The sequence below is a fragment of the Thalassorhabdomicrobium marinisediminis genome (assembly GCF_003072065.1).
Classification (GTDB): domain Bacteria; phylum Pseudomonadota; class Alphaproteobacteria; order Rhodobacterales; family Rhodobacteraceae; genus Octadecabacter; species Octadecabacter marinisediminis.
On sequence record NZ_QCYG01000012.1, the window covers coordinates 1 to 56,741 of the forward strand.

The 56,741-nt window shown below is 62.6% G+C and carries 52 protein-coding genes and 1 riboswitch (1 of these 53 running past the window's edge); of the genes, 23 read left to right on the forward strand and 29 right to left on the reverse strand.

Going from position 1 to position 56,741, the window contains the following annotated elements; genetic code table 11:
* Window positions 1-249: 249 nt before the first annotated feature.
* The 9 genes from tnpC to DC363_RS15735 all read right to left on the reverse strand — a co-directional run bounded on the left by tnpC (window position 250) and on the right by DC363_RS15735 (window position 12,850).
* Entirely contained in the window at window positions 250-1,800 is a 1,551-nt protein-coding gene (gene tnpC, locus DC363_RS15695; protein WP_108642186.1) for an IS66 family transposase, read from the reverse strand.
* 54 nt (window positions 1,801-1,854) lie between these two features.
* Complete coding sequence (gene tnpB, locus DC363_RS15700; protein WP_108642109.1) at window positions 1,855-2,208, reverse strand: IS66 family insertion sequence element accessory protein TnpB; 354 nt, start codon at window positions 2,206-2,208, stop codon at window positions 1,855-1,857.
* Window positions 2,202-2,624: a transposase gene (locus DC363_RS15705; protein ID WP_277871196.1), complete on the reverse strand. Its 423-nt coding sequence runs from the start codon at window positions 2,622-2,624 to the stop codon at window positions 2,202-2,204. The genes tnpB and DC363_RS15705 overlap by 7 nt, the downstream gene beginning before the upstream one ends.
* A 250-nt stretch (window positions 2,625-2,874) precedes the next feature.
* Entirely contained in the window at window positions 2,875-3,558 is a 684-nt protein-coding gene (locus DC363_RS15710; protein WP_108642111.1) for a UPF0149 family protein, read from the reverse strand.
* A 211-nt stretch (window positions 3,559-3,769) separates the two neighbouring features.
* Window positions 3,770-6,769 carry a type I restriction endonuclease subunit R gene (locus DC363_RS15715; protein WP_108642112.1) on the reverse strand — a complete coding sequence of 1,000 codons (3,000 nt, stop codon included), beginning with the start codon at window positions 6,767-6,769 and terminating at the stop codon, window positions 3,770-3,772.
* On the reverse strand, window positions 6,766-7,674 hold the full coding sequence (locus DC363_RS15720) for an HNH endonuclease (protein WP_108642113.1): 909 nt from the start codon (window positions 7,672-7,674) through the stop codon (window positions 6,766-6,768). Before DC363_RS15720 ends, DC363_RS15715 begins: the two co-directional genes overlap by 4 nt.
* Window positions 7,671-8,975 carry a restriction endonuclease subunit S gene (locus tag DC363_RS15725; protein WP_108642114.1) on the reverse strand — a complete coding sequence of 435 codons (1,305 nt, stop codon included), beginning with the start codon at window positions 8,973-8,975 and terminating at the stop codon, window positions 7,671-7,673. The genes DC363_RS15720 and DC363_RS15725 overlap by 4 nt, the downstream gene beginning before the upstream one ends.
* Window positions 8,972-11,011, reverse strand: coding sequence for a type I restriction-modification system subunit M (locus DC363_RS15730; protein WP_108642115.1), 2,040 nt, complete (start codon window positions 11,009-11,011; stop codon window positions 8,972-8,974). The genes DC363_RS15725 and DC363_RS15730 overlap by 4 nt, the downstream gene beginning before the upstream one ends.
* A 111-nt stretch (window positions 11,012-11,122) precedes the next feature.
* Window positions 11,123-12,850, reverse strand: coding sequence for a restriction endonuclease subunit S (locus DC363_RS15735; protein WP_108642116.1), 1,728 nt, complete (start codon window positions 12,848-12,850; stop codon window positions 11,123-11,125).
* Window positions 12,851-13,770: 920 nt separating this feature from the next.
* On the opposite strand from DC363_RS15735, the gene DC363_RS15740 reads away from it, so the two are divergent.
* The 4 genes from DC363_RS15740 (at window position 13,771) to DC363_RS15755 (ending at window position 19,734) form a co-directional block, all read left to right on the forward strand.
* Complete coding sequence (locus DC363_RS15740) at window positions 13,771-14,541, forward strand: hypothetical protein (protein WP_108642117.1); 771 nt, start codon at window positions 13,771-13,773, stop codon at window positions 14,539-14,541.
* Between the two features lie 104 nt (window positions 14,542-14,645).
* Window positions 14,646-16,844, forward strand: a complete 2,199-nt coding sequence (locus DC363_RS15745; RefSeq protein WP_108642118.1) for a DDE-type integrase/transposase/recombinase — start codon at window positions 14,646-14,648, stop codon at window positions 16,842-16,844.
* Between the two features lie 32 nt (window positions 16,845-16,876).
* Window positions 16,877-17,872, forward strand: a complete 996-nt coding sequence (locus DC363_RS15750; RefSeq protein WP_108642119.1) for a TniB family NTP-binding protein — start codon at window positions 16,877-16,879, stop codon at window positions 17,870-17,872.
* Between the two features lie 2 nt (window positions 17,873-17,874).
* The gene (locus tag DC363_RS15755) at window positions 17,875-19,734 is read left to right on the forward strand and encodes a TniQ family protein (RefSeq protein ID WP_108642120.1); all 1,860 of its coding nucleotides are present in this window, start codon (window positions 17,875-17,877) and stop codon (window positions 19,732-19,734) included.
* A gap of 432 nt (window positions 19,735-20,166) precedes the next feature.
* On the opposite strand, the gene DC363_RS15760 is transcribed toward DC363_RS15755, so the two are convergent.
* On the reverse strand, window positions 20,167-21,282 hold the full coding sequence (locus DC363_RS15760; protein ID WP_196778449.1) for an S-(hydroxymethyl)glutathione dehydrogenase/class III alcohol dehydrogenase: 1,116 nt from the start codon (window positions 21,280-21,282) through the stop codon (window positions 20,167-20,169).
* A gap of 143 nt (window positions 21,283-21,425) precedes the next feature.
* On the opposite strand from DC363_RS15760, the gene DC363_RS15765 reads away from it, so the two are divergent.
* Window positions 21,426-22,301, forward strand: coding sequence for a LysR substrate-binding domain-containing protein (locus DC363_RS15765; protein WP_108642122.1), 876 nt, complete (start codon window positions 21,426-21,428; stop codon window positions 22,299-22,301).
* Here the strand turns inward: DC363_RS15765 and DC363_RS15770 are convergent.
* From DC363_RS15770 to DC363_RS15805, 8 genes are all read right to left on the reverse strand, one after another.
* Window positions 22,298-23,365: a DUF1513 domain-containing protein gene (locus DC363_RS15770; protein ID WP_196778447.1), complete on the reverse strand. Its 1,068-nt coding sequence runs from the start codon at window positions 23,363-23,365 to the stop codon at window positions 22,298-22,300. The genes DC363_RS15765 and DC363_RS15770 overlap by 4 nt on opposite strands.
* Window position 23,366: 1 nt before the next feature.
* The gene (locus DC363_RS15775; RefSeq protein ID WP_108642123.1) at window positions 23,367-24,374 is read right to left on the reverse strand and encodes an imelysin family protein; all 1,008 of its coding nucleotides are present in this window, start codon (window positions 24,372-24,374) and stop codon (window positions 23,367-23,369) included.
* Window positions 24,371-25,876: a di-heme oxidoreductase family protein gene (locus tag DC363_RS15780; RefSeq protein ID WP_108642188.1), complete on the reverse strand. Its 1,506-nt coding sequence runs from the start codon at window positions 25,874-25,876 to the stop codon at window positions 24,371-24,373. Before DC363_RS15780 ends, DC363_RS15775 begins: the two co-directional genes overlap by 4 nt.
* A gap of 126 nt (window positions 25,877-26,002) precedes the next feature.
* The gene (locus DC363_RS15785) at window positions 26,003-27,265 is read right to left on the reverse strand and encodes an imelysin family protein (protein ID WP_108642124.1); all 1,263 of its coding nucleotides are present in this window, start codon (window positions 27,263-27,265) and stop codon (window positions 26,003-26,005) included.
* Between the two features lie 130 nt (window positions 27,266-27,395).
* Window positions 27,396-29,153: a SulP family inorganic anion transporter gene (locus DC363_RS15790; protein ID WP_479685934.1), complete on the reverse strand. Its 1,758-nt coding sequence runs from the start codon at window positions 29,151-29,153 to the stop codon at window positions 27,396-27,398.
* A 58-nt stretch (window positions 29,154-29,211) separates the two neighbouring features.
* The gene (locus DC363_RS15795; RefSeq protein ID WP_108642125.1) at window positions 29,212-30,129 is read right to left on the reverse strand and encodes an MBL fold metallo-hydrolase; all 918 of its coding nucleotides are present in this window, start codon (window positions 30,127-30,129) and stop codon (window positions 29,212-29,214) included.
* Window positions 30,126-30,569, reverse strand: a complete 444-nt coding sequence (locus DC363_RS15800) for a YeeE/YedE family protein (protein ID WP_108642126.1) — start codon at window positions 30,567-30,569, stop codon at window positions 30,126-30,128. Before DC363_RS15800 ends, DC363_RS15795 begins: the two co-directional genes overlap by 4 nt.
* A gap of 1 nt (window position 30,570) precedes the next feature.
* Window positions 30,571-31,005, reverse strand: a complete 435-nt coding sequence (locus tag DC363_RS15805; RefSeq protein ID WP_108642127.1) for a YeeE/YedE family protein — start codon at window positions 31,003-31,005, stop codon at window positions 30,571-30,573.
* Window positions 31,006-31,096: 91 nt separating this feature from the next.
* Here DC363_RS15805 and DC363_RS15810 point away from each other — a divergent pair, with 91 nt between their 5' ends.
* Together DC363_RS15810 and DC363_RS15815 are read left to right on the forward strand one after the other, a co-directional pair.
* The gene (locus DC363_RS15810; RefSeq protein WP_108642128.1) at window positions 31,097-31,444 is read left to right on the forward strand and encodes an ArsR/SmtB family transcription factor; all 348 of its coding nucleotides are present in this window, start codon (window positions 31,097-31,099) and stop codon (window positions 31,442-31,444) included.
* A gap of 1 nt (window position 31,445) precedes the next feature.
* Window positions 31,446-32,717: a glycerate kinase type-2 family protein gene (locus DC363_RS15815; RefSeq protein ID WP_108642129.1), complete on the forward strand. Its 1,272-nt coding sequence runs from the start codon at window positions 31,446-31,448 to the stop codon at window positions 32,715-32,717.
* 12 nt (window positions 32,718-32,729) lie between these two features.
* On the opposite strand, the gene DC363_RS15820 is transcribed toward DC363_RS15815, so the two are convergent.
* Together DC363_RS15820 and DC363_RS15825 are read right to left on the reverse strand one after the other, a co-directional pair.
* Window positions 32,730-33,668: a phosphatidate cytidylyltransferase gene (locus DC363_RS15820; protein ID WP_108642130.1), complete on the reverse strand. Its 939-nt coding sequence runs from the start codon at window positions 33,666-33,668 to the stop codon at window positions 32,730-32,732.
* The gene (locus DC363_RS15825) at window positions 33,665-34,330 is read right to left on the reverse strand and encodes a lysophospholipid acyltransferase family protein (protein WP_108642131.1); all 666 of its coding nucleotides are present in this window, start codon (window positions 34,328-34,330) and stop codon (window positions 33,665-33,667) included. Before DC363_RS15825 ends, DC363_RS15820 begins: the two co-directional genes overlap by 4 nt.
* A gap of 98 nt (window positions 34,331-34,428) precedes the next feature.
* On the opposite strand from DC363_RS15825, the gene DC363_RS15830 reads away from it, so the two are divergent.
* Complete coding sequence (locus DC363_RS15830; protein WP_108642132.1) at window positions 34,429-35,316, forward strand: mechanosensitive ion channel family protein; 888 nt, start codon at window positions 34,429-34,431, stop codon at window positions 35,314-35,316.
* 40 nt (window positions 35,317-35,356) lie between these two features.
* Here DC363_RS15830 and DC363_RS15835 read toward each other — a convergent pair whose 3' ends face one another.
* From DC363_RS15835 to DC363_RS15855, 5 genes are all read right to left on the reverse strand, one after another.
* A complete protein-coding gene (locus DC363_RS15835) occupies window positions 35,357-36,121 on the reverse strand; it encodes an alpha/beta fold hydrolase (RefSeq protein ID WP_108642133.1) in 765 nt (254 codons plus the stop codon).
* Entirely contained in the window at window positions 36,114-37,355 is a 1,242-nt protein-coding gene (locus DC363_RS15840; RefSeq protein ID WP_108642134.1) for an endonuclease/exonuclease/phosphatase family protein, read from the reverse strand. The genes DC363_RS15835 and DC363_RS15840 overlap by 8 nt, the downstream gene beginning before the upstream one ends.
* 69 nt (window positions 37,356-37,424) lie before the next feature.
* A complete protein-coding gene (locus tag DC363_RS15845; RefSeq protein WP_241963046.1) occupies window positions 37,425-38,420 on the reverse strand; it encodes a threonine ammonia-lyase in 996 nt (331 codons plus the stop codon).
* Entirely contained in the window at window positions 38,417-39,241 is an 825-nt protein-coding gene (locus DC363_RS15850; RefSeq protein WP_108642135.1) for an alpha/beta fold hydrolase, read from the reverse strand. Before DC363_RS15850 ends, DC363_RS15845 begins: the two co-directional genes overlap by 4 nt.
* Window positions 39,241-39,918 (reverse strand): haloacid dehalogenase type II, encoded by a 678-nt coding sequence (locus DC363_RS15855; protein WP_108642136.1) that lies wholly within the window; start codon window positions 39,916-39,918, stop codon window positions 39,241-39,243. The genes DC363_RS15850 and DC363_RS15855 overlap by 1 nt, the downstream gene beginning before the upstream one ends.
* Before the next feature lie 251 nt (window positions 39,919-40,169).
* Here DC363_RS15855 and DC363_RS15860 point away from each other — a divergent pair, with 251 nt between their 5' ends.
* The gene (locus DC363_RS15860) at window positions 40,170-40,607 is read left to right on the forward strand and encodes an FKBP-type peptidyl-prolyl cis-trans isomerase (RefSeq protein ID WP_108642137.1); all 438 of its coding nucleotides are present in this window, start codon (window positions 40,170-40,172) and stop codon (window positions 40,605-40,607) included.
* Window positions 40,608-40,680: 73 nt separating this feature from the next.
* Here the strand turns inward: DC363_RS15860 and DC363_RS15865 are convergent, their stop codons facing one another.
* Together DC363_RS15865 and DC363_RS15870 are read right to left on the reverse strand one after the other, a co-directional pair.
* Window positions 40,681-41,472, reverse strand: a complete 792-nt coding sequence (locus tag DC363_RS15865) for an enoyl-ACP reductase FabI (protein ID WP_108642138.1) — start codon at window positions 41,470-41,472, stop codon at window positions 40,681-40,683.
* 5 nt (window positions 41,473-41,477) lie between these two features.
* Complete coding sequence (locus DC363_RS15870) at window positions 41,478-42,707, reverse strand: beta-ketoacyl synthase N-terminal-like domain-containing protein (RefSeq protein ID WP_108642139.1); 1,230 nt, start codon at window positions 42,705-42,707, stop codon at window positions 41,478-41,480.
* A gap of 154 nt (window positions 42,708-42,861) precedes the next feature.
* On the opposite strand from DC363_RS15870, the gene DC363_RS15875 reads away from it, so the two are divergent.
* The 5 genes from DC363_RS15875 (at window position 42,862) to DC363_RS15895 (ending at window position 47,297) form a co-directional block, all read left to right on the forward strand.
* Window positions 42,862-43,857, forward strand: coding sequence for a L,D-transpeptidase family protein (locus DC363_RS15875; RefSeq protein WP_108642140.1), 996 nt, complete (start codon window positions 42,862-42,864; stop codon window positions 43,855-43,857).
* 8 nt (window positions 43,858-43,865) lie between these two features.
* Window positions 43,866-44,636, forward strand: a complete 771-nt coding sequence (locus DC363_RS15880; protein ID WP_108642141.1) for an extensin-like domain-containing protein — start codon at window positions 43,866-43,868, stop codon at window positions 44,634-44,636.
* A gap of 106 nt (window positions 44,637-44,742) precedes the next feature.
* On the forward strand, window positions 44,743-46,119 hold the full coding sequence (locus DC363_RS15885) for an NAD-dependent succinate-semialdehyde dehydrogenase (protein ID WP_108642142.1): 1,377 nt from the start codon (window positions 44,743-44,745) through the stop codon (window positions 46,117-46,119).
* A 31-nt stretch (window positions 46,120-46,150) separates the two neighbouring features.
* Window positions 46,151-46,633, forward strand: a complete 483-nt coding sequence (locus tag DC363_RS15890; RefSeq protein WP_108642143.1) for an MgtC/SapB family protein — start codon at window positions 46,151-46,153, stop codon at window positions 46,631-46,633.
* Window positions 46,634-46,688: 55 nt separating this feature from the next.
* A complete protein-coding gene (locus DC363_RS15895) occupies window positions 46,689-47,297 on the forward strand; it encodes an SDR family oxidoreductase (protein WP_108642144.1) in 609 nt (202 codons plus the stop codon).
* A gap of 51 nt (window positions 47,298-47,348) precedes the next feature.
* On the opposite strand, the gene fabA is transcribed toward DC363_RS15895, so the two are convergent.
* Window positions 47,349-47,858 (reverse strand): bifunctional 3-hydroxydecanoyl-ACP dehydratase/trans-2-decenoyl-ACP isomerase, encoded by a 510-nt coding sequence (gene fabA, locus DC363_RS15900; RefSeq protein WP_108642145.1) that lies wholly within the window; start codon window positions 47,856-47,858, stop codon window positions 47,349-47,351.
* 181 nt (window positions 47,859-48,039) lie between these two features.
* Between fabA and irr the strand changes: the two genes are divergently transcribed.
* Window positions 48,040-48,468: a Fur family transcriptional regulator Irr gene (gene irr / locus DC363_RS15905; RefSeq protein WP_108642146.1), complete on the forward strand. Its 429-nt coding sequence runs from the start codon at window positions 48,040-48,042 to the stop codon at window positions 48,466-48,468.
* A 54-nt stretch (window positions 48,469-48,522) separates the two neighbouring features.
* Here the strand turns inward: irr and DC363_RS15910 are convergent, their stop codons facing one another.
* Window positions 48,523-49,386: a hypothetical protein gene (locus DC363_RS15910; RefSeq protein ID WP_422396418.1), complete on the reverse strand. Its 864-nt coding sequence runs from the start codon at window positions 49,384-49,386 to the stop codon at window positions 48,523-48,525.
* Window positions 49,387-49,493: 107 nt separating this feature from the next.
* On the opposite strand from DC363_RS15910, the gene miaB reads away from it, so the two are divergent.
* The 8 genes from miaB to metK all read left to right on the forward strand — a co-directional run.
* Window positions 49,494-50,801, forward strand: coding sequence for a tRNA (N6-isopentenyl adenosine(37)-C2)-methylthiotransferase MiaB (gene miaB, locus DC363_RS15915; RefSeq protein ID WP_108642148.1), 1,308 nt, complete (start codon window positions 49,494-49,496; stop codon window positions 50,799-50,801).
* 315 nt (window positions 50,802-51,116) lie between these two features.
* A complete protein-coding gene (locus DC363_RS17305; RefSeq protein WP_108642149.1) occupies window positions 51,117-51,686 on the forward strand; it encodes an OmpA family protein in 570 nt (189 codons plus the stop codon).
* A gap of 2 nt (window positions 51,687-51,688) precedes the next feature.
* Window positions 51,689-52,081 (forward strand): hypothetical protein, encoded by a 393-nt coding sequence (locus DC363_RS15925; protein ID WP_196778448.1) that lies wholly within the window; start codon window positions 51,689-51,691, stop codon window positions 52,079-52,081.
* Window positions 52,082-52,278: 197 nt separating this feature from the next.
* Window positions 52,279-53,301, forward strand: a complete 1,023-nt coding sequence (locus DC363_RS15930; protein ID WP_108642150.1) for a PhoH family protein — start codon at window positions 52,279-52,281, stop codon at window positions 53,299-53,301.
* 5 nt (window positions 53,302-53,306) lie between these two features.
* Window positions 53,307-53,801 carry an rRNA maturation RNase YbeY gene (gene ybeY / locus DC363_RS15935; protein WP_108642151.1) on the forward strand — a complete coding sequence of 165 codons (495 nt, stop codon included), beginning with the start codon at window positions 53,307-53,309 and terminating at the stop codon, window positions 53,799-53,801.
* A gap of 54 nt (window positions 53,802-53,855) precedes the next feature.
* Window positions 53,856-54,740, forward strand: a complete 885-nt coding sequence (locus DC363_RS15940; RefSeq protein WP_108642152.1) for a hemolysin family protein — start codon at window positions 53,856-53,858, stop codon at window positions 54,738-54,740.
* Window positions 54,733-56,277 carry an apolipoprotein N-acyltransferase gene (gene lnt, locus DC363_RS15945; protein ID WP_241963047.1) on the forward strand — a complete coding sequence of 515 codons (1,545 nt, stop codon included), beginning with the start codon at window positions 54,733-54,735 and terminating at the stop codon, window positions 56,275-56,277. Before DC363_RS15940 ends, lnt begins: the two co-directional genes overlap by 8 nt.
* A gap of 15 nt (window positions 56,278-56,292) precedes the next feature.
* Window positions 56,293-56,341, forward strand: a riboswitch (SAM-SAH riboswitch).
* Between the two features lie 6 nt (window positions 56,342-56,347).
* Window positions 56,348-56,741, forward strand: partial view of a methionine adenosyltransferase gene (metK, locus tag DC363_RS15950; RefSeq protein WP_108642154.1) — the 5' end (the start) only. It continues 788 nt past the right edge of the window; only the first 394 of its 1,182 coding nucleotides appear in the window; its start codon is at window positions 56,348-56,350; its stop codon lies beyond the right edge, outside the window.

Here is a 56,741-nt window from a genome sequence, read left to right on the forward strand (position 1 = left end):
GCAGGGGAATATCCGGCAGTCGCTTTGAGGCCAACTCACGTTGATGCCCGTTGTAAGATAGGAATAGCCCCGAGACGCACATTCGGTCATGCGGTATCCAACCCGCGCATCAGAGCTTGTTCACCGACGTCTTCAGACCTCGTGCCCTCCTTTGGGGGTCCACAATGCAAAAAACGCTCAGGCGTCCCCATTCGCGTGAAAAAATCCTTGAAAAAAGACATCAGAGCGCTGTCTGCGCCCCACGCTGGATCAGCTTGACGTCGTAAAGTTCCAGGGCAGCAGTTCGTTGATCCTGCTGGCCGGGTGACCGGCGGCGATCGCTTCGAGGGTCGCCTTGAGGTAGGCGAAGGGTTCCACGTCGTTGATCTTTGCGGTGGCGATCAGGGAGGCGATGCGGGCCCAGGTGCGGCCGCCCTCATCGTGGCCGGCGAAGAGTGCGTTCTTTCTTGTCAGGGCGATCGGGCGGATCAGGTTTTCGACGGCGTTGGAGTCCATCTCGACGCGGCCGTCGTGGAGGAAGGTCTGCAGGCCGCCCCACTGGCGGTGGATGTAGGTCAGCTTCTCGCCGAGGCGCGACTTAACCGAGATACGCAGACGCTGCGCCTGCAGCCAGTTGCCAAACTCGGCCACGAGGGGCGCGCTGCGAGCCTGACGGGCCGACAGACGTTGGCCCGGGCCCATGCCCCGGATCTCGACCTCGATGCGGTAGAACTCGGCGATCCGGCGCAGGCCCTCGGCGGCGATTTCCGAGCCGTCGCGGTCGAAGACCTCTTTCAGCTTGCGCCGCGCATGCGCCCAGCAGTGGGCCACCGTGATCGGCGCGCCGCCCTTGCGGGAGGGGCGCGTCAGTCGATCGTAACCGGTATAGCCATCCAGTTGCAGGATGCCGTCGAAGCCCTGCAGGATCTGCTCGGCATGGGCGCCAGCACGGCTTGGGCGATAGGTGAAGACCACGCCGGGCGGGTCATCGCCGCCCCATCCACGATCATCCCGGGCAAGCGCCCAGAGGTAGCCGGTCTTGGTTCGGCCACGGCCCGGATCCAACACCGGGGCGGTCGTCTCGTCCATGAACAGCTTGCCGGAGGACTTGAGATGCTCGGTTAGCCTGTCGACCACGGGGCCGAGGTGGAAGGCCGCTGTGCCAGCCCAGTCCGCCAAGGTGCTGCGATCGATCTGGATGCCGGAGCGGGCAAGGATCTGGCTATGTCTGTAAAACGGCAGGTGGTCCGCGAACTTGGACACCAGGACATGTGCGATGGCCCCTTCGGTCGGCAGCCCGCCTTCGATCAGCCGGGGCGCGGCGGGCGCCTGGGTGACGCCATCGGAGCAGATCCGGCAGGCATACTTCGGTCGGATGTCGACCAGCACCCTGAGCTGCGCCGGGACGATGTCGAGGCGCTCGGTGCGGTCCTCACCGATCCGGTGCATCTGGCCGCAGCCGCAGGGGCAATCGAGGCTGGTCGGCTCAAGGATACGTTCGATGCGTGGCAAGCCTGCGGGCAGATGGCCGAGGTTGCGCTGACGCGTCCGGGGCGGCGTCATGGTAGAGGGCGCGGCCTGTTCCTTGCGGGTCTCGACCGCCGCGACAGCCGTTTCCAGGTCCTCGAAGGCCAGTTGCCGGTCGTCATCGTTCAGTTTCTCGGACCGCTTGCCATGCACGACATGGTTCAGTTCGGCCACGAGATGCTCGAGCCGCCGGTTGGCGTCCTTCAGCGCCCCATTCTCCTGCAACAGCGCCAGCACGGCGGCGCGCTGGCTCTCGGGGATTGCGGACAGATCGATGGGCGGGGCGCTGGACATGGCTGGATTATACATTGCCCAAGGCCCTGATGCCCGGTCATTCAACGAGCTGAGTCACTCTGCCACAGCCGGTCGGCGGGCTTCCAACGACCGCACACGGCGCCAGTCCAGCCCGGCAAACAGGGCCTCGAACTGCGCCCGGTTCAGGGTCATGGCCCCGTCGCGGATGGCCGGCCAGGTGAATGTGCTTTCCTCAAGCCGCTTGTAGGCCATGACCAAACCACTGCCGTCCCAGAACAGGATCTTCAAGCGGTCGGCGCGCTTCGAACGGAAGACAAAGACCGTGCCAGTGAACGGGTCCTCGGCCAACATCGACTGCACCAGCGCCGCGAGGCCATCATGTCCCTTGCGGAAGTCGACCGGCTTCGTCGCCACCAGGATCCGCACGCCCTGCGAGGGCATCAGCATGGATGCGTCTCGAGCGCGTGGGCAATCTCGGCGATCCGGGCCGCGGGCGCATCATGGGCGAGCTCGATCACGACAGTGCTTCGAGTGATCCTGACCGGGGCAGCCTGCGATGCAACCTCCGGGCGCTCTTCCTCCTCGGCGACCTCGCAGACGACGAGCGGCGCGAACACAGGCTCATCGACCTCGACCGCAGGCAGCACGAGCTTGCCTTGCTTGGCCTCTCGACGCCAAGCCGAGAGCTGATTGGGCCGAATGCCAAACCGCTCCGCCACGGCATTCACCCTCGCACCGGTTTCCAGGGTCATCGAGACGGCCAAGGCCTTTGCCTCATCCGGCCACCGACGATGACCCGACGCGTGGATCTCGACGCCCAGCGATTTGAGAAACGAATTTGTAGCGCACGTTGCGAAACGCACTCCCCATCATAAGATGCAGATCACCTCGCACCCGAACCCATCAGCAGCAACGTGGGGTCGAGGCGCCGCTTACGCTTACTGCGAAACGCACTCCCCATCATAAGATGCAGATCACCTCGCACCCGAACCCATCAACAGCAACGTGGGGTCGAGACGCCGCTTACAGTACGAAGGTCGACTTTGGTCTGGGGACCGGTCGACGGCTGCGTCCCGCATGAATGTCCGGTGGTAGAAGCCTGAGCGATCCAGCTCAGTTTCGGCCGCAGCATCTCTTGTATCCGTGCCCGGACCCGCCGGCGCATGGATCGTTCCGGCCTGGCCGGGGATCTGCCTTGAACGGCAAACCAGTACTCATTTCGGAATCTTGAGGTGAAAGCTCAGGGCGAGACTGATGGAGTATAGTGGCGACGCAGTTTGGAATCAGGTCTGGTGCTCCCAGATCAATCTCGTTGATCTCTTCTTCCGTGAACTTACTCTGACCGGTGCAGATATCTTGAAGCGCCATCAGGAAGATCATCGTCGCCCGCGTCTCCTCGTTGGCCTGATCGAGAAGTTCGCTCCAAGCATCCGGTCGTAGCTGCATGGCGCGCGTGAATCCATCGACCCAAGGCTCCCACATGACTTCGTCACTATTTGGATCAACCTCGTAGATCGGGTCGACCCAGCGCGAGCCGGTCATGGAGGCGACGACCGAATCATAATGAGCCATTACCGCGCTGATGGTTTCCTCGCCGGCTTTTTCGTCAGGGAATTCGGCCTCTCCAGTCTTACCCCAGACTTGAGGCAGCCACTGCGAAGGCGGAATCATCTCCGGGCAGGCAAGAATACCGACTATGTAGCCATCGAGCTCGCTAACCGTCATCGGCATGTTATCGATGGGCAGCGCCTGCAGAAGCGCGTTAAGTTGATCGAGATCTTGATCCGACTGGTCCATCGATACCTCCCGGCGATATTGAGATCTTCTTCATCGGCGCTTCGAAATGTACTATAAAGGTAACATTGAGGCCTTCAATGTTGTATATATCTGACATTCTTGTTGCTGATCTGCCGCCCCATTCTTTAATCAATAGCAGCTCTGGCGTAACGACGGACGCCCAAGCTCAGGGTCCCTTACGCCGCACTACGGGTTGCTGTTTCTCTCGGATCTATGCCGCTCGCCCCGCACCCCTTACCGCCCGCTGGAACATCAGCCCCATCAACATATCCCGCGCCTCCTGATCCTGCATGAAAGCATTGCGCATCGCGTTGTCGCGCTGGAAAGCCCGGATCGCCCGGCGCGTGAACTCCGCATCGAACCGCGGCCGCACGTCGCGCGGATCGTTGTTGCGCAGCATCTCGGCCCAGACGTCGTCATCGAGGATGTCGTTGTTCACGGCCTCGAACCGGATGTAATCCTCCTCGGAGAACTCGGTGCCGTGGCGCGCGTTGAAGGCCTGGATGATCTCCGTGAGGGTCTTCGATTCCTCCTCGGTGTAGGGGTTCGCGCCGAAGCGGTCGATCGGGCTGAGCGCTTGGTTGTCGTCCTTGCCCAAGGAGGCGTTCTGCTCGGCTCCCTCCTTTTCAAGGCGGAAGGCGGCCATCTCCAGCATGTCGTCGGTGACATCCTCGCCCTGCGGTGCCTGGCGGGTTGGCAGGATGCGTTTCAGCCAGGATCCGTAGAGGTGCAGCTTCTCAAGATCCGTATCCGCCAGATCCACAACCTGCGCGATGAACGAATAAAAACGCAGGAAGGAGGCCAGAACCTGGCGGAATTCTTCCTGGTCATCCTCATTGAGGTTCTCGTTGAAACGGGTCACGGCCTGGCGCACGATGCCTTCAAGAATGGGGCGTTCATCCGTGCGCCTGGTTGCTTGCAAAAATCGTGTCACGAAGCGATCGATTTCCGCCTGCTCCAGCACGCCGAAGGCTTTCAGGCGCGCCTCCAGGTTATAGACCTGGTTGGGATCGGAGATGTCCTCAAGCTGGGTCACGTTGTAGTAGGGCTTGAAGGCCTCCTGGATCTCCTCGACCGTGTTCCGAAAGTCGAGAATGAAAGTGCGCTCCTTGCTGGGGTAGATGCGGTTCAGGCGCGCCAGGGTCTGGACGGTCTGCAGACCGCTCAGACGACGGTCGATATACATCGCCACGAGTTTTGGCTGATCGAAGCCGGTCTGGTATTTCTCGGCCACCACGAGGACATTGTAGGTCCCGCCATCGAACTGCCGCGGCAGCTCCGTCTCAGAAAAGCCGTTGATGCCCGGCTCGGTGTAAGGGGTTCCGTCGATCGCGATCTCACCCGAGAAGGCCACCAGGGATGTCACATCCGTATATCCCTGGTCCTTGATGTATTTGCTGATCGCCTGATGGGTCCTGATCGCGTGCTCGCGGCTCGAGGTCACGACCATGGCCTTGGCCTGCCCCGAGAGCTCCGGCAGAACATGCCTGCGGAAGTGCTCGACGATGACTTCGGCCTTCTGGATCATCGCCGTTTCATGGAAATCGATGAAGCGGGCCACCTTGCGCGATGACTTGCGCTCCAGCAGCTCGGGATCCTCATCGATGGCCTTCTCGAGCTTGGCGTAAGACTTGTAGGTCTGATAGTTGCGCAGCACATCGAGGATGAAGTTCTCCTCTACTGCCTGGCGCATCGAATAGAGGTGGAAAGGCTCGGGGCCGTTCTCGCCGGGGCGGCCGAAACGCTCCATGGTGACGTTTTTCGGCGTGGCGGTGAAGGCCAGATAGGACAGGTTGGCCTGGGGGCCGCGGAGACGCTGCAACTCGAGCAATGCCTGCTCGGTGGCGTCGTACTCGCGCTCCTCCTCGGAGATCCCGCCATCCGCCAGAACGCGGGCCATGCTGTCGGCATGTTTGCCCGACTGGGAGCTATGCGCCTCGTCGATGATGATGGCGAAACGCTTGCGGTCCTCGTTTTTCAGAACCGAGAGCTGCTCGGTCGAGAACTTATGGATCGTCGAGATGATGATCTTGGCGCCATCCTCGATGGCCTTTTTCAGCTGGCGCGAGGTCCCGTCGATCGGCTTCACATAGCCTTCGGTCTGGGCAAAGGATTTGATGGTCTGCTGCAGCTGGCGGTCCAGAACGACACGGTCGGTGACCACGATCACGGTGTCGAAGATCGCCTGGTCCTGATCATCGTGTAGCGTCGCCAGGTGATGGGCGGCCCAAGCGATGGTGTTGGACTTGCCGGAGCCTGCGGAGTGCTGGAACAGATAGTTCTGCCCCGCGCCGTTGGCTTTGGCGTCCTGGATCAGCATGCGAACCGCATCGAGCTGCTGGAACCGCGGCCAGATCGTGGTGCGCTTCACCCGGCCGCCGGGCTGCTCGACCTCATCGACGAGGACGAAGCGGTGGAGGATCCCCAGCAGCACCTCGCGGGAGAAGACCGCTTTGCGCGCGCCAATGTCGCGGTAGAGGTAGGCGATGCGGAATTCGTCCTCGACATCCGGGTTGCCGGCGCCACCATCGCGGCCGCGGTTGAAGGGCAAAAAGCGCGTCTTGCCGTTGTTGAGCTGCGTGGTCATCGAGACGTTGTCCTGGTCCAATGCGAAATGCACCAGGGCACCACGCTTGAACGTGAGCAGCGGCTCGCCGTTGGGGGCGCGGTCCTTGCGGTATTGCGTCTCGGCCGTCTGGTAGGTGGAGCCGGTCAGGGTGTTCTTGAGCTCCATCGTGGCGAACGGGATGCCGTTGACGAAGAGCACCACGTCGATCGCGTTCTCGGAGCGCAGGGAGTAACGCACCTGGCGCATGACCCCGAGGATGTTCCCTTCATAGGCGCGCAGCGTTGCGGGGTTCAGCCCGGAGGCGGGCTTGAAGGTGCAAAGGGTGATCTTGATGCCCGGGACGATGGTGATCCCCTGGCGCAGGACCTCAAGCGTTCCCACCGCCTTGAGCCGCGCCTCGACCTGGCGCGCCAGAGTTTCGCGCTCCTTGCCGGGGTATTGGTCGCAAAGCCGCGTCCAGGCGTCCGGCTGCGTCGCGCGGACGTATTGCTCGATCATCTCGGGGTCGAGGGCCGACTTGCGATCAAAGGCCGTCCAGGGGCGTTCCTGCCAGCCCTGTTGGGTGACGAGCTGATCAACGAGGTGGAGCTCAACGGCTTCTTCAGTGTGAAGTTTTTCGCGGGAAATGGCTGGATCGGTCATGTGGTCACCGTTTTGCAGAAATGCTTGTAATGGAAGTTGAGTGCGGATGCGGCCAACTTGTGGTCCACGGATTTACCCCGCATCTCCTCGTATGGAGACCCTTCGAGTTGGGTGGACACCAGGATTATGCCGCTACCAGGGTCAATGCTGATCAGAAACAAGTCGAACAGCGCATGTATGTCGCGCCGCAGCAGGAGGTTGTTCTCGGGGCGATCGAATTCCGGCGCACCTGTGTGCGGGATCACGTGGGCCGCCTCGAGCACTTCTTCGACGCCGGTTCCGGTGAAGGCGCATTTACCACCATGGCGTTCCAGAGACTGTCGCCGGAATTCGGCCTGCCCGTGGCGGGGCTTAATCCAGGTTTGCTTTCGGACGGGAAGCGCGGCTTCAATCGCGTCCTCATTTTGTTTAAGCGCCCGGGCAATAGGATCAACTTGATCGAGGTCTTGTAGACCACCTGCATAGGCGATCAGATCGTCCAAGGCGTCAGTGTCCTCCGCAGTAAGACTCCAGATGCGTTCTGGTCTGTATTTTTTAACGGCGATAAGGATTTTCGCCAAAGGAGAGCGTTCGAACGCGCGATCGAAAGGAACGAACTCCTTCAGAAGCCTCAGGCCGTTCGTCTTCAAGCGAAGTTCACTATTATCCTCGATCACATCGTCGATCCATGCGACGGCTGTAAGTCCACCCCCGCTGGAATCGCGGCCACTCTCATTGATCCAGATATAAACCCGGTCGCCCGTCACCGGCCTGCCGGCCTTCGTTCCGTCAGCTCTTGTCGATGGAGCGCTCTTAATCAACTTGGCGGAGAACACCCCCGGAGCCCAGTCGTCGGGGCATTCTGGGACATTGATGCGTTCAGGACAGCGCGTGTCGCCGTTGATGCGTAGCAGGAAGTCACTCATGCCTGCATCTCCTCTTCGATCTGGTCGAGCGTGGCCGAGGTGGTGCCGGTGCGGCCGTAGGTGTCCACGTCGATCTGGCCGGTGACGGCGGCGGTGATCAGGGCGGCGCGGTATTCGCGAAGGCGGTCGATCGATTCTTTGGTGCGCTCCTTGATGACCTCAAAGACTTCCATCTCGAGGTCGAGAAAATCAGCGACCTTTTGTTGGAGGGCTACGTCCGTAACATGAGGACGATAATTTAGGATGGCAGCATCGCTGACCCGCTTCAAACCACCGGCTCCGGTCATGCTCTTCATGCCGTCCGCCCTAAAATCTTCGGACGAGAACAGATACATTAGGAAACGGTGATCCAATTTGCCGGGCTTAGGGCGAAATACATGCACTTCTGACGTGGCAAATCCCACGCCGTTGATCAGATCATGAGCAAGGGCCTTCTTGCCGTTTTCAAAGCACGGAGTGACTTTCGCCAACAAGATATCACCATCCCGGAAATAATTGTAACTGCCGGCGGCAACCTCTGCGAGTGGGCGGGACCCGGACACATCAAGACCACCCAGCCCATCGCCAAGGGCATCCATCGGAGCAAAGGTGACTTCGTCGTCGGCGGACAGGTTTTCGACTTCCCCGGCCGACGGGGCTACCTGAAGCATGAACCGAAGTCTGACTTGATTCTCTGTCGCGTCCGATTTCGTTGGTGTCTCAGAAGCGGGACCGATCTTTCCGGTCACAGCTGCTGTGATCACTGCAAGACGCCGTTGGTCAATCAAGCCGCCCAACCGCTCCTTCTTCGCGATCAGCTCATCAATTCGGGCCGTCTCGCGGTCGAGGAAGGCCGCGATTCGTTTTTGGGTGGGGAGGTCGGGGAGGTAAAACCGGATGTTCTTCATCTCTGCGTATCTGGTCGTCCAGAGGTCTGCGACGATACCATGTCCCACCCGATAGAACTCCTCCTGAAAAGCAACTGAACGCAGTAGGTGGTGCGCAAAAGCCGGATAGAGATCCTTGCGCGGCTGCAGGACGATGCTGATCAGAGACACAGTTCCATCCAAAGGCGAGATCCCTCCGGACCCCTTGCGATCCGAGCGGCTGTTGATGACATAGTCGCCCTTGCGCACCAGTTTACGGTTGTCGCCGTCGTCGGTCTTCGCAGCAGTCTCGAGCTGCGGGACGATGCCCTGCATGGTGACACTGAGAGCTTCGTAGTCCTTGTCGCTCGCCTTCTGCTTCCGCTCCTCCAAAACCTGTCCAAGACGGTACAGGTTCCAGCCTTCCTGTCGTTCTGCGAGCAAGATCTCATTCATGCCACCACCTCCTTCAGCAACCCGGCAATCTCCGCCTCCAGCGCCTTCAGCTCCGCATCGATCTCCTCGAGCGGCCGCGGCGGCACATACTGGTAGAAATACCGGTTGAAGTTGATCTCGTAGCCCACGCGGCCCACCTCGCCATCTGTCGGATCCACGTGCGAGGTATCCACCCAGGCGTCCGGCACGAAGGGCTCGACTTCCCGGGCGAAATACGCCTCCCAATCCTCGCTCAAGGGCACCAGCTCGTGATCGCGCAGCTTGGGATCAGCCTCCGGATCGCCGTCCTTGTCGAGACAGATCTCTGCGTCCTCATGGGCCTCACCAAAGGCCGCAATCAGGATCTTCAAGGCGGCGGCCGGCAGCTTGATACCCGCCTCCTTCATGTCCGATGTGATCTCGGCCACGAAGGCCGCGCGATCCGTCCAGACGTCACCCACCCGGGCCACCAGCACGCCGAAGAGCGCATCCATGAAGTCGGCGAACTTCTTGCCGGCCTTCTCGAGGGCCGCAACCGATTTGTCGTTGCCGCGCAGGGCGTCGATCCGGTCCGTGGTGATCTCGAAACGCAGGCGCAGCGGACGCTCCACCCGGATCTCGCGATAGCCGAAGTCCGTGGTGTCGAACGTTTTCGACACATCCCCGAAGCCAGCCGCCCCGTTCAGAAATTCGCCATAGATCCGCACAATCTCGGCCCGGGCGTCGTCGCCGATGGCGCGCCGCTTGGAGCCCAGAGACTTGCGCATGGATTGCCAGAAACGCTCACCGGAGGCGTCGATCAGCTGCACCTTGCCGCGCCGCGCCTCGGGTTTGCGGTTCGAGAGGATCCAGATGTAGGTCTGAATGCCGGTGTTGTAGAAGATGTCCGTGGGCAGGGCGATGATCGCCTCAACCAGATCGTTCTCCATCAGCCAACGGCGGATCTCGCTTTCGCCCGAGCCCGCACCTCCGGTGAAGAGGGGCGATCCGTTCATGACGATGCCCACGCGCGAGCCCTTTTCGTCATCGCGCATCTTCGAGACCATGTGCTGGACAAAGAGCAACTGCCCATCCGAGATCCGTGGCAGACCGGCACCAAAGCGCCCGTCAAACCCCAGATCCTCGGCCTCCTCGCGGATCACCGCGGCATACTTCTTCCAGTCCACACCGTAGGGAGGGTTCGAGAGCATGTAGTGATAGGTCTCGCCGCGGTGGGCGTCCTGGGTCAGCGTGTTGCCATAGGCGATGCGCGAGGCGTCATGACCCTTCACCATCATGTCGGATTTGCAGATCGCAAAGGACTCTCCGTTCAGCTCCTGCCCGAACAGATCGACATTGAGATCCGGGTTCAGGTCTTTCATGGCCTCCTCGGCCACCGACAACATACCGCCGGTGCCGCAGGCCGGATCGTAAACCCGGCGGATGATGCCCTTGCCGGACAAGGCCTCTTCGTCATTGGCCAAAAGCAGGTCGACCAGAAGGCGGACCACCTCGCGCGGTGTGAAGTGCTCCCCGGCGGTCTCATTGGAGATCTCCGAGAAACGGCGGATCAGCTCCTCGAAAAGATACCCCATCTCGAGGTTGGTCACCTCGTCCGGGTGGATCTGCAACTGGCAGAAGCGATCGAAGACCATCCAGAGCGAGCCCTTGTCATCGAGGTCTTTCAGAATTTCGGTGAACTTGAACTTCTCGATAAAGATGTCGCGCACGTTCGGGCTGAATCCGGTCAGGTAGTCCACCAGGTTGCTGCGCAGCTCTCCTGCATCCTGCTGGCGCAGGGTCGCGAAGGTGAACTGGCTGGTGTTGTAGATCTGGCCACCGGCGTCCGCGACCTCCGAGAGGATGGTCATGCGCATTTGCTCGTCCATCTCTTCGGGCAGGCCCGAAGCCGTCTCAAGCACGGCTTCTTTTGTTTCCTCCAGCAGGCAATCGAGGCGGCGCAGGATCGTGAAGGGCAAGACGATCTTGCCATATTCGGACTGCTTGAAATCCCCGCGGAGCAATTCCGCGATGGACCAGATGAACGATGCGTTGGTGTTGATGGTATCCTGGCTCAAGGCAGGTCTCCTGAAATATCGAGAAGCAGTCCAATGTACCCGTTATGGTAGAACATAAGATGTTGGAATTGAATCTCTGCGTTGAAAAACTTCTGAGGGTGAGGGGTGTGTTCAGCCCTCACGCTTCAGTTGGTTATGTGGCCATGTTTGTTCCTGGACGCTCCCCACCTTGGCCTCGAGGGCTTCTATTTGATCGAAGATTGCCTGCCTTCGGGTAAACCCGACCTCCACTGCATCAACAGCTTCGTCATCCGGCACCGCAACCGGAAAGCTCTTGAGGTCTTTCATGGCAAGGTTCTGAATGGTTGCCCCACCTGCCAACGATTTTAGATACTCTTGGACGGTTGCGTTCGAGAGGTATTCAAAAAGAGCGAGTGAGCTTATGCCGATCCGCTTTTTCGGGCGGAGGATCATCATCGACTGGCCGGCTGTCCATATTTCGCTTTCGCCTTCTCGGGGAACGTCCTCGGGTACCAGGGAAGCGATACCGATATTGCCCTTTATGGAGAGCAAGACATCTCCGGCGCGAAGCTGCTGGTTGGAGGCTTTGTTGTACTTCGCGCGATCGACTGTGATGGTCCGGCTTGGGAGCTTGATATAGCCACGGACATTTACGTCTGCGGGTGACGCTTCGTTCAAGATGTATGCGCCACCATCGTCCTCGGTCATACTTAAAGGGCGGATCATGTCGACCAGTTCTTGTAGTTCGGCGACGTCAGATTTTTGGAGAAATTCATCAAGACGTTCTTTCGCGTCGACGTTCAGGTATCGGTCTGGGAGGAGCGCCAGATTGTTTCCGTAAATTTCTTCGATATCGACGTCGCGTACAAGTGTTCTGTCCTCAGGGCGCGCGGATTCCAGGAGTGCGCTCCAATCCACCCCTGGCTTTATTTCAGAGCGACCCCGTCGCACCTTCTGTGCCAATACCGGATGTCCGAGGTCGCAAAGCCGTATCTGCTCTTGATGCATATTACGGGGAGCGATGATGATCAGGTTGGTCTTGATGATCGTACCGCCGAACATAATGCCGGGCGGTGCGCCGAGAATGGCTCGCAGGCGACCGCTGTCGACAAGGTTCCGGCGCGCAACTGGTTCTGCCCCAACCATGCGAAAGAGCGCCCCGTCGGAAAGTGAGATGATTGCGTGGCCCCTTGAGTGGGTCAACGCATCTGCGATAGCGATGCTTTCCGCCGAAAGCCGACCTCCATTGCTCTTCACCAAGCCAAGGCTTCCGAGTGTGTCATTGGGGAGTTCGCAGATCTTTGGCCGCTGCCCGCCGAGCGGAGGGAAGACAATTTCGACCAGATCATCACCCAGCTCCTCGCGCGCCCATGGTTGGCCGGTTACGATGGAAACGGTGGCCCCCAGTTCAAGCACGTCCAACAGGTCATACAATAGATGGCTGTCGTCAGGGTCGGGGGAGCAAAACGTCAAGCGGCGTTTGGTACCTTCCAGAACGCCGTGGTAGGCGTGGGTCAAGCAAGGGCGCAAGGCAGCTGAGTAGGAGAACCGTACGGTCGAAGCGCGGTCGAGCAGTTGTAAGATTTGGTCGCATGCATCCTTGCGGATCCAGAAGTCACCGCTTTCAAGATGTGAAGTATCGTCAAGAAAATCAGAGATTGCCTCGAAGCGGATGGCAGGGTCTGCATCGTTGAGAACCTTCGCTGCGGCTTCAAGCATGTGAAGAGGCTCGGAGGTGCGTATCAGGGGACCTTGGCGCAATCCATGGGTAGAGTGACTGCCGGTCCTGAGGTTCGCAGCAATCTTGAGGAGGGCGCGGAATGCATCCATTTCCCCCATTTGGCCACGCGTTGATCGGAGCAAGTCCTGAATTTTCATAGGGATCCTGGAGGCACAGCCTGCTTCTCTATCGGGGGGTTAACCCTGAGGTTTTGGTTGAAGGGCTTGGACGACTGCGCGTTCGTTGGTGACAAGGTATTGCCTCCCTCTCTGTGGGCTTCATCCAGTGACCGCATTTTGCGCTGGAGGGCTGGCATCTCTCCTCTGTCGGGCTCGGATCCAAGGGGTAGCGATCGTCTTCAATGTGCCCAAGGTCGAAGGTGAATTCGACAGGGCCCTTGCGAAGCCCGCGCAGATCCAGTTTGGCGTCGCAGTACAGGTCGATGTTCATTTCGATGCTCGTGTTTGATGTCTGGAGCTTGCAGGGGCGGCGGAAGCTTTTCAACATAATATTCGAAAGTCACAGTCTGATATTCTATTTATGCGTAGTTTTTATATGATCGGCGGGCTCTAAAAAAATTATTTCGGTACGCAAGGGCCAGGTGCAGGTCGATTGACTATGTAAAATTATTTTGTTGTATTTATTGAATAAATTGGCTGCGTTTGTTGAGCTAAATGAAGTTCGCCTGTTGCCCTACAAGCGTGAGGAAAAAGTTCACCCAATTTTTTCTACCTTGCCAGCGCGTCGTTGATTCGACATGAGTGAAGCATGACCAAGACAACGCATCATATCGCTAAACGCTTCATACGGATCGCTTAACCAGCGCCCATCAGTCAGCATTTCATGCGACTGGATCCGTACGATTTATGCGAAAGCGACGTCCATGCGTTTCTACACTCCCCATATGATGAACGATCACGCCGAGCTTGGTGCAATTCCTGCCGTTCGCTCATGCGTTCTCGCCATGGCTTCCCCTGGCTTCAGGATAGCAGGCTGATTCAACCGGACTCCGGTTGATCTCGCCCTGCCTTGTCCGACCCTCAAAGGTCCGGACCCTGTGTTACGAAGGGGAAATCCCATGCTCGATCATTCTGATGGCATCGTCCTGCCACAACCGTCACAAGCCGAACGCAATATCGCCGGTGCATCTTCCCACCACTGCGTTGCCCATACCGTACTCGGAAACGGTGTTGGTATTCACACCCAGGCTGAGAGCCTCCTGGAACTCCATAACCTGTTCTTGCTCAACGCGATGCCGAACGTGGTTCAGCTGCGCGAGCAGGTCCGTTTCTATTATGGCTGGGACACGAAAAAGCAAAAGCAACATATCTTCGACGCTGTTGCGTCTCTTGATTGCGGCTCGCGCATTGCATTCGCCGTGAAACCTGAAGCGCGTCTTGCTTCGGGTCGCTTCGAGGCGGAGATGCAGGAGGTGGCCTGGTGGGTGTGTGAGCGTGGCTTTGCCGATGAAGTGCGGATCATGTCCGAAGCGGACATCAATCCTGTCGACCTGCGCAATGCGAAGATCCTGGCCTCAGTTCGTGAAATTGATCCTGAAGCAGATGCTGTCGCCCTGGAGGTCGTGCGTGGCCTTCCACCGGGCGGAGGCTTCTCGTTGCGAGACTTAACGCATTCAACTGGCCTGTCGGCGCGCGGTTACCGGTCTCTGATCCGCCTTATTCGGTCGGGCGTTCTGCGCCTGCAGCAGCATGAAGTCATTGGTCCGAAAGCCGTGGTGATGAGTGCGATCGCGCGAGGCAGGGTCGTTGAAAGCAAGGATAGAGGTGGCCTCATGATCCGAGCCTTTAACATCAATGACGGCGGCCCAGCTCACCGAACCACAGCCTGACACTACGACCAGCAACAGTCACTGACCCGCGCGAATGCTTGTGTGGGACCAGTATCCCCTTGTCCAAAACCGGGCTTATTGCCCCGCCTTCCAGGAGATTTTTCATGGCAAAATTCGACCGCAACCAGTTCATCACGTTCTCTCTCGACATGCATCACATCTATAGGATGAACGGTACAGAATATCGCTTTGTCTACGAGACCAACGGCACCGTCACGTTTTCGGCTGTCGAGGATGCGCACAGAAAGGTCACCTACGAGGTCGGAACGCTCAACCGGATGAATGGCGCCGGACAGGTTGAAATGGTGCCTTACGGTTTGTTGCCGGAGCATCTGCGCCCCGCAGTCGTTCATGATATCGACGATGTAGCCTTTTCTGGGCTCCCACGTGCGAAGCGCAAGCGCATGGAAACCCGGCACGCTATGGTGCAAGGCTACCGTGCCCTGAAGAGCGCCAATGCTTTCAAGGTAAATGATGCCGAGATCAATGAGGCGATGGATGACATCTGTAGGGAGGCGGCAGCCTATCTCGCGATGACCTTACCTGATCCTGAAGGCGACCTGAAGGTGAGGGCGTGGCAGGCGGGAGAGGGCCCGAAGCCGCGTTCGAAAAGTACGGTTGAAATCCCGGATGCTGTTTCAGCACGCACTTTGCGTAAGTGGGACGCGGCGTTCGAAAGGGGTGGCAAGAAGGCACTTCTTGATAATGTCGACAAGCAGGGCAATCGCAACAGCTACTTCTCGGTCGAAGAGATGCAGTTGATGTCCGAAACCATCAACCGAGAATATTTGAATCTCCAGCGCAAAACCATCGCTACTGTTGTGGCGGATGTGCGACAGGCGTTCCGCGACGAGAATAGCCGCCGTGCCGAAGAGGGTCAGGCGCCTCTGAGAACGCCAGGTCGTGAGGCTGTTCGCCAGTTTATTAAACGGCTGGACAAGTTTCGCGTCCTTGTTGCCCGTTTCGGCCAGGAGCAGGCCATGAAGCGTATGCGCCCTACCTTCAAGGGCCTGGAGGTTCAACGACCGCTCGAGCGCGTCGAGATGGATGAATGGAAGATCGACCTGCTGACCATTCTTGCCAAGAGCGGCCTCATGTCGATGTTCAATCAAGAAGAGCTTGGGGAAATGGGTCTTCTCGACCGGATGAAACGCTGGTGGATGTGTGCTGCAATGGACTGTCGAACCAATTGTTTTGTCGGCATGTCTATCACGGCAAATCCACAGACGAGCAGTGCGATTAAATGTCTCCGGATGGTGGTCAGCGACAAGGGTCAATTTGCTGATAAAATGGGTGCGCTCGCGCCATGGTCTATGTTTGGCACGCCAGAGACACTCTATGTCGACAATGGTAGCGCGTTTAAGTCCGCACTTTTTACCACTACTTGTGTGGAGCTGGGCATCACCAAGGTGCAGACCATTGCAGGATGTCCCGCCATGCGCGGGAAGGGTGAAGGCGGGTTTAACACCCTGGGAGTCACTTTGCTGCCGCGGCTCTCAGGGCGAACTTTCGGTGATGTGGTTGAAAAGGCTGACCACCCTTCGGAGAAGCGCGCCTGTCTGAGCATTGACGATCTGATCTACACGCTCGTGCGCTGGGTCGTCGATGTTTATCACAACACGCCGCAGGAGGCGCTTGGTGGACGTACGCCGCTGGGGCAGTGGGAAGCCGATTTGCGGGAGGGTAATTATCCCTTGATGCCGGCGCCCTCCCAGCGTCGCAAGCGCATCGCTTTCGGTCTGCCGCTGGAACGGGTGCTTCAGAAGGACGGGATCCGGGTTCTGAATGTTCGGTACCAGTCTGCTGATCTGGCCAGGCATTTCCTCGACAATGGTGTCACGCCTCTGAATGTCCGTTGGTTCGAGGAAGACATCGGCGTTGTCGAGGTAGAGCTTAATGGCGAATGGAAACCGATCGATGCTGTGTCCGATGCGTTCCAAGGCCTTGATGCCAGTACGTGGATTGCCACACGCCGCGCCATGCGGGCAAAGGATCCGAAGCGCAAAGAGTGGGAAGAGGACGTTATTGCGCAAACCATTGCGGACATCGAAGCGCTGAACGCGGACCGCAAAGCAGCGAAAAGCGTCATTGATCATGGATGGAGTGAGAAGCGGTTTGCTGCAGCCGAGAAGGAAGCCATGGCCAGTTTCGAGATTGTGCCGCCGCGCCAAAAAACTGCGGATAGCCCAGATGGCTACGGCTGTTCTGTGATCCCTTCGGAGCCCTCAAAGCCCACTCGCGCAAATCCCACAACCAACGGAGCCGGCGAGTCTGACGCTGGCGCCTACAAGTTCCGCGACTGAGTTCGCCCCAAAATTCCCAGAGGAGAAGACCAATGACGAAGACTATTCAAGAAGTATTTGCGACAATGAAGTCCCTGCGCTCCCAGCATGTCGTGACAGAGCGTGACCGCAACTTCGAAGCCCAGCTCCTCCGCCAATTCGAAGTGGAGGACGGGCAAATGACTCACGAGCCCGTTCGGTATACGGGCGGTACGGAAACCAATGGCATCGCTTTCATCGAAGGATCTGGCGGCGGCAAGACGACGGCCATCATCGAGGTACTGCGGAATTTTGAGCCTCTGTCCCTCAATCCCGAGACGGGTGAGCCGCGGTACCTGCACGTGAAGGTGGAATCGCCCGCAACGCTGCGTAGCTTGGGTGTTGCAATCCTGGGCAAGCTTGGGGCCGACGGGGTTGCTGAGCGCACGAAGGTTTACGACGTCTGGAATTTGGTTCGGTTTCAGCTGGCCCGGCGAGGGATCACGCTGCTTTGGCTCGATGAGGCCCACGACCTCTTTCGATCCGCGACATCCGCCGAGACCGACAACATGTTCAAAATGTTGAAGGGGTTGATGCAAGGAGACCATCCAGTCGTTTTGGTCCTGAGCGGAACGGAGCGGCTGTCGGCCATCACCGGTCTGGATCCCCAGGTCAATCGCCGCTTTATCAAGATTCGACCCAAGCCCCTGGCGTTCGGTGTCGACAATAACCGTCTCAAGGCGCTCGTTCAGGGCTACGCAGAGAAGGCTGGTCTGGACGTGGCGCTGGACGATGATGTGATCAACCGTCTGATCTACGGAAGTCGCTATCGGTTCGGCCGCTTTGTGGTCAATGTCTTGGAAGCAATCGAATGTGCGTTGATGGACGATGTTGCCGTTTTGGAAGTGAAGCATTTCGAGGATGCCTGGGCGCAGCGGGAGGGCTGCGATGTGTCCGACAACGTGTTCACCGCTGTGGAATGGATGAGCATTGACCTCGAGGACGAGGGCGAAGAGGTGGAAATGCGTACCGCTGTTCAGCCAAGAGCCAAGCGAAAGAAGGGGGCCTGATCATGGCGCTTCTTCCCACTCTTCCTCTGATCCCAGGCGAAAGCCTGACATCATACGTAAATCGCGTGGCAAAGTTTCATTGCAATCTCAGCCTTACAAAGTTCTTGAGGTTCTTCGAAATTTCTCAACAGGAACTTTTGCGTCCGGAACCGGAGACACTGAGGCGGATCTCAGACTTGACAGGGCAACCCGCTGAAGACCTCGCGAACATGAGCTTCCTCCGCGCAGGGACCAGACTACTCACGATCATGGGTGAAACCGTCCACAGTGAGTTTACGGACCTTTCAACGAGACCACTGTGCCCGGAGTGTCTTCTCGAAGATCTCGGAGCGGACAGCACATCGGGCGGGATGCCGGTCGGCCGGCTCGAGTGGCAGATGCAGCCAGTCCGGGTTTGTGGAAAGCATGGCGTCGTCCTTCAGGCACGAAATGCGTCCACCTATGTAGATCGCTTCCGGCTTCTGCCAGAGCTTTCTGCGGAGCGAGCCATGCTGGACGAGATGATGAGCAAGGCACAGTTCCATAAACCATCACGCTTGCAGACATATGCCATCGACCGCTTGAACGGTTGCGTCGGTCCTGCGTGGTTGGATGAGCAGCGCCTGGATTATGCCGCCCGTGCCTGTGAGATGTTGGGCGTAATTCTGGTTGCAGGAACGCACATCGACTTGCGCGCAGTTACCGATGCACAGTGGAGCGCTGCGGGTGATCTGGGTTTCAGCTATGCGATGGATGGAGCAGAGGGTATTTACGCAGGTCTGCAGGTGGCATTCGACCAGTTTGTGTCGAAGAACGCGAAAGGGGGCCCCCAGAAGGCATTTGGCCGCTTCTATCAATGGCTTCAATTTAATAAGAACAAGAAACCGGCTGGGCCTATTCGCGATGTCGCGCGTGATTTCATTCTCGATCACTTTTCAATTGAGCCTGGTACAAACTTGATGGGAGATATCGTGAACGAACGGCGCGTCCATTCCGCCAGTTCACTCGCGCGGGAATCCGGAGATCATCCGAAGACGATCAACCGCGCTATCATTTTGGCAGGGCTTGCAGATGGTGACACAGAGAAAGTGACTGCGACCATGACGTTCGATGCCAAAGCAGCAGAAGAGCTTATGGACCGAATTCGAACCTCGATCAGCGTCCGCGGCCTTGAAGGTTACCTGAACTGCAACCGAGTTCAGGCGCAGCAACTTGTCCGAACCGGAATTTTACCAAGGCTATTGCCTGATGGTCCGAGGGTAGTCGGCTCCCTTAAGAACGTTTCCCGCGAAAGTGCGGACGAATTTCTGGAAGCTCTGATGGGGGAAGCCAAGGTGGTTTCCACCGCAAGCGAAGGCGCGCTGGATATTGTCGCAGCTGCAGAGAAGTCGCGGTGGCCGGCGATCGATATCGTTCGGGGAATTTTGTCCGGCTTATTCGAGACGGTTGAAGTGGTGAGCCCCAGTTTGAAGTTCAAAGGAATTCTGGTTGACCCCCGGGAGGTGCGGGCCACACTCGAGAGAAACCAGCTGCAAGGCTACATCGGGGTCAAGGAGGCGGTAGAGCTCTTGGGAATGCGCCAGCCAAATTTGAACACCCTGTTGCGTATCCGGAAGGCCGATGGCTCCCGGTATATTACTGAGCGTATTGTAACCAATGCAAAGGATGTGCCGGTAAGGCTCTTCCCCGTCGAGGAGATCGAGCAGTTCCTCAGGGACTATGTGTCCCTTAAGGAAATTGCTGATCGCGAGAAGTTATCTTCGAAGGTGATGAGGGCGAAGATCGACGGGTGGGGGGTGGCGCCCATTACTGAAGGTTTCGAGCTTGGCCGCATCTGGTACCGAAGGGTTGACTTGGAAACCGCTGATCTGGAAAACGCCTGAACCTCGATCTTTATATTTCCTGGATGAAAGCCGCCCTTGGGCGGCTTTTTCCTTTCATGAAGCTTGTAAAAAAATGGAAGAATTATGCAGCATCAAGTGGAAGGTTGACCCGCCGAATAGGTAGTGGGCTTCAACAAAATCAATTGGTTACAGGATTTAGTGGGCCTGAATTGCCTGATTTTTCAGCAAAACACCAGGCAATTCAGCGCCACTTTGACTGTAAAATCTTCCACTTTACGGGTCTATTTTTTCCATCAAGTCCTAGAAGCGCAGAGATTATAAAAGGGCGCCGTTCCGGTTGGAATGGCGCCCTTTAATTTGTCGACAAATGGCCCATCTCGCGGATGGCGCTATTTGGCTTTTTGCGGCAGCCCGCTCTGATCCGTTCGGGCCGCGATGGTCGTGCCAAGTTGCGGCACGACCGGGCAGAGCTTAGGTGTCGAAGTGGATGACCGAGCGGATGCTTTTGCCCTCGTGCATCAGATCGAACGCCTCGTTGATCTTTTCCAGCCCCATGGTGTGGGTGATGAAATCGTTCAGGGCGAACTCACCGTTCATGTAGCGCTCGACGTAGTCGGGCAGCTCTGAGCGTCCCTTGACGCCGCCGAACGCCGAGCCGCGCCAGACGCGGCCGGTGACCAGCTGGAACGGACGGGTGGAGATTTCCTGACCGGCCCCGGCGACGCCGATGACGACCGACTCGCCCCAGCCCTTGTGGCAGCATTCCAGCGCCGAACGCATGACATTAACGTTGCCGATGCACTCGAAGGAATAATCGACGCCGCCGTCGGTCATCTCGACGATCACGTCCTGAATCGGCTTGTCGTGGTCCTTGGGGTTGACGAAGTCGGTGGCCCCCAGCTTGCGGGCGAGGTCGAACTTGCTTTCGTTGATGTCGATCACGATGATCCGGCTGGCTTTCGCCATGGTCGCGCCGATCACGGCCGAGAGGCCAATGCCGCCCATGCCGAAGATCGCGACGGTAGAGCCTTCCTCGACCTTGGCGGTGTTCATCACAGCACCCATGCCGGTGGTGACGCCGCAGCCCAGCAGGCAGACTTCCTCAAGCGGTGCTTCGGGGTTCACCTTGGCGAGCGAGATTTCCGGCAGCACGGTGTATTCCGAGAAGGTAGAGCAGCCCATGTAATGCAGGATCGGCTGGCCGTCCTTGTAGAACCGGCTGGTGCCGTCGGGCATCAGGCCGCGGCCCTGGGTTTCGCGGATCTTTTGGCACAGGTTGGTCTTGCCGGAGAGGCAGAACTTACACTCGCCGCATTCGGGGGTGTAGAGCGGGATGACGTGGTCGCCCACCGCCACGCTGGTCACACCTTCGCCGACGGATTCGACGATGCCGCCGCCCTCGTGGCCCAGGATCACCGGGAAAAGCCCTTCGGGGTCCTCGCCCGACAGGGTGAAGGCATCGGTGTGGCAGACGCCCGAGGCGATGATCTTGATGCGCACTTCGCCCGCCTTGGGGGGCATGACCTCGATCTCTTCGATCGAGAGGGGTTCGTTCACGGCCCAGGCGACGGCCGCTTTGCAGGTGATGATGTCGGTCATGGAACTCACTTCGCTGAATGGAAGGCGTCGCGGGGACGCGGAATGAAGGGCCAAATACATCATTCCCAGCAGGGGATAATTACCCCATTATGCAAAACACTGTTGCGGCATAGTAAGAATGAGGGAGCAGGATGAACATTTGGGACGGCGTGTCAGAATTCGTCGCCGTGGCAGAAGCGGGGAGCTTCACCGGAGCGGCGGACACCTTGGGCATCTCAACGGCACAGGTCAGCCGGCAGGTCGGCGCGCTTGAGGGGCGGCTGGGTGCCAAACTGTTCTATCGCACCACGCGCAAGGTCACGATCACCGAAACCGGGCAGGTCTATTACAATCATTGCCGTCAGGTGCTCGATGGTCTGGCCGAGGCGGAACGGGCGATTTCGGACCTGCACCAGCACCCCCGGGGGCGGCTGAACATCACCGCGCCCGTGACCTTCGGCGAGACCCGTATCGCCCCGCTTATCAACGATTTCCTGCAACATTATCCCGAGCTTGAGATCCATCTGCATCTGAGCAACCAGCGGCTTGATCTGGTGGCGGAAAGCTTCGATCTGGCCATTCGGCTGGGCGATCTGGAGGACAGTTCCATGATGGCGCAACGGCTGGGCACGCGGCGGCACCAGACCTGCGCATCGCCGGACTACCTCGCCGCGCGGGGCATGCCGCACAGTCTGGTCGACCTCGAGGCGCACAATTGTCTGCAAGGCACGCTGGGCTATTGGCGGTTTGAAGAGGACGGGGGCACCCGCCATGTGCGCATCAAGGGCAATTTGCGGTGCAACAGTGGCGCGGCGCTGGTTGATGCGGCGCGCAAGGGGCTCGGCCTCATCCAGTTGCCCGATTACCACCTGAAGGACGCGCTGCGGGCCAAGGCTTTGCAGCCCGTGCTCGAGACTTTTCGCGCCCCTGACGACGGCATCTGGGCGATCTATCCGCAGAACCGGCATCTGTCCCCGAAGGTGCGGCTGCTGCTGGAGCATCTGCGCGCGGGGCTGCGGTTGTCCTAAAGCCCGATGAGGTGGTTGTCCCATCGCAAACGGGCAGGGGTGCTTACGCGCAGCGCGGTGCCGTGTAGCTGTGCAAGGGTGCCGATGCCCGAGGTGAGCGCAAAGCCGTCGCCCATGGCTGCCACGCCGCAGACGTCCGCGACCTCGTGGGCGCGCTGCAAGCGTCCGTCGTGGAACACCTGCACCAGCCCGCCACGCGGTGAGGTGACGGCGATGCTTTCGCCGTCCGCCGCGATGGCGATGCTGCCGATATAACCCTGCATGTCGCGAAGATTGTCGGGGTCGGACGCCATCAAGGCGACCTCTTGTCCAAAGCGATGGAGCCCCACAAGCGCCGGGGCCGGACCGTGGCCTTGCCACTGCATCCCGAAGGCGACCGTGCCATCGGGGGCGACTGCCAGATGACGGATGGAGTTCTTGTGCATGTCGCGGGGCAGGTCGATCTGCTCGATCACCGCGCCGTCGTCCAGATAGGACAGGTTCGGCCGCATGGTGGGGATGTTGAGCTTCGTGCGGCCCGTGTCCGGGTGGGTGTCGATGCCGCCGTTCGCCACCACAAGTGCGTCCGAGCCGGGGCACCGTTTGATGTCGTGGGGGCCGATGCCGCCGCTGTCCCATTCGCCCACGCGGGCATAGCCCCGGGCGGCATCCCAAAGGCCCACGACGCCGCGCCCGGCCTCAAAGTCGTTCTCGGTCGTGAACAGCAGCCGCCCGTCTTGCGAATAGGCACCATGGCCGTAGAAATGCCGCCCCCTCGGGGCCTGCAAAACCGTCTGTTCGGTGCCCGTCGCGCAGTCGATCACCACGGCGAAGGTGCCCGGCCGCCGGGCAAAGGCCACGGCCTCGGGGCGGGTGGGGTGCGCTGCGGCGGCGTGGCCGCGGTCGGGCAGGGGGATCTGGAAGGCGACCGCCAATGTCGCATCAATGCCGCACAACACGAACCGGCCATCGGGGCGCGCCGCGGCAGAGAGATAGGACGGAGAGCCCGCGTCGGCCCATGTGGGCGCAGGTGCAAGTCCGGTGGCCAGCAGGCCCGCAAGAAAACCGCGCCGTCCTGTCAGCATGTCAGTCCCCGTCCAGCGCGTTGAAGCCGGCCGCGACGCCCAAGGTGGGGCCAAGCTCTTGCTGCACGGTGTCGCGGATCGCGTTTACGTCCTGTTGCAGCACTTCGATCTTCAGCCGCGTTTGCGGATCGGCCACACCCGCAAAGGTCGGATCGGCCAGCGCGTCGAGCCGGGCAAGGGCGGTGTCGAACTGCTCGCCCAGCCTCTGCGCCAGCGCGTCATCCTCTGCCGCAAGGTAGAGCGCGAGGTCGCGCAGGGCCGCAAGGCTCAGCCGCACGTGTCGGGCGGACCGCTCGGACCGCCGCGCTTCGGCGCGCATGGGGCGCGGCTGGTCGAAACTGCCAAGGGGCCGCCCGAGCCGGCTGTCATGGGTGAGCTGCAACCCCTGCGAAAGGGCGCGCAGCAGCTCTTGCAGGGCCTCTTCGTCGGAGCGGTAGGGGGCATCGGGGCCCGGGGTGGTGATCACCTCGGCGTAATCGTCGCGCCAGTCCTGTTCGATGTCCGCCGAGAGCTGCGCGATGTCGGCGGTGATCGTCTGCACAAGGGTGCAGCGATACTCCGCATGATCGTCCCCGGTGAACCGGTCGTCGAAAAGCAACGCCTCCAGCGCGTAGAAGCCGCGTCCGGCGATGGAGACTTCGGCATAATCCTCTGGGTCCATGGCAACGGGATCTTCGGCGGCAATCAGACCGGAGAGCACGCGCGGCGTGGCACCGCGGCTGTCGGGCCAGAAGGCCAGCGCAAAGGCACGGTCGTCCACCTCGGTCGGGCCGAACCGCAGGTGGCTGGCGGAGATCCAGGCGTCGAAGGCGTCGTGATAGGCCGCGCGCAGGGGCGCGGATGCGGGCTGGCAGTCGTCCTGTGCGGCTTGCGCGAGGATGTCGGCCGTCTCGGTCAACGCCTCAAACCGGGGCAGGATATGTTCCTGCACGATCTGCCCGGTTGAGGGCGCCGAGAGGGCCGCAAGCGGCGTAAGGGCAAGGGCGGCGGCAAGGATGTGGCGTGTCATAGGCTCTCCAAAAACCTCAGAAGGGCGGCGCGGTCTTCCGAGGGCATGTCGATCACCGCGTCACGCTGGGCTTGTGCTTCGCCACCGTGCCACAGGATCGCCTCAAGAAGCGAGCGCGCACGCCCGTCGTGCAGGAAATAGCTGTGACCGCTGACCTGTTCGGTCAGCCCGATCCCCCAGAGCGGCGGCGTGCGCCATTCCTGCCCGGTGGCGCGGGCCTCGGGGCGGTTGTCGGCCAGCCCCGGCCCCATGTCGTGCAACAGCATGTCCGTGTAGGGCCAGATGAGCTGGAAGCTTTGTTCGGGCTGGTTTTCCAGCCGGTGGGTGACAAAGCTGGGCCGGTGGCAGGCGGTGCAGCCGGTGGTGTAGAACACCTCTTTGCCGCGCAAAACCTCGGGGTTGTCCACGTCGCGCCGCGCCGGAACGCCAAGGTTGCGGCTGTAGAAGGTCACAAGCGCCATGCCCTCGGCGTCGATCTCGGTCCCGCGGGCGTCGCCGTCGCCGTGGATCGCGGCCTGACAATCGGCCTGCAGGTCGGTGCATTCGCCGCTGGCGGCGGGGAACAGCGGGTTGGAAATGCCGATGTCACCGACAAAGGCGCTGGAGGATTGCTCCATGATCGTGGGGTTGCCCGCTTTCAGGCCGAACCGGCCCAGCATCGGGCGGTCGAATTCGTGGCTCCAGACGATGTTGGGCCGCCCCGAGATGCCGTCACCGTCCAGATCGTCAGGGTCCGCGCCCGCCAGAATGTCGGCGGCGGGGATCGCTTCCAGCAGGCCAAGACCGATCATCTGCGGGGCCACGCGTGGGGACAGCATCGCGCCCTCGGCCAGAGGGCCATAGCCAAGATTGTCGGCGCGATAGGTGGGCGCGCGCAGGGACACCTCGGTCCCATCGGCAAGGGTCACAGGCTGTTCTTCGTAGTCGATGCCGAGGGTATATTCCGCCGGATGCCCCTGCACGGCGACGTCCTGCAACTGGGTGCCATAGGTCGGGTCGGGCAGGGTGGCGATGTAGTCGGCAATCTGCGCGAGGTTCGCATCGTCGGGCACGCCGTCGGGGTCCATGACCGAAACGCGCAGAAACATCGACACCGCGTTGTCGGCGGCGGTCTCGGGCGGGTGGCCGCGCCCGTCCTTGATGTGGCACCGCTGGCAGGACCGCGCGTTGAACAGCGGCCCCAGCCCGTCCGACGCCAGTGTCGAGGACGGGGACGAGACCCAGAGCTTGCGGAACAGCCCGTTACCCAGCTTGAACTGCAGCTCATCTTCAAAGGTGATGTTCCCCGAAGGCAGCGAGAAGGCATTGGCATCGGCCCGCGCGCGCACGGTGGCGGCCCCGGCGGAGCGTTCCTCGAACGGTTGCGCCTGCGTGAAATCGGTGGTGGGGGTGGTGACGGCGGCGATGCGCGCAACCTCATCCGCGGTGCGGGGGATCACGTCAAGGTGCGGGTCGTCCAGCCCCGGATAAGCGGGGAGGTCGGCCCCCGCGACCGAGCCCATCACCAACGTGGCGACGATCAGGGTGACGGGGTTTGCCCATTTGCGGGGGCGAAGGCTGCGCATGGCGATACCGTTACTGTTTGCGATGGGGCGCCCCTGCTGCGGGGCAGGGGCGCCCCCCGTCTCTTATTGGAACACCGCGTCGGGCGCGTCGAGGCTGTCGGAGCCTTCGATTGCCGTGCCGTCGAGGTTAAGCGCGGCGATCACCCGTTCGATCGAGCGGGTCTGGTCGATCAGACCGTTCACGCCGCCCATGATCAGTGCTTCGCCCGCGTCGTTGCCGCGTTCCAGCATCTGGTCATAGGCAAAGCCCGCTTCCGCCGCGTGTTTGATCCGCGACAGGGCCATCACCGCATCCTTCAGCTTGCTTTGCATTTCCGCATCCAGCGCGGCATCGGTTTCGGCCACCAGATCCGAGAGCGACGGACCCGAGACAAGGCTGCCATCGGCGCGGATATATTCGCCCAGATAGACGTTCTGGATGCCCACGCCGTTGTAGTAATGGTCGTTGTGGGTGTTGTCGGCAAAGCAGGAATGCTCTTCCTCGGGGTCGTTGAGCATGACGCCAAGGCGCATCCGTTCGCCTGCCGTCTCTCCGTAGGACAGCGAGCCCATGCCGGTGAGGATCGCGGACAGGCCCGCGTCGGTGTCCGCCATGAGCTCGGCGCGGGCCTCGCCGCCCTCGGCCCAGGCCTGCGCCATGTCGTCAAGGTCGGAGATCAGCAAGTCCGTCGCCGCCGAAAGGTAGTCCGCGCGGCGGTCGCAGTTGCCGTTGGTGCAGTCGTCGCCGGTGGCGTAGTCGGTCCAGGGCCGGTCGCCCGCGCCTGGGGCGTGGCCGTTCAGGTCCTGCCCCCAGAGCAGAAATTCGATGGCGTGATAGCCGGTCGCGACGTTGGCTTCGATGCCGTCCGCTTCCTGCAAGGTCTCTTCCAGCAGGGTCGGGGTGATCGTCGTGGCGTCAATCTCTTCCCCTGAAAGGATGAAGGTCGGGTTGGCGATCACGTTCAGGGCGGCCAGGGCATTCTCGTCCGAGGGGCCCCCGTAGGAGGCGTCCACATAGTCGATCAGACCTTCGTCCAGGGGCCATGCGTTCACCTTGCCTTCCCAATCGTCGACGATGGCATTGCCGAAGCGGAACACTTCGGTTTGTTGATAGGGCACGCGCGCGGCCAACCATGCGGCGCGGGCGGCGTTCATCGTCTCGGCGGAGGGGTCGGCGATCAGCGCTTCGACCGCCGTTTGTAGCGTCTGCGCGGTGGTCAGGCTGTCTGCGTAGTTCGCGGCGGCGATGTCGGCGTAGGTGTCCAGCACCTCTTCGGGGGTGGCGGCGAAGGCGGGCGTGGCAAGGGCCAGCGCCACGGCGGTCAGCGCGATGGGTCTGATGGGCATTCTCGGGGTCCTCTTGATGGTGTCCGTCCGCGGGGTGGAACGGTTGCGCCGATAACTGAGTAAATCGCTAGGATATGTCAACCCGACAAATTTAGTCGGGTATGCAAGGCGCTGATCTCAAGAGGGTTTTTCAAGGTTGGTCGGGTCGCGAGAGGGCGGTTCCCTGCTCCGGTCGGGCCAATGCACAAACCGCGTCGTGTTGACTGAGGAAGATGTCACCGGTCAGCGCGTCAAGGAAATGGCTGCGCTTCAGGCGGTCCATGACCGGGCCCTTGACCTCGCTCAGGTGCAGGCGGATGCCCGCGTCCTGCAGGCGGGTGTTGATCGCCTCGAGCGATTCCAGCGCCGAGAGGTCGATTTCGTTCACCGCGGGGAACATCAGCACGACGTCCGTCAGGTCCGGTTTGTCCGCCGCAAAGGCAGAGAGCTGATCCTCAAGGAAACGGGCGTTGGGGAAATACAGGCTTTCATCCACCCGCAGCGACAGCACGTGCGGCTGGGTTTCCACCGCGTGCCTCCGCACGTTGCGGAAGTGCTCGGTGCCGGGGACGCGCCCGACCACCGCCATATGCGGGCGCGAGGTCTTGTAAAGATGCACAAGGATTGAGGTCACGACACCGGCGGTGACGCCGGCTTCCACGCCGAACAACAGCGTGAGGGCGATGGTCACAGACACGGCCGCAAAGTCCGCGCGGCTGAAGGCCCAGGCCCGTTTCAGCACGCTGAAGTCCACAAGGCTCAGCACGGCGACGATGATCGTCGCAGCCAGCGTGGCTTTCGGCAGGAAGAAGATCAGCGGCGTGAGGAACAGGGCCGCCAGTACAAGCCCCACGGCGGTGAAGGCCCCCGCCGCCGGGGTTTCGGCCCCTGCGTCGCTGTTGACGACCGAGCGCGAAAAGCCCCCAGTGACCGGAAAACCGCCGGTGAAAGCGGCGCCAAGGTTCGCCGCGCCCAGCCCGATCAGCTCTTGATCCGGGTCGATCCGCTGCCGCTTCTTGGCCGCAAGGGTCTGCGCCACCGAAATGCTTTCGACAAAACCGATGATCGAGATCAGCAGCGCGGGCACCAGAAGGTCCGACACCAGCGCGGGCGAGAAAGACGGCAGCGTCAGCGGCGGCAGGCCCTGTGGCACGTCGCCCACGATGGCCACGCCGCGTGCGCCCAGATCAAAGGCCCAGACCGCAAGGGTGGTCGCGACAATGGCAAGGATCGGGCCGGTCTTGGCGCCGATGTCCGCCAGCGTCGGGCCAAGGCTCAGACGCCGTAGCGCGGGTTTGAGGCCCCGGCGCACCCAGAACAGGAACCCCGTGGCCAGAACGCCGATCACAAGGGTGATCGGGTTGGTGTCGCCCAGATTGGCAAAAAGGGTCGAGAGCAGCTCAAGAAGCGTGTGGCCCTGCGCGTCGATCCCGAGGATGTGGCGCAGCTGGCTGGCCGCGATGAGGATGCCCGAAGCGGTGATGAAACCGGCGATGACAGGGTGTGACAGGAAGTTCGCCAGAAACCCCAGCCGGAACACCCCGAGCGCCAGCAGCATGACACCGGACAGGAACGCCAGTGTCAGCGCCGCGACGACATAGCCCGCGGTGCCGCTGTCGGCCACATTGCCCACGGCTGCGGCGGTCATCAGAGAGACGACGGCCACCGGCCCCACGGCCAACGCGCGGCTGGTGCCGAAGATCGCATAGAGCACGATGGGCGCAATCGAGGCGTAGATCCCCGCTTCGGGTGGCATCCCCGCCAGCAGCGCGTAGGCCAGCGATTGCGGGATCAGCATCACCGTCACGATCACGGCGGCCACCATGTCGCCGGTGAACGTCGCACGGTCATACCGGCGGCCCCAGTCGAGAATCGGCAAGTAGCGTGACAGCGAAGAACGGGTCATCATCGGGGTCCAGATGCTGGAAGAAAAAGGGGGCTGGCGGCCCGAAGGCCGCCCGGCGGGATCAGTCGAAGCGGTTCACGGGCAGCTTGAGGTAGTGGTTCCCGTCATCCTCGGCCTCGGGCAGGCGTCCGCCCCGCAGGTTGATCTGCAAAGCCGCCAGAATGCGGTTGGGCAGCGACAGGGTTGCATCGCGGGTCTGACGACGCTCGATGAAATCCTCGCGCTTCGTGCCGTCCTTGACGTGGATGTTGTGCGCCTTGTGCTCGGCGACGGTCGCCTCCCACGCGGGTTCCTTGCGGTCCTTGGTGCCGTAATCGTGGCCGATATAAAGCCGCGTGTCGCCGGGCAGGGACAGGATCTCTTGAATGCTGTCCCAAAGCTCTTCCGTGTCGCCGCCCGGAAAGTCCGAGCGCGACGTGCCGGCGTCGGGCTGCATCAGCGTGTCATGTACAAAGGCCGCGTCGCCGCAGACATAGGTGATCGACCCCAGCGTGTGCCCGGGTGACAGCAGGATGCGGGCGTCGAGTTCGCCGATCTTGAAGCTCTCGCCTTCCTTGAACAGGTGGTCGAAATCGCGCTCGGGCGCGAAGGCGTCGGGCAGGTTGTAGAGGTCGGCCCAGATCTTCGCGATGTCCCTTACGAGCGCGCCGATAGCGTTGGGGGCGCCCGTGCGCTCTTTCAGGTGGGCCGAAGCCATGACGTGGTCGGCGTGGGGGTGCGTGTCGAGGACCCACTGCACCTCAAGCCCGTTGTCGCGCACGATGTCGAGGACCTGATCCATGCTCTCGGACGAAAAGCGGTAGTTCTTGGGATCGAAGTTCCACACCACGTCGATCAAGGCGGCCTTCTTGGTGGCCGGGTCCGCGCAGATATACTGGATGGAGCCTGTGTCCGGCTCATAGATGCCCCAGACGTCCGGGCTGTTGGCCCCGGTTGAGGGCGAATGGCGGACCACGGGCGTGTTGAGAGGGTCGGTCATTGTGCAGTTCCTTTCTCAGCTGTGAAGGTCAGGGCGGGCGTATGGCGGGCAAGCCACATACCAAGCAGCATGAAGGGGACGAAAATCAGCGTGCCTGTGGCGGCCAGCGGCAGGGCCGTCAGCGCAGGCCCGGGGCAGAAGCCGCCCAACCCCCAGCCGACCCCGAAGACGGCCGCGCCGGAGATGAGTTTCGCATCCATATCGGCCTTTGTCGGGAACCGGAATTCGCTGTCGAACAGGGGCCGGGACAAGTTGCGGGTGAGCAGCGTAAAACCGACGAAGGCCACCAAAACCGCACCGCCCATGACGAAGGCAAGGCTGGGGTCCCAGGTGCCGAAGAGGTCAAGGAAGTTCTGGACCTTGGCCGGATCGGCCATGCCGGACAGGATCAGGCCGAGGCCGAAAACCAGACCGGAGAGGAGGGCGAAAAGCTGTTTCATGTCAGGCTCCGATCAGGTGGCGGGTGATGAAAACGGTGGCGATGGCGGTGGTCATGAAGGTCACTGTCGCCACGATTGAACGGGCCGAACCGCGGCTGATGCCGCAGACCCCGTGCCCGGAGGTGCAGCCGTTGCCATAGGTCGCGCCGAAGCCCACCAGCGCACCGGCCACAGCCATCAGGATCGGACTGTCGGGCACGGTCTGCACCGGCCACGCGCCCGAGGCCAGCCGCCAAAGCGGCGCGGCCAAGAGCAGACCCAGCACGAACAACGCCGAGACGCCGCGCGCTTCGCTGTCGGATGCACGGGCGAAAATGCGCGACGTCAGCCCGCTGATGCCCGCGATACGGCCGTTGGTTGCCATCAACATCACAGCGGATGCCCCGATCAACATGCCGCCGCCAAGCGACAGCCAGGGGGTGAATTCGGTTTCCATATCTTGCCTCCGGTTCCGGCATCTGGGGCCGGGCTTGAACTCTCTTGCGATCTCTATATATTCTGTTTCGGATATATTCAATGGGTCGCATATGAAAGTCTCGGACGATTTTATCAAAGACAACATCAAGGACGCGGCGGCGCTTATGGAGATGCTGTCGTCCGAGTCACGGTTGCAGATTCTGTGCCGCTTGACCAATGGCGAACGCTCGGTCGGGGAGCTGGCGCGGATGTGTGATCTGCCGCAGCCGACCATGTCGCAACAGCTCAAGCGCTTGAAAGAGGCCGGTCTGGTCGAAGGGCGCCGCGCCGGGCAGACGATTTATTACAGCATCAAAGGGGATGAGGTGGGGGCCGTGCTCAACACGCTATACGGGCTGTTTTGCGCAGCGGGCCCCATCACGCCCGACGGCGAACCCATCGCCTCTGCGAAGGCCTAGCATGCCGTGGGGGGCGCAGCAGGGGGCGATCTCCGATCCCGGTGCCTTCCTGCGCGACCTGTTCGATGTGGCCCTTGCCCGCGCCGATCCGATGCAATGTGTGCCCCCGGCCTTGCCCCCCAGACCTGCGGGGCGGGTGGTGGTGCTGGGCGCGGGCAAGGCCTCGGCGCGCATGGCGGAAGCGGTCGAATCCGTCTGGGGCCCGTGCGAGGGTCTGGTGATCACCCGCTACGGCTATGGCCGCCCGTGCCACGGGGTCGAGATCGTCGAAGCGGCGCATCCGGTGCCCGACCAAGCGGGCGTCGACGCCACCCGTCGGTTGCTTTCTCTTGCGCAGGACTTGGGGCCAGAGGACACCTGCGTGATGCTGGTCTCCGGCGGCGGATCGGCCCTGCTCTGCGCGCCCGCCGACGGGCTGACCCTGTCGGACAAGCAGGCGCTGGGCGAGGCGATGTTGGCCAGCGGCATGCCCATCGGCCAGATCAACGCTGTCCGAAAAGAGGTTTCAGCCGTCAAGGGCGGGCGGCTTGCAGCGGCGGTGCATCCGGGCCGGCTGATCACGCTGATCATCTCGGACGTGCCCGGCGACGACCCCCGCGACATCGCAAGCGGTCCGACCGTACCACACCCCAGCGATGCGGCCCGTGCGCTCGCGATTTTGTCCGACTGGGGCATTGAGGCCCCGCCCGCGGTGGCACGGTTCCTCGCCGCAGGAGGGGCCCCACAGGACGCCACCGCGACCGCCAGCGGCGAAACCCGCATCTGCGCCGCCCCCGTCCAGTCGCTTGAGGCTGCTGCGGCGCAGGCGCGGGCCGCGGGCGTCGAGGTGCGGATGCTGGGCAACGCGCTGGAGGGGGAGGCGCGAGAGCTTGCCCGCACGCAGGCCGCGCTGGCGCTCGAGATCGCGCGCGACGGCCCCGACCGCCCGGTGTTGCTCTTGTCGGGGGGCGAATGCACCGTGACCCGGCGCGGCAAAGGCATCGGCGGGCCGAACGCGGAATTCGTGCTGGCGGCGGCGCTCGCGCTAAATGGACAGCCCGGGGTGCATGTGCTGGCCTGCGATACGGACGGCGTGGACGGCGGCGCCGAGGTGGCCGGTGCCTTGGCCGATCCCGCTACGCTGACGCGGGCGCGGGCGCAGGGTGTGAGCGCGCAGGCCGAGCTCGACGCCAACAACGCCCACGGGTTCTTCGCCGCCGCAGGCGGGCAGGTGATCACCGGGCCGACGCTGACCAACGTGAACGATTTCCGCGCGTTTCTGATCCTGCCCTGAGCCCGCCGGCCCTCAGGTCCAGTAGAGCACGCAGAGGTGGTAGAAGACCGGCGCGGAGAAAATGACCGAGTCGAGATGGTCCACAAAGCCGCCCTGACCGGGGATCAGGTGCGACCAGTCCTTCACGCCCCGGTCGTTCTTGATCGCCGCGAAGACCAGATTGCCGAACATCCCCACGACCGAAGCCAGCGCCGCCATGACCATGGCTTCCACAACGCTGAACGGCGTGAGCCAGGCCAGCAGCCCACCGATCACCGCAGCCGAGACGACGCCGCAGATCATCCCCTCCCACGTCTTGGCCGACAGCGCGGGAAGGATGCGGGTGCGGCCGATGCGGCGGCCGAAGAAGAAATCGAGCAGGTCGCCGAACTGCACGACCATGATCAGGAAAGCGATCAACAGCACGCCGCGCTCTTCGGGGTAGCCGGGAAAGTCGATCATCATCAGCGCGGGCACATGGGACATGCAGAACACCGCGATCATCAACCCCCATTGGGTTTCTGCCACACGGATCAGGAATTTCTCGGCGTTGCCGCGCAGGGCCGAGACGATGGGCAACATCAAGAAGGCATAGACCGGGATGAACACGGTAAACAGCGCCTGCCAGTCGAAACCGATGAAGACATATTGCAACGGCAGGACCACGAAGAACCCCAGCGCCAGCGACAGATGGTCGGCGCGGCGTTTGTTGGTCATGGTCAGAAACTCGCGCAGTGCCGCGAAGGACGCGAAGGCGAACAGCACCAGAAGTCCGATCTTGCCCGCGATCAGCGCCAGCGTGAACAGCACCACGATGGCCCACCAGCTGCTCACGCGGGTGTTGAAGGTCTCGACCACGGGGTTGTCCTCACCCCCTTTGGCGCGCAGAAACTCGCCAAAGAGCGACAGCACAATCAGCAGGCCGCAGACCCCGATAAAAAGCCACAGAATGTCGGTATCGGTATCGGTCACAGGCGGGCATCCGTCGGAGCGAGTGCGACCAGCGCCTGCGCGGCCCGGGCAAGGAAGGCATCCTTGTCTTCCCCGGCCTCCACCTTCACGGGCGCGCCGAAGGTCACGGTACAGATCAGCGGCAGGGGGATCACCTCACCCTTGGGCATGATCTCGGTCACGTTGGCGATCCATGTGGGCACAAGATCGACGTCGGGCCGCGCCTTGCCGATGTTGTACAGGCCCGCCTTGAACGGCAACAGGGGGTCGTCGGTCATGTTGCGGTTGCCTTCGGGAAAGATGATCAGCGACGACCCCTCGTCCAGCGCGTCGAGGATGTTCTGCATCGGATCGTGGTCGGCGGCGCGGGCCTCGGGGCGGCGGTCCACCAGCACGCAATTGAAGACCTCGGGGCCGACGAACGCGCGCAATCTGGTCTTGAGCCAGTAGTCCGCCGCTGCCACGGGTCGCACATCGCGGCGGATGTTGGGCGGCAGGCAGGACCAGATCATCGGCATGTCCGCGTTGCTCACGTGGTTGGCGTAATAGACCCGCTGAATGTTGACCGGCTCGATCCCCTGCCAATCGGCGCGCACGGCGGTGATGAAACGCGCGAACAGGGCGATGGCCAGCCCGACAAGCTTGGCGGCGATGCGGCGGGGATAGGACAGAAGTCGTTTCATTGCTGGCCACTGTGACCCAGGGGGCGGGCTTTGGAAAGGGCGCGCGGAACGATCGGTGCGGCGCGGGCGTTGGGGGGTATACTGCCGAAGGGACACCCATGGAACCGATCACCATTCTGATGAACCAGTTGCGCGACATCGCAAGGGGCGCGATCGAGGTTGCGCCGATGATCGTGGTGGCCATCCTTGTTCTGTTCCTGACCTGGGGGGTGCGGGCGATTGCGACGTCGATCCTGGATCGGGTCCTGCGCCGCACCAAGCTGCGCGCCAGCCTGAAAGAGCTGTTCCATCTGCTGCTGTCGATCTTCATCTGGACGATGGGGATCATGGTCGCCGCGGTGATCGTCTTTCCCGGCCTTACGCCGGCCAGCATTCTGGCGGGGCTGGGGCTTGGCTCGGTCGCCATCGGGTTCGCTTTCAAGGACGTGTTCGAGAACTTTCTGGCCGGGATCATCATTCTGTTTCGCCCCGAGATGCGGATCGGCGATTTCATCGAATGCGAGGATGTCGAAGGCGTGGTGGAGCATATCGCCATTCGCGAGACCCACATCAAACAGACCGACGGGCAGTTGGTGATCGTGCCCAATTCGATCCTGTTTAAGAACCCGGTCTGGGTGCGCACGGACCAGCCGAAACGCCGGGTGACGGTGATGTGCGGCGTGGCTTACGACGTGGACGTGGACGAGGCGCGCGACGTGATCACGCGCGCGGTGAAAAGCTGCGACACCGTCGAGCAGACCGACAAGCCGGTGCAGATTTTCGCGCAAGCCTTCGGTGCGTCCTCGATTGATTTCGAAGTGACGTGGTGGACGGGGTCGAAGCCGGTGGACATCCGCACCTCACGCGATCAGGTGGTCGCGGCGGTCAAACGGGCGCTGGATGACGCAGGTCTCGAGATTCCGTTCCCGTACCGCACCCTGACCTTCAAAGAGCCTCTGCCGGTCCGGCAGATGGATGCGGACGACGCGCCCCGGGACGGGGGTTAGCGGGCGCGCCCACGGGGCGCGCGCCCAGCCTGCCCATGCTTCAGATATGACCGATAGAGGTGAGGAAGGTGCGGATGTGATCCGCCACCTCCTCGGCGTGGGTCAGTGGCGCCAAGTGCCCCGCCCCCCGGATCAGGTGGAAGCTGCTGCCGGGGATCAGCTCGACGGTTTCACGCACAAGGTCCGGCGGGGTGGAGCGGTCCGCGTCCCCGCACAGGCCCATCGTCGGCAGGCGCAATCCGGACGTGGGGGTGTAGAAATCGGTTCCGGCGATGGCTTCGCAAGTGGCGGCGTAGCCTTCGGCGTCGGTCGAGGTCAGACGTTTTTGCACCGGGGGCATGTCCGGCACCGGCTGCCAGCGCGAGATGATGTCCGGCGCCAACGCCGCCATCCCGCCGCTTCGCGCGGCGGCGGCGCGGGCGTGCCACGGCTCGGGCTGGCCGAACTTCGCCGCCGTGCCCGACAACACCAGCCCGCGCACCAGATCCAGCCGTTTTACGGCCAGCCCTTGCGCGATCATGCCGCCCAGTGACACGCCCACGAAGACCACGTCCTCAAGCTCAAGCGCGTCGCAGACCGCTTCGGCATCGGCCACCAGCGTGCCCATCGCATAAGGGCCCTCGGGCGCGTCGGAACGCCCGTGTCCGCGCATATCATAGCGGATGCAGCGATGATCGGGCAGGCGCTCCGCGACCGCGTCCCAGACGTGGTGATCCAGCCCCAGACAATGGGCAAAGACCACCGTTGGCCCTTGGCCGCTTTCGGTGGCGAACAGCTCGGCGTCCTTGGCGGTGATCTTATGCATCTGCCCCGTCCCCCATCACCATATGCGCGATGATCTGGCCGTGATCGGATGCCAGCTTGTTGTAGGGGGCCTCGGGGTGTGAGCCGTCGGTCAAATGGTCGTTCAGCACTGAAAAATACTCCATCTGCCCAAGCTTGCGGGCGTTGTCGGGGTGGAAGTGGCGCGACATGTAGATCTGGTCGATGCTTTCGAACACGCCGCCGAAGGCCGAGGTATAGACCATGTCGCGGGCGGATTTGCGCACGAAAAGTTTCTCGGCGGAATGCAGCCGCACCCGTTCGATGTCGCGGGTGATCTGTTCGTTCTCTTCGTCGGTGTAGCGGTCGTTCGGCGTTTGCGCATCGTGGCGCAGCATCCAGCCGTAGTTTTTGAACGGCACCTCGCCCGAGATGATCTCGGAGCTGACCGCGTGTTCACCGTCGTTGAAATCGCCCAGCACCATGACCGGATTGCCGTCGTTGAGTTCTTCGATGATCTCGGTGCGCAGCACCCAGGCTTCGGCCATGCGGCGCAGGGCGGCGCGCAGCGAGCCCATGGCGCGGGCGACGGGATCATACCGCGTAAGGTCCGCCGCCGGCGGATAGGGATCGCCCGGTTTCTGCGGCAACTCGCCCAGTTTCGACTTCAGGTGACAGTTGAACACGGTCAGAATCCGGGTGCCGCCCGCGCCGTCGGGCACCGGGATGCGCGCCTTGAGGATCGGGCGCGAGAGGCGGCGCAGACGGAAATGCCCCGCGTCCGAGTTGCCGTCCATGCCGCGCAGGGCCGAGAAGGGCACGATCAGCGGCTCGGGCAGGTCTTGCAGCACTTGCACCGGTTCCGCGAAGCCGAACCGTGACAGGATCGCGTTGCCGGGGCGGCGGTGCCCCGGCTCTCCGTCCGCGACGTTGGGCGCGAAGGCCAGCGCCGCATCGGGGTTGTCGGCCAGATAGGGCGTCACCGCCAGCCGCCGGAAAATCGCGCGACGGTGGTAGCCCTTGGACTGGTCGGGGATCGAGGCACGGTTGGAGGCGATGGCGCGGCGGTCGGTCTCTTCGATCACGTCGCGCAGGGCCTCTTCCTCGAAGATTTCCTGAAAGCCGATAATGTCACTGTTCATCGTCAGAAGCTGGTCGGCCATCCAGTCCCGTTTCCAGGCGTATTCCTCGGGCGTGTATTCCTGGAACTTGTAGTATTCCTTGTCTGCCCCGATGAGGTTTTTGACGTTGAAACTGGCAATCGTGAAGCGGGACATGGAACGGCACCTTTCGTTGCGGGGGCGGGAGCCTCCGGCGGGGATATTTGAAAAGCAAAGATAGAGCTGTCAGGGCAATGTGGAAAGGGCGCGGGCGAAAACGGCCGGGTCGACGTTGCCGCCCGACAGGGTGACGATGACCGCATCGCCGGTGATTTCGCCCGGCCGCGAGAGGGCCGCAGCCAGTGCCACCGCGCCGCCGGGTTCGACCACCAGCTTGAGCCGCAAGAAGGCCTGCGCCATGGCGCGCAGCACCTCGGCCTCGGTGACCGACAGGCCGGGCCCGCAAAGGCGTTTGAGGATCGGAAAGGTCAGATCGCCGGGCCGGGGCGTGACGATCGCGTCGCAAATGCTTGCAGCGCCCGGGGGGTTGCTGCGAATCTCGCCCGCCGCGAGCGAGCGTTTCACATCGTCGAACCCTTCGGGTTCGACCGTGCGCACGCGCAGGGTGGGGGCCTCGGCCGCGCAGGCCAGGGCGATGCCCGACGACAGGCCGCCCCCGCCGCAGCACACGAGGATGTCGGCATTGCGAAGCCCCAAGGCATTGGCATCGCAGGCGATTTCCAGCCCGGTGGTGCCCTGTCCGGCGATCACTTGCGGGTCGTCGAAGGGCTTGATGAGCGTCAGGCCGCGCTGCTCGGCTACGGCGGCCCCGAGGGCGTCGCGGTCGTCAGTGGCGCGGTCGTAAAGGATCACTTCGGCCCCCAGCGCGCGGGTGTTGGCGATCTTCAACTGCGGCGCGTCGGCGGGCATGATGATGACGCAGGGCACCCCGTGCCGCTGGGCCGCAAGGGCCACGCCCTGCGCATGGTTGCCCGAGGAAAAGGCGATCACGCCGCGCGCGCGGGTGGCAGGGTCAAGCGCCGAGATCGCAGACCAACCGCCGCGAAACTTGAAGCTGCCGGTGTGTTGCAGGCATTCGGGTTTGACGAAGACCCGGCGTCCCGCGATCTCGTCCAGAAAGGGCGAGGTCAGCAACGGCGTCGGGCGCACGTGGCCGTCCAGCCGTGCGGCCGCGGCGCGGATCATCCCGATGTCGCAGCTGTCCGCCGTGGGCTCGCTCATAGGTCGGCGATCCAGTCTTTCAGCACCGCCAGCGCCTCGGGCTCATCAAGGAACGGCACGTGGCCCCGGCCCAGCACTTCGGCGGCGTGGGCATCAGGGCGGCGGTTGCGCATTTCGTCAAAGGTGACGGGCGACAACAGGTCCGAGGCATCGCCCCGCAGAAGCGCCAGCGGCAGACCGTCGAGCGCGTCAAACAGCGGCCAGAGATCGGGGGCCGGGTCTACATTGGACCCGAAGACCGCATCGCGCAGCTTCGCATCGTAGCGGATCACCAGCCCTTCGGGCGTCTCGTCGTAGTGGTGGCGTACTTCGGCCAGCCAGCGGTCGTGGGGCACGCCCTTGAAATGTGACCACGCCTGCGCGCGGAAGCGGGCGGCCTCTTCATGGGTCGCGTGGGGCGGATTGCGGCCAAGGTAGTCCTTGATGACGCTGAGCCCCGCGGTCGACAGCTCCGGCCCGATGTCGTTGAGCGCCACGCCCAGAAGGCGGTGTTTGGCCGTAGCGGCAAGCATCATCGCGATCATCCCACCGCGAGAGGTGCCCAGAACCGCGGCCTTGTCGATCTGCAGATGGTCCAGCAGCATCAGCGCGTCCTGCGCTTCGTGTTTGACGGTGTAGGTGGCGGGGTCGGCATGGTCCGATTGCCCCCGCCCGCGGTAATCCATCCGGATCAGTCGCACCCCGAGCGCCAGCAGATGCGGGGCCACGTGGTCGAAATCGTGCAGGTTGCGGGTCAGCCCGCTCAGGGCCAGAAGCGGCAGCCCCGTGCCTTCATCGGCATAGTGCAGCCGCGTGCCGTCCGCCGCCGTAACCTTGGGCATCAGACGAGATCTGGGATCGCGGTGAGGTCCTTGACCGTGCGGTGGGGCGCGGCCCAGAGCCTGTCTTGCGGCCTGCCATCGCGGTTGACCCAGACCGTGGCGAACCCGTAGCCCGCCGCGCCGGCCGCGTCCCAGCCGTTGGACGAGGCGAAGAGCACTTCGGTCTGCGGCACGTCGAACCGGTCCCAGACCATGTCATAGACGTGGGTGTGTGGCTTGTAGATGCCGACCTCTTCCACGCTGAGCACATCGTCGAGGTATTCGCCAATCCCCGCCGAGCGCACCGCGGCCACGAGCATGTCGGGCGAGCCGTTGGACAGGATCGCGACGTTCATGCCCTTGTCTTTCAGCGCCTTGAGCATGGCGGGCACTTCCTCGTAGGCGGGCAGTTCCTTGTATACCGAGAGCAATTTGGCGCGCAGGGCGTTGTCGAACAGTCCATTGTTCTCCATCGCCCAGTCGAGCGCGTCCTGCGTGACCTGCCAAAACGGGATGTGCCGCCCGCCGATGGCCCGCAGCCAGGAGTATTCAAGCTGCTTGGCGCGCCAGTCCGCCGAGAGCGTCCCCCAGACCGCCGCAAGCTGCGACTGACCCGGCTCTTTCGCGACCTGTCGGGCCGCGGCGTCCACGTCCAGCAAGGTTCCGTAGGCGTCAAAGATGCAGGTGGTGATGGTCATGGCAGCCCTTTCTGTTCGCGGGCAGCTTTGCACGCACGGATGCGGTTTGAAAGACGGAAATAAGTGCGGGGTGTGACGGGACGCACGCCCCTGCGGTGTCAGGATGCGCGGCGCGGTCCGGAGCGTCCGGCGGGGATATTTGACAAGCAAAGAAGAGCGCGGCGCAGGTGCCAGACCGGTGCCGGTTTGCAATTGCATAAAGCGGTTGTTAGGCACGCGGCGATTCTGATGAGATGATAAGGATAGAGAATATGACTGAAGTGAAGACAGGCGACACCGTCGCGATCCACTATACCGGCACGCTGAACGACGGCAGCACCTTCGATTCCAGCGCCGGGCGCGACCCGCTGGAATTCGTGGTTGGGTCCGGCCAGATCATCCCGGGGTTGGACAAGGCGCTGCCGGGCATGGAAGTCGGTGACAAGAAGACCGTGGAAGTGCCCAGTGCAGAAGCTTACGGCGAAGCCAATCCGGCCAACCGTCAGGCGGTCCCGCGTGAGCAGATCCCCGCCGATATCCCCCTTGAAGTCGGTCTGACGCTGCAGATGCAATCGCCCGATGGCCAACAGGTGATCCCGGTGACCGTGGCCGAGATGAGCGACGAGGAAGTGATCCTTGACGCGAACCACGTGCTGGCCGGCAAGGATTTGACCTTCGCGATCGAGCTGGTCGACATCAAGGCCGCCTGAGCCACGATGGTTTGACATGCAAAAGGGCGCCCCGAAAGCGGGGCGCCCTTTTTCGTTGGCTGTCGGGGGTGCCTTAGCCGAGGTTTTCCAGCGCCGGCATCATCATGATGTGCAAGCCGCTGTCGACGTGGATGATCTCACCCGTGGTGCAAGCGCCTGCGTCGGAGGCGAGATAGACCGCCGTGCCGCCCACCGCATCCAGCGTCGCGTTGTGGCGCAAGGGGCTGTTGGCCTCGGCGTATTTGAAGGTGCGGCGCGCGCCGGCGATGGCGGCCCCCGCGAGCGTCTTCATCGGACCGGGGCTGATCGCGTTGACCCGGATCTGCTGCGGGCCGAGGTCAGCGGCCAGATAGCGGGTCGCGCTTTCCAGCGCGGCTTTGGCCACGCCCATGACGTTGTAGTTCGGCGTGATCCGCTGGCTGCCGTCATAAGTCAACGTGAGCAGCGTGCCGCCCTCGGGCATCAGCTCGGCCGCACGTCGGGACACGTCGATGAAGCTGTAGCAGCTGATCGCCATCGAGTTGGTGAAATTGGCGCGCGTGGTGTCCGAGACGCGGCCCGTCAGCTCGTTCTTGTCCGAATAGGCGATGGCGTGGACCAGAAAGTCGATGCTGCCCCATTTGTCCTTGAGCGTCTGGAAACAGGCATCAAGCGAGGCATCGTCGGTCACGTCCGCCTCAACCAGCGTGTCGGAGCCCACGCTTTCGGCCAGCGGGCCGACCCGCTTGAGCAAACCTTCCCCCTGATAGGAGAAGGCAAGCTCGGCCCCCGCCGCCGCCATAGAGCGGGCAATGCCCCAGGCGATTGAGCGGTCGTTGGCCACGCCCATGATCAGGCCGCGTTTTCCGTTCATCTGAATCGTCATGGCGGTCACTCCCGGAATTTGGACAGCAGCATCGAGCCGTTGGTGCCGCCGAAGCCGAAGGAGTTGGTCATCACCGTATCGAGCCTGGCGTCGGCCTTGAATTCGGTGGCGATTTCTTCGGGCTTGAGCGCGGGGTCGAGGGTTTCGACGTTGATCGAGGGGATGATGTAGTCGCCCTGCAGCGCCAACAGGCAATAGACCGCTTCCTGCGCGCCGGTGGCGCCCTGGGAGTGGCCGGTCATGGATTTGGTCGAGGAGATCGGGGGTGTGGACCCCTCACCGAAGACCCGGCGGACGGCCTCAACCTCGCCCACATCGCCCACCGGCGTGCTGGTGCCGTGGGCGTTGATGTAGCTGACGCTGCGGCCTTCGGGCAAGGTTTTTAGTGCGCCGCGCATGGCCCGCTCACCGCCCTCGCCCGAGGGGGCGACCATGTCGGCCCCGTCAGAGGTGGCGGCGAACCCGGTCACTTCGGCGTAGATTTTCGCGCCCCGGGCCTGGGCGGACTCGAGGCTTTCGAGGACCACCATCGCGCCGCCGCCCGCGATTACGAACCCGTCGCGGCCCGCATCGAACGCGCGCGAGGCTTTGGTGGGGGTGTCGTTATACTTGCTGCTCATCGCACCCATGGCATCGAACAGGCACGACAGGGTCCAGTCGAGTTCTTCCCCGCCGCCGCCGAACATGATGTCCTGATGGCCGAGCGCGATCTGCTGTGCGGCCATGCCGATGCAGTGCAATGAGGTGGAGCAGGCCGAGGTGATCGAGAAGTTCATGCCCTTGATCTTGTAGGCGGTGGCGAGGTTCGCGCTCACCGTCGAAGACATCGTTTTCGGCACTGCAAACGGCCCGATCCGCTTGGTCGATCCGGTCTTCAGCACCGTCTGGTGGGCGGCGAACATCGCACTGGTCGACGGACCGCCGGAGCCTGCGATGACCCCGGTCATAGGGTTAACGATCTGCTCTTCGGTCAGGCCCGCATCCTCAATCGCCTGACCCATGGCGATATGCGCATAGGCGGCACCGGGGCCCATGAACCGCAGCGTGCGCTTGTCCACGTGGTCGGCCACGTCGATCTTGAGCGTGCCCGCAACCTGCGAGCGGAACCCGTGTTCGGCCATGTCCGGTGAGGCTTCAATGCCGGAGGTTCCGGCCCGCAACGCCTGATCCACTTCGGCTGCGGAGTTCCCGATGGGTGAAACGATGCCCAACCCGGTGATAACGACACGACGCATAACTGCTCCCTTTGCGGTTTCGATCTTGTGTAGGCGACAGGGCCGGTGTGAGCAAGGGGAGCGACCGCAGCCTTTACAGGCGGGAACCAAGGAACAACTGACCCGCCCCGGCGTTGGGGTGCAAATCAGAACAACAAGAACAGGACACCTTCCCATGCGCAGTCATTCCCCCCTCATCCTCGCCGCGGCGACCCTTCCCTTGGCCGTTATGGGCAGTTTGGCCGCCGCACAATCCGACGGCGCGGACCCGTCGATTGATGCGAACGCCATCGAGGCCGCGACGTATGACGGTGGTCCCTTGCCCGAGGGGCAGTCGGCGCTGACAGCAAAGGTGCAGGTGCTTTTGGACCGGGCCAACATCTCTCCGGGGATCGTGGACGGCTGGAAGGGCGGCATGTCCTCCAGCGCCATTCACGCCTTTGAGGTGCGCGAAGGGCTGACGGCGGACGGGGTGATGGATCAGGCGGTCTGGGACGCGCTGGGCGGCAACGCGGCGGCGCCGATCACCTCGACCTATACGGTCACCGAAGAGGATCACGCGCGGATCGGCGGGCCGCTTCCCGACGATTATGCGGAAATGGCCAAGATGGACTGGCTGCATTACACCAGCGTCAGCGAAAAGCTGGCCGAGGATTTCCACATGGATCAGGAGTTTCTCGAGGCCCTGAACCCCGGCAGCAATTTCGCACCGGGCAACACGATCACGGTGGTGCAACCGACCGAGGACGCCACGGGCGAGGTTGCAGACATTGAGATCGACAAAAGCAGCCAGCGCCTGATCGCGCGGGATGCCTCGGGTGGGATCATCGCCAACTATCCGGTGGCCATCGGCTCGGAGCAGACCCCGTCGCCCAGCGGCAACGTCGAGGTTGAGGCCATCGCCATCGAGCCGACCTATTCCTACAACCCCGATCTGAACTTCCAGCAGGGTGACAACGACGAATTCCTGACGATCCCGCCCGGTCCGAACGGCCCCGTGGGGCTGGTCTGGATCGATCTGTCGAAACCCACCTACGGCATCCACGGCACGCCCGAGCCGGCCAGCCTGTTCACAGCGCAAAGCCACGGTTGCGTGCGAATGACCAACTGGGACGCGCTTGAGTTGGCGCATATGGTCAGCGCGGGCACTACCGTCCGGTTCGTGGAGTGAGGCCGGACATGAAGCTGGCCGCCGCCCTGATCGCGACCCTGCCGCTGTCCGTCGTCGCACAGACGGCGGTCGAGGTGTCGCCCGCGCCCCAGTCCCGCCCCGATCCGGAGGAACGCGCGGAGGAAGTGATCGCCGAGATCGAGGTGGAAGCCGATGAGAGCGGCGCGCTTGAGGTGACCGCGCCTGCAACCTCAGTGCGCGACAGCCTGACCGAGACCGAAGAGGAGTTCGCCGCCTGTCTGGCGCAGCTTGATGGCTTCGGCACGGTCTATGAGGTCTCGACCACCCTGACCGAGGAAAACGACGCCGACTGCGGCGTGACGCGCCCCGTCATGGTGTCCGAGATCATCCCCGGCGTCGCTCTGCAGCCCGATGCCATGATGCGCTGCGCCACCGTGGCGCGGCTGGCGGAATGGATGCAGGGCAGCGTCCAGCCCGCCGCTGCGCTGATCGAAGATCGCGGCCCCGTGGTCGAGGTGCAGCACGGCTCGACCTACATCTGCCGCCGCCGCAACAACCTGCCCGATGGCAAGCTGAGCGAACATGCCTTCGGCAATGCGGTCGACGTCATGGGTTTCACCTTCGAGGACGGCTCGCGCCTGAATATCGAACCCCGCGCCGATGCGGGCACCATCGAAGAGGCTTTTCAGAGGGCGGTGCGCGGCGCGGCCTGTCTGAGTTTCACGACCGTGCTGGGGCCGGGCACCGATGCAGCCCATGCGGACCATCTGCATCTGGATATCAAGGAACGCAACGGCGGCTATCGCTTGTGCCAGTGAGCCGCGCCGCAGCGCGTCGGGACGGACACAGGATGGTGACCGTCGCGCGCCGGAACATTCCCCACGGGCGTCCGTTGGGTTTGCAGTGAATGAAAGGATGAGTGACATGGGTAAGATTCAGACGATTAACCCCGCGACGGGCGAGGAGCTGAAAAGCTACGACACGATGAGCGTTGAGGACGCAGGCAAGGCCGTTGAGGCCTGTCATGAGGCATTTCTCGAGTGGCGTAAAACCAGCTTTGAGGACCGCGCCAAGCATCTGAAGAACATCGCGCAGGCCCTGCGCGACAACGTCGATGAGCTCTCGGAGTTGATGACACGCGAGACGGGCAAGCTCTACAAGGACGGCAAGACCGAGATCGAGCTTTGCGCCGCGATCTTCGACTATACCGCAGAGCAGGGCCCAGATGCCCTGGCCGACGAAGAGCGCACCCACGGTGACGGCAAACGCGGCATCGTCACCTATCAGCCGATTGGCGTGATCTATTCGGTCCAGCCGTGGAACTTCCCGATCTACCAGCCCACCCGCGTGCTGGCGGCGAACCTTATGGCGGGCAACGCCTGCGTGCTCAAACACGCCTCGATCTGCACCGGCAGCGCGTTGCGGTTCGAAGAGCTGTGTCTCAACGCCGGTCTGCCCAAGGACCTGTTTAAGGTGGTGCTGATCGACCATGACACCAGCGACACGCTGATCGAACACGATCTTGTGCGCGGCGTGACGATGACCGGCAGCGACAAGGCCGGCAGCCACATCGGCGCGAAGGCCGCGGAACACCTGAAAAAGTCGGTTCTGGAGCTCGGCTCGAACGATGCCTACCTCGTGCTTGAGGACGCGGACATCGAAACGGCGGTCAAGTTTTCGGTCATGGGTCGCTTGTTCAACAACGGCGAGACCTGCGTGTCCGCCAAGCGCTTCATCGTGACAGAAAAGAATTACGATGCCTTCGTGACGGCGTTTGTCGAACAGATGGAAGCCATCAAGATGGGCGACCCCATGGACGACAGCACCGACCTTGGCCCGCTGTCCAGTCAGGACCAGTTCGAGAAGGTCCGCGATCAGGTGAATGAAAGTGTCGACGCCGGTGCCACGGTGCTGGCCGGCGGCGAGGTCCCGGACCGGGAGGGGGCTTATTACCCTGCGACGGTGCTGGGCGACGTGACCCCCGGGATGCCCGCCTACGACGACGAGATTTTCGGCCCCGTCGCCTCGGTCATCCGCGCCAAGGACGACCGCGACGCGATGCGCATCGCCAACGACAGCCGCTACGGTCTGGGGGGCGGGATCTTCTGCACCGACGAGGATCACGCGATCCAACTGGCGAAAGAGGAGTTCGACACCGGCATGGTGCGTATCAACTCTTTCGGCGCGGCCGATCCGAACATGCCCTTCGGCGGCGTGAAGAATTCCGGCTATGGGCGCGAACACGGCGGCTTCGGCATGAAGGAATTCATCAACGCCAAGGCGATTTTCCTGCCAAGCTGACGGGCAACGCGACAGACAAAGGAGCACAGGCATGAATGACATGTTTTCATCGGATACGCTGACATTCATGACCGTGGCTTACCGGCTGGTGGCGGCGACCCTGCTGCCACTGGCCATCGGGCTGGAACGCTACTTTCGCAACAAGCCCATCGACTTTCGCCCCTTCGTGATCATCTCGCTTGTCGCCTGTGCGCTGATGATCGGAACCGCCGATTACCTCGCAACGATGCAATCCGACGGCAACCGGATGGACCCGACGCGGATCATGGAGGGCGTGATCACCGGCATCGGGTTTCTGGGCGCCGGGGCGATGTATCGCGACGGGGATTTCATCAAGGGCGCGGGCTCGGCCGCGAGCATCTGGAGCGCCGGGGCCATCGGGCTGCTTTGCGGCATTGGCGAGCTTTGGCTGGCGGGGATCGCGACGGGCGGCATTCTGGTCCTGATGATCGCGGCCGAGCCTTTCGCGGGCCATTGGAGCAACCAGCACGACGACGACGAAGGGCTGTCTTGACCGCGCACCGGTCGGGCCAGCGCATCCACCAATACACATCAGAAAAGGGGACGTTGTGACCCAGAAAATACTTGTCGCCGGAGCCACCGGCAAAACCGGCCGTTTGGTCGTTCAGGAGCTGCAACAGCAGGGCGCCACACCCATCGCGCTGGTGCGCGACAGCTCGGATACCAGCGTTCTGCCCGAAGGGACCGAACTGCGCTACGGGGATCTGACCGACCTTGACGCAAGCGTCTGCGACAGGGTCGATGCGGTTATCTTCGCCGCCGGATCGGGCAGCGGCACGGATGCGGCGATGACCGACAAGGTGGATCGCGAAGGGGCGCAGAAGCTGACTGACCATGCCAAGCAGGCCGGCGCGTCGCGCTTCGTGATGCTCAGTTCGATCGGCGCGCAGACCCCGCCGGACGAGGGCGCGATGGCGAAATACCTGCAAGCCAAGCACGACGCCGATGCGCATCTGCAAAAGTCGGGGATGACCTATGCCATCCTGCGCCCCGTGGCGCTGTCAGATGGCCCGAAATCCGGCGCTTCTGTCTTTGGCGATGCGGTCGATCCCGAGGGCGAAGCGGCGCGTTCGGACGTGGCAGCGGTGCTGGCCGAGGCAGCTGTGAAGGGCAATCTGGATGGGCAGACCACGCGGATGCAAAGCGCCGCGACCTGAAATGCAAAAGGGGGCCATCGGCCCCCTTTTTTAGTTCCTCTGGCGGGTGGCTCAGCTTTCGCTGAGGGCGACCTTCATGTCTTTGACCTGATAGATCACCTCACCATCGGCTTCGACGATCCCGTCGGCCACACCCATCGTCAAGCGGCGGGTCTGGATCGCCTTGGTGAAATCGATCTTGTAGGTGAGCATCTTGCGGTCCGGGCGCACCATGCCCGTGAGCTTCACCTCACCCACGCCAAGCGCATAGCCGCGCCCTTGCCAGCCGCGCCAGCCCAGATTGAATCCGGTCAGCTGCCACAGCCCGTCCAGCCCCAGACAGCCGGGCATGATTGGATTGCCGGGGAAGTGGCATTCGAAGAACCACAGGTCCGGTGTGATGTCGAACTCGGCCACCACGTGCCCTTTGCCGTGGGCGCCACCGTCGGCCGAGATGTCGGTGATCCGGTCCATCATCAGCATCGGCGGTTCGGGCAGTTGTGCGTTGCCCGGCCCAAACAATTCGCCCCGTGCGCATTTGAGCAGGTCGTCGCGATCAAAACTCGTCGGATAGTCGCTCATATCAGCGTGTTCCCTCAGGTGTGTATCGGTTTCCTGTGTGGCTATCATCAGCGCAACACCAAGGGCAAGCACGCAGCACGGGTGGGGCAGGGCGGGGCGGTTTTGCGATCTATTCGCATTTGAGATTGAAAACCGGGCGCATTCTCACATATGGATGGGGAACAGTTGCAAGATCGGGCCTATGACTGAGACAATCACATCACAGCGGCAAAAGCGCGGGGCGGACTGGCTTTCGGCGGCCGGATTGCGCCCGACGCGGCAGCGTGTGGCCTTGGCCGGCCTGCTGGTGGGCGACGGTAAGGACCGGCATGTCACGGCCGAAAGCCTGTTCGACGCGGCCACGCGGGCCGATGCGAAGGTGTCGCTGGCCACGGTCTACAACACCCTGCGCGCGTTCTGCGATGCGGGTCTGCTGCGCGAGATTACCGTGGACGGATCGAAAAGCTACTTCGACACCAATATGACCGATCACCCGCATTTCTACTGGGAAGACGATCAACGTCTCTCCGACGCGCCCGCCGAACAGCTTGAACTTGCCCGCGTGCCCGATGCCCCCGAAGGGACCGAGGTGGCCTCGGTCGATGTGGTGATCCGCCTGCGGCGCAGCTAGGCGGCCACCGCCGCGCATCCAACCCTCACTGACAACCTGTCACTGCACCCGCAGCTAGAACCACTGCCCCGGCTCGATCAGGCCCAGATCCAGCAACTGCTGGCTGTGCCACTCGAACGGCGTCGAATTGTGCCATTTGAAGGTTTCGATATCGAAGGTACTGCCCGGATTGCGTTTAAGCGCCTTTGCCGTGCGGAACGAACAGATCGCGGCGGTCAGGTTGTGGTGCCAAGGGCAGGCGTAGGTGTTGTATTCGGGATCGTTGAAGGTGTGATCGGACCGGAACACCAGCCCCGGCTTGTTGCGGAACAGGGCCACCCGGTCGATGCGGCGGCGGGGGGCGGGGATATGCTCTTCAAACCGCCAGCGCAGACCGCCGAAGAAATCAAGCTGCCGGTCCAGCACGTTGTTCCAGCGATCCTTGCGGGCCAGCGCGTAATACCCCGTCTTGTCCAGATGGGCATCCTCGAGACAGACCGCGTTCGGGTGCTGCCAGAGGTCGCCGGTATAAAGATCGACCACATAGGTCAGGATCGTGTCGCGCCGCTCTTCCACGTTGAAAGTGATCATCTCCCCGACCGAGCGATGCTCGGAGAAGGGATAGAACAGAAACTCCGCGTTGAAACAGTAATAGAACCAGATGTCGCCCGCGGCCTTCATCGTGCTGTTCATCGCCATCTCGAGCGCGTCCGGCGTCTGCAGGCTGTAGCTGACGCGGATGATCCGGTCGGCCACATCCTCGGCGATCGCGAACTCGGGCATCGCGAAGACGACCGTGTGTCGGAAGCCCGCCGCAAGGTGATGGCGGATCGTCGCGTCAAGCTCGACCTCATCCTCGGCAAAGATCAGCGCCACGGGGCCCTTGGTCAGCACGGGGACGCCGGCGGTGAGGAAGCTGGAAAGGTCTGGATGGTGGATCATTGGGGTGCTCTGCCTGATTGGCGCCAATGTCCCGCAAAGCGCTGTTCATTGCAAGAGCGGGGGCACTGCTGTATGGGGCACCGATCCACCGCAAGAGGCCCGACATGACCGCGCAGAAGAAGCTTTTCATCAAGACCTACGGCTGCCAGATGAACGTTTACGACAGCGAACGCATGGCCGAGGCGCTGGGCGGGCAGGGCTATGTCGAAACGCAGACGCCGGACGATGCGGACATGATCCTGCTCAACACCTGCCACATCCGCGAGAAGGCGGCCGAGAAGATCTATTCCGAGCTGGGGCGCTTCAAGGGTCTCAAGGCCGAGAAGCCGGATCTGAAGATTGGCGTCGCCGGATGCGTGGCGCAGGCCGAGGGGGAAGAGATCATCCGCCGCCAGCCCATGGTCGATCTTGTGGTCGGCCCGCAAAGCTATCACCGGCTGCCCGCGATGGAGCAGGCGGTCGCAAAGGGCGGCAAGGCGCTCGACACCGATTTCCCCAAGGATGACAAGTTCGACACCCTGCGCAGCCGCCCCAAGGCCAAACGCGGGCCGACGGCGTTTTTGACCGTGCAGGAAGGCTGCGACAAGTTCTGCGCCTTCTGCGTGGTCCCCTATACCCGTGGCGCGGAAGTGAGCCGCCCGGCCGAGCGCATCATCCGCGAGGCGCAGGAGCTGGTCGAGGCCGGCGTGCGCGAGATCACGCTGCTGGGCCAGAACGTGAACGCCTATCACGGGCACGACGGCGGGCTTGCAGGGCTGATCTGGGCGCTCGACAAGGTCGACGGGCTTGAGCGGATCCGCTTCACCACCAGCCACCCCAACGACATGGACGACGCCCTGATCGAGGCGCACGGCACCTGCGACAAGCTGATGCCCTATCTGCACCTGCCGGTGCAGTCCGGCTCGGACCGGATGCTCAAGGCGATGAACCGCAAGCACACCCGCGAGCAGTACTTCCGCCTGATCGAGAAGATCCGCGCCGCGCGGCCCGATCTGCTCCTGTCAGGGGATTTCATCGTCGGCTTCCCCGGTGAGACCGAAGAGGATTTCGAGGATACGATGGATCTGGTGCGCACGGTGACTTACGGGCAGGCCTATTCGTTCAAGTATTCCACCCGCCCCGGCACGCCCGCCGCGGAAAAGCCGCAGCTTCCCGAGGAGGTGATGACCGACCGTCTGCACCGGTTGCAGGCGCTTCTGGGTGAACAGCAACGCGCGGTGCAGGACAGCATGATCGGGCGCGACGTGAAGGTCCTGTTCGAGAAGAAGGGCCGCGAGGCGGGCCAGATGATCGGCAAATCCGAGTATCTGCACGCGGTCTTTGCCGAGACTTCGGACGTGGCCGTGGGCGACATCCGGACGGTACGGATCGTCAAGTCCGAGCGGAACTCGCTGGGCGGCGAGCTGCGCTGACCCTGTCCTGTTGCCGGGCGCTGCGCCTGTCCCGCGGTGCGCGTCGCATTGTCATTGATCCCCGCAGCAATCCGGCCAACGGGCCCGTTCTGTCCCCCGATCGGACACAATACGGGGCAAATATACCTTTTATTATGGCCAAAGTTTGCTAACGATAGATAGTTAATGTGACACTGTTTTTTCGTCGCGCGGGCTGGCCGATCCGGCCCAGTGGCGCAGCGGAAAACGGCGGCGCACGACGATTTGAGACAAACACATTGGGCTGGGCCGGAGATCTGCACCGCTGCCAGCTATGTCAGATACGGGGGATAACGGATGTTAAGTATCAAACGCCTTCTCAGGCTTGGCCTTGGGGCTTTGGCTGTTGCGGGGGCTCTGACCACCTCTGCGGCGGCGCAGGATGTGCAGCGAGGCCAGCAATCGGGCCTCATTCAGTGGGGCATCTGGATCGATCCGGATGGCTGCATGCACTGGATGGCCGACGGCGGGCTTGAGCAGTATCAGGTGAACCGGCTGAACCCCGAGACCGGGCGCCCGGTCTGCGTGAAGATGGACACCTGCTACGTGGGGAACACCGACACGATGTTCCACACCGACAGCTACCAGCTGACCGCTGCCACGCGCCAGCGTCTGCAACAGGTCTTCAGCCAGTCCGGCGTCTCGGGCTATGCGGTTTACGGCCACACCGACAGCCGCGCCTCGCACGCCTATAACCAGACGCTGTCCGAGAATCGCGCCCGCGCCGTGGCCGATGTGGGCCGGAGCGTCGGTGCCGTGATCGAGCGCGAGATGGGCTTTGGTGAAACCCGCCCCGTCGCCTCGAACGCCAACGCCGCGGGCATGGCCAAGAACCGTCGCGTCGAAGTAATCTGCTACAGGTGGTAATCATGAACATTCTCAAACTTACATTCGCGATGACCGCCGTGGGCCTTGTGTCGGCCTGTAGCGTCGAGGGCACGATCGAGACGGGTTTGTCACCCTATGACGGGCCGGACAGCTATATCGCCGTGGCCAATGACATGGGCCGCGACAGCGACACCAACGCCAACGACAACGCGGCCATCGCGGTCACGCCTGACGGCTGTCAGGCCTGGGTGATCGATGACGGGGTTGAGGGGCGCGCCAGCAACCGGCTGGACCCGGTCAGCGGTCTGCCCGTCTGTCAGGGCACGCCCGGCGTGGTTTACGGCCCCTATCAGAGCGGCACCCAGGGGTTGACGGATTACACCCCCAACGGGCCCGTGCCCACGCGCCAGCAAAGCTATGAGGTGCGCCCCTGATCCGGCCATACCGGAGGGTGCATTCAGCGTCCTGACCCGAGGGGTGGGGCGCAGATCTCGCCAGATAACATATGTTACCAAGGGCTGCGGAACACTCCGCGGCCCTTTTTCGTTTAAAATGCACAGCATCATGCTTAGGTGCCTTGCGTGTCGCGAAAACTGGCGTCACCATTGTGCAAAAGAGAGCGGAGAGTTTATTGGCCACCAGCACGCTGCCCCCCACCGCCTACGAAAAGGACGCCCCCGCTGTCACGTTGGAGTTTCCGGACAATTTCCTTTTGATCGACCTGTGTGGCGAACATGACCGCCACCTTGCCGACATCGAATTGAAGCTGGGCGTCCAGATCCTGCGGCGCGGCAACCAGTTGTCGATCCACGGTGAGCCTTCGGCGCAGGCCGAAGCGGCCGAGGTGTTGACCGCGCTTTACGAACGGCTTGAGGCCGGACGCGCCGTCGAGATGGCCGACATCGATCGCGAGGTGCGCATGGGCGCTTCGGAAAAGGGCACCGGCCATCCGCCGGGCGACCAGATGGATCTTGAAGGGCTCAACGGGGCCAGCCGGGTCGAGATCAAGACCCGCAAGAAGCTGGTTGAGCCGCGCACCGATGCGCAAAAGGCCTATGTCACCTCTTTGTTCAAGAACGAGCTGGCCTTCGGGATCGGACCTGCAGGCACCGGCAAGACCTACCTTGCGGTGGCCGTCGGCGTGAACCTGTTCATCGGCGGGCATGTGGACAAGATCATCCTGAGCCGCCCGGCGGTCGAGGCGGGCGAAAAGCTCGGCTATCTGCCCGGCGATATGAAGGACAAGGTCGATCCTTACATGCAGCCGCTTTATGACGCGCTGAACGACTTTCTGCCCGCCAAGCAGGTGGAAAAGCTCATCGAAGAGCGCAAGATCGAGATCGCGCCGCTGGCCTTCATGCGGGGCCGCACGCTCAGCCGCGCTTTCGTGGTGCTGGACGAGGCGCAGAACGCCACGACCATGCAGATGAAGATGTTCCTGACCCGTCTGGGCGAAGGGTCACGCATGGTGATCACAGGCGACCGCACCCAGATCGACCTGCCGCGCGGGGTGAACTCGGGCCTGCGCGACGCCGAGCGCCTGTTGGCGAACATTCCCAAGATCAGCTTCAACTATTTCAGCTCGAAGGACGTGGTGCGGCACCCGCTGGTCGCCGCCATCATTGAGGCCTACGACAAGGACGACCCGAAGTAGGGCCGATGTCAGTTGCGCTGGATATCCTGATTGAGGACGACCGCTGGGACAGCGGGGTTGAGGCTTTGGCCACCCGTGCGGTCACCGCCGCGCTGACCGGCGCGGGGCTGGACCCGTCTGAATTCGAGGTCAGCTTGCTGGCCTGTGACGACGCGCGCATCGCCGCGCTGAACGCCGACTTCCGGCAAAAGGGCAGCCCCACCAACGTGCTGTCCTGGCCTTCGGACGAGCGGGGGGCAGAGGTCGAGGGCACGCGCCCCGATCTGCCCCACGGCCCGATGGATGCGGAACTGGGCGACATCGCGATCTCCTATGACACCTGTGCGCGGGAAGCGGCCGAGGCGGGCAAGCCGTTCGAGGCCCATGTGACCCATCTTTTGGTGCATGGAACCCTGCATTTGCTGGGCTATGACCACATTCGCGACGGGGATGCGGCCCTGATGGAGGGGTTGGAGACAGAAATACTTGGCAAACTGGACATCCCCGACCCATATTCATAGGAATAGCACGGGCCGCAGCGCAAGCGTAGGCGGCTGTTTTTGGATCTGGAGACAATGGGCGACACCACGGACGGCTCTTCTAGCGCGGCGCAGCGCGCGCAGGATGACATAGACAACAGCAACAAGGGCGGCTTCTTCAGCCGCATTGTCGAGGCGCTCAGCCCCTCGGACACCCCAATGGATACGACACCGGCACCGGGGTTTTCGGCCCCGGTTGAGGCGCGCGGCATGATGAACCTTCGAAGAATGCGGGTTGAGGATGTGATGGTTCCGAAGGCGGATATCGTCGCCGTGCCCGTCACCATCAGCCGCGACGATCTTGTGCAGGTGTTCCGCGAAAGCGGCATGACGCGCCTGCCGGTGTTCGATGGCACGCTCGACACCCCTATCGGCTTTGTGAACCTCAAGGATTTCGCGCTGATCCACGGGTTCAACGAGAACACCAAGACGTTCAACCTGCGCGATCTGACCCGCACGCTTTTGTTCGTGCCTCCGTCGATGCCTTTGGGCGTGCTGCTGCAAAAGATGCAAGGCGCGCGCATTCATATGGCGCTGGTGATCGACGAATACGGCGGCTCGGACGGGCTGGTCACGATTGAGGACCTGATCGAGCAGGTCGTCGGAGAGATCGAGGACGAACACGACGCCGACGAGGACGCGCTTTGGGTCATCGAGAAGCCCGGCGTCTATCTGGCCGAGGCGAAGGCCCCGCTTGAGGAATTCGAGGCCGAGATCGGCATGCCCCTGACCCAGAACGACGAGATCGACGAGGAAGAGATCGACAGCCTTGGCGGTCTGGTCTTCATGCTGGCCGGCCACGTGCCCGCCCGCGGTGAGGTGATCCAGCACCCCGAGGGGCCCGAGTTCGAGGTGGTCGAGGCAGACCCCCGCCGCATCAAGCGGTTGCGCGTGCATGTGCACGGAGCGGTCAGTGGCTGAGACACCCGCGCGGGTCCGCAAATCGCGGATCGGTTGGGCGGGCGTCAGGCGCGGGGCTTTTGTGGTTCTTCTCGGGGCGGCGATGGGGCTGGGCCACGATCTGCCCGCCTTCGGGCTGGCCATTACCCTGATGGCATTTCTGCTGGCGCTGCGCCTTGTCCTAAAGCCCCACGCGCGGGCGACGGGCCTGCAGGGCTGGCTGCTGGGGGTCGGCTATTTCGGCTGGACCCTGCGCTGGATCGTCGAGCCCTTCCTTGTGGACATTGCCCGCCACGGCTGGATGGCGCCTTTTGCGCTGGTGCTGATGGCGGGCGGGCTGGCCCTGTTCTGGGGGCTTGCGTTCTGGGGCGCGCATCGGCTGGCACGGGGGCAGGGGGCGGTGGTCCTGTGGCTGCCAGTGACGCTCACGCTGGCCGAACTGGCGCGCGGGCATCTCTTCACCGGTTTTCCCTGGGGCCTGCTGTCCTATACCGCGATCGGTGGGCCGGCGGATGTCTGGCTGGCCTGGGTCGGCCCCTATGGCGCGACGGCGCTGCTTGTGGCCACGGTCTGCACGACCCATCACTTGTTGACCCGTCGCCCCCGGTGGCTCTGGGTGCCGCTGGTCCTTGGTGCGGTGGCGACCGCAGGGCTACAGGGCCTATCCGCGCCCGTGCCCTCACCCTCGGACCAGATCGTACGGCTGGTGCAACCCAACGCGCCGCAGCACCTGAAATGGGACCGCGACTGGATGCCGGTCTTCTTCGACCGCGCCCTTGCCGCGACCGGCGCGGGCGATGGGCAGACGGTGCCCGACGCGGTGATCTGGCCGGAAACCTCGATCCCCTCGCTGCTGAACTATGCCGCCCCCCTGACCGACAGGATGGCGCAGGCCGCGCGGGGCGCGCCTGTGGTGGCCGGTGTGCAACGGCGCGAGGGCGAGGCCTATTACAACTCGGCCATCGTGATCGACGGGCCCGACATGATCTCGGACGTCGTGGACAAACGCCATCTGGTGCCCTTTGGCGAATACATCCCCTTTGCGGAGCTGCTGCGCCCCCTCGGGCTGAGCACGCTGGTCGATCAGGTGGCCGGGTTCAGCGCGGGCACCGGAACCGGGCTGATGGAGGTCGGCGGCCTTGGGCTGGTGCGGGTGCTGATCTGCTATGAGGGTATTTTTCCCGAAGAGATCGACCGCGGCGGTCCGCGGCCCGACGTGCTTCTGATCCTGACCAACGACGCTTGGTTCGGGGCCAATGCCGGCCCGCGCCAGCATCTGGCGCAGGCGCGCGCGCGGGCGATCGAACAGGGCATTCCGGTGATCCGCGCCGCGAACACGGGCATCTCGGCGGTGATCGACGGGCGCGGGCGGATACTGGACAGCCTGCCGTTGAACACCCAAGGGTTTCTGGATGCGCCCGTGCCCACCCGCCTGCCGGTTACGCTTTACGCGCGGCTGGGCGATTGGCCGCTTGCGGTGTTGCTGGCGTTCCTCATCGCGGGCAGGGCGCTGCGACGGCGGGCGATTGTCGTTGACCGCACCCCGCCGCAGGAGTAGGCGGGTTCGAACTTAATCCGTCCACAACGGCTTCCTGACGTGGTTCGGCACAACAAATGGAGCACTCCCCATGACGCGCAGCAGTTATACCTTCACCTCGGAATCCGTCTCCGAGGGGCATCCGGACAAGGTCTGCGACCGGATCTCCGACGCCGTGCTCGACGCGCTGATCGCGATCGAGCCCGAGGCGCGCGTGGCCGCCGAAACCTTCGCGACCACCAATCAGGTCGTCATCGGCGGTGAGATCGGCTTGTCGGACGACAGCAAACTCAAGGACGTGATGGGTGAGATCGACGGGATCGCACGGGCCTGTATCCGCGACATCGGATACGAGCAGGACAAGTTCCACTGGGAAACCTGCAACATCCTGAACCTGTTGCACGAACAATCCGCGCACATCCGGCAAGGCGTCGACGAATCCAAAGACAAGGCCGAAGGGGCGGGCGATCAGGGGATTATGTTCG

What these genes read in the sequence shown, in the direction of transcription:
- tnpC (WP_108642186.1), bottom strand. Translation starts at nt 1,800, where the DNA reads ATGTCCAGCGCCCCGCCCATCGATCTGTCCGCAATCCCCGAGAGCCAG.
- tnpB (WP_108642109.1), bottom strand. Translation starts at nt 2,208, where the DNA reads ATGCTGATGCCCTCGCAGGGCGTGCGGATCCTGGTGGCGACGAAGCCG.
- DC363_RS15710 (WP_108642111.1), bottom strand. Translation starts at nt 3,558, where the DNA reads ATGGACCAGTCGGATCAAGATCTCGATCAACTTAACGCGCTTCTGCAG.
- DC363_RS15715 (WP_108642112.1), bottom strand. Translation starts at nt 6,769, where the DNA reads ATGACCGATCCAGCCATTTCCCGCGAAAAACTTCACACTGAAGAAGCC.
- DC363_RS15720 (WP_108642113.1), bottom strand. Translation starts at nt 7,674, where the DNA reads ATGAGTGACTTCCTGCTACGCATCAACGGCGACACGCGCTGTCCTGAA.
- DC363_RS15725 (WP_108642114.1), bottom strand. Translation starts at nt 8,975, where the DNA reads ATGAATGAGATCTTGCTCGCAGAACGACAGGAAGGCTGGAACCTGTAC.
- DC363_RS15735 (WP_108642116.1), bottom strand. Translation starts at nt 12,850, where the DNA reads ATGAAAATTCAGGACTTGCTCCGATCAACGCGTGGCCAAATGGGGGAA.
- DC363_RS15740 (WP_108642117.1), top strand. Translation starts at nt 13,771, where the DNA reads ATGCTCGATCATTCTGATGGCATCGTCCTGCCACAACCGTCACAAGCC.
- DC363_RS15745 (WP_108642118.1), top strand. Translation starts at nt 14,646, where the DNA reads ATGGCAAAATTCGACCGCAACCAGTTCATCACGTTCTCTCTCGACATG.
- DC363_RS15750 (WP_108642119.1), top strand. Translation starts at nt 16,877, where the DNA reads ATGACGAAGACTATTCAAGAAGTATTTGCGACAATGAAGTCCCTGCGC.
- DC363_RS15755 (WP_108642120.1), top strand. Translation starts at nt 17,875, where the DNA reads ATGGCGCTTCTTCCCACTCTTCCTCTGATCCCAGGCGAAAGCCTGACA.
- DC363_RS15765 (WP_108642122.1), top strand. Translation starts at nt 21,426, where the DNA reads ATGAACATTTGGGACGGCGTGTCAGAATTCGTCGCCGTGGCAGAAGCG.
- DC363_RS15770 (WP_196778447.1), bottom strand. Translation starts at nt 23,365, where the DNA reads ATGCTGACAGGACGGCGCGGTTTTCTTGCGGGCCTGCTGGCCACCGGA.
- DC363_RS15775 (WP_108642123.1), bottom strand. Translation starts at nt 24,374, where the DNA reads ATGACACGCCACATCCTTGCCGCCGCCCTTGCCCTTACGCCGCTTGCG.
- DC363_RS15780 (WP_108642188.1), bottom strand. Translation starts at nt 25,876, where the DNA reads ATGGGCTCGGTCGCGGGGGCCGACCTCCCCGCTTATCCGGGGCTGGAC.
- DC363_RS15785 (WP_108642124.1), bottom strand. Translation starts at nt 27,265, where the DNA reads ATGCCCATCAGACCCATCGCGCTGACCGCCGTGGCGCTGGCCCTTGCC.
- DC363_RS15790 (WP_479685934.1), bottom strand. Translation starts at nt 29,153, where the DNA reads ATGATGACCCGTTCTTCGCTGTCACGCTACTTGCCGATTCTCGACTGG.
- DC363_RS15795 (WP_108642125.1), bottom strand. Translation starts at nt 30,129, where the DNA reads ATGACCGACCCTCTCAACACGCCCGTGGTCCGCCATTCGCCCTCAACC.
- DC363_RS15800 (WP_108642126.1), bottom strand. Translation starts at nt 30,569, where the DNA reads ATGAAACAGCTTTTCGCCCTCCTCTCCGGTCTGGTTTTCGGCCTCGGC.
- DC363_RS15805 (WP_108642127.1), bottom strand. Translation starts at nt 31,005, where the DNA reads ATGGAAACCGAATTCACCCCCTGGCTGTCGCTTGGCGGCGGCATGTTG.
- DC363_RS15810 (WP_108642128.1), top strand. Translation starts at nt 31,097, where the DNA reads ATGAAAGTCTCGGACGATTTTATCAAAGACAACATCAAGGACGCGGCG.
- DC363_RS15815 (WP_108642129.1), top strand. Translation starts at nt 31,446, where the DNA reads ATGCCGTGGGGGGCGCAGCAGGGGGCGATCTCCGATCCCGGTGCCTTC.
- DC363_RS15825 (WP_108642131.1), bottom strand. Translation starts at nt 34,330, where the DNA reads ATGAAACGACTTCTGTCCTATCCCCGCCGCATCGCCGCCAAGCTTGTC.
- DC363_RS15830 (WP_108642132.1), top strand. Translation starts at nt 34,429, where the DNA reads ATGGAACCGATCACCATTCTGATGAACCAGTTGCGCGACATCGCAAGG.
- DC363_RS15835 (WP_108642133.1), bottom strand. Translation starts at nt 36,121, where the DNA reads ATGCATAAGATCACCGCCAAGGACGCCGAGCTGTTCGCCACCGAAAGC.
- DC363_RS15840 (WP_108642134.1), bottom strand. Translation starts at nt 37,355, where the DNA reads ATGTCCCGCTTCACGATTGCCAGTTTCAACGTCAAAAACCTCATCGGG.
- DC363_RS15845 (WP_241963046.1), bottom strand. Translation starts at nt 38,420, where the DNA reads ATGAGCGAGCCCACGGCGGACAGCTGCGACATCGGGATGATCCGCGCC.
- DC363_RS15850 (WP_108642135.1), bottom strand. Translation starts at nt 39,241, where the DNA reads ATGCCCAAGGTTACGGCGGCGGACGGCACGCGGCTGCACTATGCCGAT.
- DC363_RS15855 (WP_108642136.1), bottom strand. Translation starts at nt 39,918, where the DNA reads ATGACCATCACCACCTGCATCTTTGACGCCTACGGAACCTTGCTGGAC.
- DC363_RS15860 (WP_108642137.1), top strand. Translation starts at nt 40,170, where the DNA reads ATGACTGAAGTGAAGACAGGCGACACCGTCGCGATCCACTATACCGGC.
- DC363_RS15865 (WP_108642138.1), bottom strand. Translation starts at nt 41,472, where the DNA reads ATGACGATTCAGATGAACGGAAAACGCGGCCTGATCATGGGCGTGGCC.
- DC363_RS15870 (WP_108642139.1), bottom strand. Translation starts at nt 42,707, where the DNA reads ATGCGTCGTGTCGTTATCACCGGGTTGGGCATCGTTTCACCCATCGGG.
- DC363_RS15875 (WP_108642140.1), top strand. Translation starts at nt 42,862, where the DNA reads ATGCGCAGTCATTCCCCCCTCATCCTCGCCGCGGCGACCCTTCCCTTG.
- DC363_RS15880 (WP_108642141.1), top strand. Translation starts at nt 43,866, where the DNA reads ATGAAGCTGGCCGCCGCCCTGATCGCGACCCTGCCGCTGTCCGTCGTC.
- DC363_RS15885 (WP_108642142.1), top strand. Translation starts at nt 44,743, where the DNA reads ATGGGTAAGATTCAGACGATTAACCCCGCGACGGGCGAGGAGCTGAAA.
- DC363_RS15890 (WP_108642143.1), top strand. Translation starts at nt 46,151, where the DNA reads ATGAATGACATGTTTTCATCGGATACGCTGACATTCATGACCGTGGCT.
- fabA (WP_108642145.1), bottom strand. Translation starts at nt 47,858, where the DNA reads ATGAGCGACTATCCGACGAGTTTTGATCGCGACGACCTGCTCAAATGC.
- irr (WP_108642146.1), top strand. Translation starts at nt 48,040, where the DNA reads ATGACTGAGACAATCACATCACAGCGGCAAAAGCGCGGGGCGGACTGG.
- miaB (WP_108642148.1), top strand. Translation starts at nt 49,494, where the DNA reads ATGACCGCGCAGAAGAAGCTTTTCATCAAGACCTACGGCTGCCAGATG.
- DC363_RS17305 (WP_108642149.1), top strand. Translation starts at nt 51,117, where the DNA reads ATGTTAAGTATCAAACGCCTTCTCAGGCTTGGCCTTGGGGCTTTGGCT.
- DC363_RS15925 (WP_196778448.1), top strand. Translation starts at nt 51,689, where the DNA reads ATGAACATTCTCAAACTTACATTCGCGATGACCGCCGTGGGCCTTGTG.
- ybeY (WP_108642151.1), top strand. Translation starts at nt 53,307, where the DNA reads ATGTCAGTTGCGCTGGATATCCTGATTGAGGACGACCGCTGGGACAGC.
- DC363_RS15940 (WP_108642152.1), top strand. Translation starts at nt 53,856, where the DNA reads ATGGGCGACACCACGGACGGCTCTTCTAGCGCGGCGCAGCGCGCGCAG.